Below are 57671 nucleotides of genomic sequence, written 5' to 3' on the forward strand. Positions count from 1 at the left end.
TGGTTCTTTTCGCTCCTGTTCTTCGTCAGATAGCCCGCTATCTTCCTCATCACAGAAGCGAAAATGCCTCAAAAACTCATCCCAAATCATCGCACGATAAATTCAAAACAGCTTCTAAAATGTTATCAGCTAAACCGTCGGATTACTTCGATAAATTCTTTCCCATAACGTTCTTTCTTGTATTCGCCAATGCCGCTTATTTCTCCAAAGGCATCGATGGTAGTAGGTCTGGAAGAGGCTAGCAAATGAAGTACCTTATCCGACAGGACAATGTAGGCAGGGATAGCCTGTTGGTCGGCAAGTTTTTTGCGAAGTGCCCGCAAGGCTTCGAACAGCTGGAGGTTTTCATCTTCAAACATTGTAGGTTCCGGTTGTACGGGAGTAATGTGTGACGCCGTTTTCTTCCTTTTACGCTTCTCGTGAGAGAGGAATTCTTCTCGTTTGATAACTACTAATTGTGCACGTTCGTGCCCGAACAATACTTTTTTTCCTGTCTCTGTTATTTTGAGATGATTTTTTTCATTGTAGGCCACTTCAAAATATCCCAGGTTCAACATTTGTAACAGATAGTCTTGCCAGTCGCGTGCCGGTACATCTCGTCCGGCTCCATAGGTTTTCAGCTTGTCGTATCCGCGTTCGATGATATCTGCTGTTGCAGCCCCTTTCAGTATGTCTATTAAGGTACTTGTACCCACCTGTTGGTCAGTACGGGCTATGGCGCTTAGTGCCTTTTGCACCAAGATGGTTCCGTCGAAACGCTGAGGAGGATTGCGGCATACATCACAATTTCCACAATCGTGGTCCATGCTTTCGCCGAAATAGTTCAGCAGAATACGCCGGCGGCAAATGTCCGCTTCGGCATACTGTTGCATACGTTTCAATTTTTCCATGTTCAACTCTTGTTGTCCGCTTTCTGAGGCAAAACGTGAAAGTAGCACAATGTCTGCTAAAGAATAAAACAGTAAAGTGTCACTGGGCAGTCCGTCACGTCCGGCACGTCCTATTTCCTGATAAAAACTTTCGATACTTTTCGGAAGATTGTAATGGATGACCCAGCGTACGTTTGATTTGTCAATGCCCATTCCGAATGCAATGGTAGCGCATACCACCTGTATACGGTCGTTGATGAAATCCTCTTGAGCCGCATCGCGTGTAGCTGCACTCAATCCGGCATGGTAGACAGTAGTGGATATGCCGTATCCTTCCAAGATTTCTGCTACTTTTTCAGTTGTGTTCCGGCTCATGCAATAGATGATGCCGCTTTCTCCGGCATGGCGGCTGATGAAGTCTACGATGGTACGTATCTTCTCTTTCTGCTGATAGCCCCGTTTTACGTCAAGACTTAGGTTCGGACGGTCGAAAGATGATATGAATATCTGCGGGTCACGCATTGCCAGTTGCTTCACGATGTCTTGCCGTGTTATTTTGTCGGCAGTAGCAGTCAGTGCTACCACAGGTATTTGCGGAAATTGTTCACGCAATGTTTTCAGTTGGGTATATTCAGGACGGAAATCATGTCCCCACTGTGAAATGCAGTGAGCTTCATCAATGGCGAAAAGTGAGATACGGATGTCTTTCAGCAGGTAGTTGATTTCCGTCAACAGCCGTTCGGGAGAGATGTAGAGCAGCTTTACCCTGCCTTGCCGGCACTCGAAACGGATATTGGCATTGCTGGTTTCATCGTTGGTGCTGTTCAAGGCACGTGCAATGATACCGTTGTTCTGTAAGGCTTCTACTTGGTCTTTCATCAAGGAGATTAGCGGAGAGACTACGATGGCGGTTCCTTCCATCAGCAATGCCGGTATCTGGTAGCAGAGTGATTTACCGCCGCCGGTAGGCATCAGTACCAAGGTATCTTTTTTTTGCAGGATGCAGTTGATGATATCTTCTTGCAATGGTCGGAAACTGGTATATCCGAAATAAGATTTGAGTGTCTTAAGCATTTCTGTATTCATATCAGGGTACAAAGTTAAGCGAATTTGAAGTCGGAATGCACGGAATTGCTGATTATTTTTTCACTTTCATGTTTACAAGCCGTTTTTCCGGTGTGTCGGATAGGAACATCATGAATAGCAAAAAATCATTTGTCATTGGTAACGAAGTAAAGTATCCCGGAAACGTTCACGTGGATGTACACGAGATTTTTCACAACCTTTCCTTAGATGGCAAGACCTCAGAGTTTTTTTGCAAGTCAATTTGGTACTACTAGAAAGGTCAATAGTCCTGCTTCTGAAACCGAACCCCGAAGTATTAGCTTCTAACTTCCAGCCACCCGGCGGGCGATAACTTCTTCTGACTCCCTTTTTACTCCCGATTGGCATAAATAAATAAAAAAAATGGCATAATTCAAAAATAAGCAGCTAAATATGTTGTAGAATAGAAAAAAACTTACGTAATTTGTATAATTGCAACTATTCAATAAAATTACACTTATTATTTTAAAAGACAGATGAGGGAAAATAATCAACTAGAAGAAGTAGAACGTAAAGAAGAAGTCTCCGTGAGGAAGCCTTACAATGTGCGTGAACGCAAGATTAAGGAAGCTGCCTATCGCGATATGATCCGGGCAGAACTTGCGGATGAATTGTATGATAAGGTTCTGAATATTTTGGTCGTACAGAAAAAGTACAAAGACCCCAATTATTCGGCAAAAGACTTGGCAAAGGAATTAAAGACCAACACCCGTTATTTATCGGCAGTAATTAATTCCCGTTTTGGTATGAATTATTCGTGTCTGGTGAACGAATACCGGATTAAAGAAGCATTGCATTTGCTGGTAGACAAGCGCTATGCAGATAAAAATGTAGAAGAAATCAGCGCAATGGTAGGCTTTTCGAACCGGCAGTCGTTTTATGCAGCTTTTTATAAGAATACAGGAGAGACACCGAATGGCTACCGAAAACGGAAACGGGGAGTTTAAGAAACTAAAAATGTATTCATGGAAGAAACATTCTCTTATACGGTAGAGCAATTTGCGGATTTACAAATCTTGCGTTACCGGGTACCTGGGTTCGAACAGTTGTCTTTGAGACAGAAAATGCTGGTGTATTATCTTTCAGAGGCAGCATTGGAGGGACGTGACATCTTGTTCGACCAAAACGGGAAATACAATTTGCAAATCCGTCGTTTGCTCGAAACACTCTACGTACATTTCAACGGAAACCGTGATACGGAAGAATTCCGTTTGTTCGAAATTTACCTGAAACGCGTATGGTTCTCGAATGGAATTCATCATCATTATGCATGCGACAAGTTTGTACCGGGATTTTCACCCGGTTATCTTTCCATGCTTATTGATGCTGTAAGTCCGTCGGTATTGCCACTTGCAGGAGAGGAAGATGTACAGGCTATGTGCAATAAACTCTTTCCGGTAATTTTTTCTCCGGATGTGATGCCTAAACGGGTTAATCAGACAGATGGAGAAGATTTGGTTCAGACCTCTGCCGCGAACTATTATGAAGGAGTAACGCAAAGTGAGGCGGAAACTTTCTATGCAAGACAAAAAGCATTGGGAAGTACCGATGAACCGGTAATGTATGGAATGAATAGCAAGTTGGTGAAAGAACAAGGTCAGATTACCGAACAGGTCTGGAAGGTGGGCGGGATGTATTCCGAAGCTATAGAGCGTATCATCGACTGGCTGGAAAAAGCCGAGACCGTGGCAGAAAATGAAAAACAAATCCAGGTCATCCGTCTGCTGATAGAGTTTTACCGTACGGGCAGTCTGCATACATTCGATGAATATTCCATTGCATGGCTGAAGGACACTAGTTCGCGGGTGGATTTCGTCAACGGATTCATCGAGAGTTATGGCGACCCGTTAGGGATGAAGGCAAGCTGGGAGTCGATTGTCGACTTCAAGGATTTGGAGGCTACACGGCGCACCGAACTGATTAGTGGCGAAGCACAATGGTTTGAAGATCATTCGCCTGTTGATGTGCGTTTTAAAAAGAAATCCGTAAAAGGTGTTTCGGCAAAAGTCGTTACTGCTGCTATTTTGGGAGGTGATTTGTATCCGTCAACAGCTATTGGCATTAACCTGCCTAACTCGAACTGGATACGGAGCGTGCATGGCTCAAAGTCTGTCACTATCGGCAACCTGACCGAAGCATACAACCGTGCCGCCAGAGGAAACGGTTTCCGTGAGGAATTTGTATATGACGATACCGAATTGGCTCTGCTTGACAAGTATGCCGACATTACAGACGACTTGCACACCGACCTGCACGAATGCTTGGGGCATGGTTCGGGCAAGCTGCTTCCGGGCGTAGATGCCGATGCCTTGAAAGCATATGGCTCAACGGTTGAAGAGGCGCGTGCTGACTTGTTCGGCCTGTATTATCTTGCCGACAGCAAACTGCTGGAACTGGGACTGCTACCCGATGCCGAAGCCTATAAGGCTGCGTATTATTCGTATATGATGAACGGTCTGATGACTCAGCTGGTACGGATAGAACCTGGTCATACGGTAGAAGAAGCACACATGCGGAATCGTCAGCTGATAGCCCGTTGGGTACTTGAACAAGGAAAGACAGACAAGGTGGTCGAAATGGTGGTGCGCGAAGGAAAGACCTATGTACGCATTAACGACTATCTCCATCTGCGTACACTCTTCGGACGCTTGCTTGCCGAAGTGCAGCGCATTAAAAGCGAAGGCGACTACGAGGCGGCACGTCTGTTGGTGGAAACGTATGGAGTACAGGTAGACCCGATTCTCCATGCCGAGGTGTTACGCCGTTACAAACGTCTGCACTTGGCTCCTTACAAAGGTTTTGTCAATCCCGTTTATACCTTACAGACCGATGCCGAAGGCAAGGTGACCGATGTACTGGTATCTTATACCGAGGGATATGCAGAACAGATGTTACGTTATGCCCGGGAGTATGCGAATGTGAAATAATAGAAATTCCATTACGAAGCGCATGGTATATCATTCAAGGTGGGTATCAAAAGATAAAACGGCTTTTATTTTGTTGTCCTGAGGGAGGCTGTATCAAAAGAAAAAACGACTGTCAAAAAGTAATGTCATAATCGAATGGGTTTTCCGCAGGAAATAGGCTCTCAGGATGACAAAATGAAAGTTGATTCCGATTTTGATACACCCTCTACTACCAATGACGAATTTACAATTTGTCATAATCAAATGGATTTTCCGCAGGAAATAGGCACTCAGCATGACAAATGATTTTTCGCAAATCATTTTTGTGCTACTATAACTTTTTTGTGGCTAAATGCCGATATTCAAAAAAAGAAATATGGACTTACACGAAACACTTAAAGAAATCAAATCAAAATTCCGTTTGTTTATGAACGGTCCCATATCGCAAAGCATGCGAGAGAAAGGGATGAATTACAAAGTTAACTTCGGGATTGAGTACCCACGTATTAAGGAGATAGCGGCAGAATATACTCCCGACCACGATTTGGCACAAGCCTTGTGGAAGGAAGACATTCGGGAGTGCAAGATTATGGCAGGGTTGCTTCAGCCGACGGAAACTTTTTATCCTGAAATTGCCGATATCTGGATAGAAGACATGCGTTATCCCGAGTTGGCAGAGTACACAGTGATGAACCTTTTCCAGCGTTTGCCTTATGCTGCGGAAGTCGTGTTCCACTGGATGGCAGATGAGCGCGAATACTTCCTTTTGTGTGGTTTCTTGCTGATGGCACGCCTGCTGTCGCGGGGACTTGTATTGAACGAACGTGCCGAAGCAGAGTTCATCGACCAGGCTTTTACCTCTGTTGAAAGCGAATATCTTGTAGTACAGCGGGCAGCCGCGCTTGCCTTGCGCAAATATGCAGAGCAGTCTGATGCGAATGCGAAATTTATCCATAAACAACTCTCAACTTGTCTGAAATCGAAAAAGCCGGAAGTGAGAGCATTAATCGAAAGCTATATTGGATAAGAGCCTGTTTTATGCAACCTGCAAAAACAGGTATCGAAGGCGATGATAAATAAATATGGATATCCGCATTTTGCCCCCTACATGGGATGCTTTTTAAATAAATGCATGTCTGCCAACAGCCAATATATACCCCTGAAAAATGAATATATACTGCATCCGCGGTTGAATATATCTCCATCCGCGGTTGAATATATCTTCATCAGCAGTTGAATATATCTTCATCAGCGAATGCAGTACTACTGCGTTTTCAACTCATCGGGATGGGCTGATAGCGGATATTCAATTAAAGTATTATTACATCTCAGTTTTTGCATCTGTTTCCGGTTCGTTTTTCTGGTTTTATTCGTCTGATAGCCCGTTATCCTCCTCATTACACAAGCGGAAATGCCTCAAAAACTCATCCCCAATCAATACACGATAATTTCAAAACAATTTCTTAAACAAATTCCCGGTTTTTTTATTCGGAATAGAAAGATTTTCGTTCGGATAAAAGAATGATAATTATAGGTATTTGTGTATCTTTGTTGAATCATTTAGAATTGTTGGGTTTAGTATTATGAATAAAAGAGTGTTGTTTGTCTTATTGCTGTGTCTGGGGGCATTCTCTGGACTTGTAGCGCAAAATCCGATTATTTCCGGACAGTTTACGGCTGATCCTACAGCCCGGGTATTCGAAGGGAAAGTGTATCTTTATCCTTCGCACGATATTCCTAGTCCTGTAGAACGTTTGCAGGAATGGTTTTGTATGGAAGATTATCATGTGTTTTCATCAGAGGATCTGATGAAGTGGACAGACCATGGGGTTGTACTTTCCCAGTCAGATGTGCCATGGGGTGATGCCGGCTCTTATTCGATGTGGGCTCCCGATTGTGTGTATAAGAACGGAACGTATTATTTCTTTTTCCCTGCCAGTCCAAAGGGTGAGAAAGGCTTCCGTATCGGTGTAGCTACGTCCGATACTCCGTTTGGGCCATTCAAGCCTTTGGCCGAGCCGATAGCTGGGGTACAGGGGATTGACCCTTGTGTGTTATTGGATAAAGACGGACAGGCTTATCTGTATTGGTCGGGAAGAGGATTGAATGTAGCTCGTCTGAAGGATAACCTGACAGAACTGGATTCGGCTCCAGTACTTGTGGCCGATGTGAAAGATGGGTTTAAAGAAGGGCCTTTTGCTTTCGAACGCAATGGTAAGTATTATCTGACTTATCCATGGGTAAAAGATAAAACGGAGTGTCTGGCTTATGCAATGAGTGATTCTCCGATGGGACCGTTTGAATATAAGGGCATCATCATGGACCAGTCGCCTACAGGATGCTGGACCAATCATCATTCGTTGTTGGAGTATAAGGGACAATGGTATTTGTTTTATCACCATAATGATTATAGCCCGGATTTCGACAAGAATCGTTCGGTATGTATTGACTCGTTGTTTTTTAATGCTGACGGGACTATCCGGCAAGTGGTTCCTACCTTGCGTGGAGTCGGGATTGCGGATGCCCGTAGCCTGATTCAGATAGACCGTTATAGCACAAAAAGTGAAGAAGGAGTTTTTATTGATTATGTGAATCAGGATGATAAATTCGAAGGGTGGAAGACATTTTTCAGTCATGAAGGTGCATGGGTTACTTTTCATCGGGTGGATTTTGGCGATGGAAAGTTGCAAAAGGTGAGCGCCCGGGTAAGTTCGGAGATGGGTGGAACGTTACAGGTCTGTGCCGATGGACATGTGATAGCTGATATAGAAGTGCCTGTTACTGTAGGACGTTGGCAGACGTTGACGGTGCCGTTGACCGGGTTGCAAGAAGGGGTTCATAATTTGTGTGTTTCTTTGTTGTCGGGAAGAAATGTGCAAGTTGATTGGATACGTTTCGAATGATATATAAAAGGAATAGGATGAAGCCGCTTGTCTTGTTGCTGGTTGTGCTTGGTTTGTTGGGTGAAGCCTTTGGGGGTATTTTATGTGCCCAAAGTAATTCTGCATCTTTTAATTACCGTTATGTAACGATGCACGAAGGTTTATGCGACAATACCATCCGTGCCATTCACCAAGACCGTTTCCACTTTGTATGGTTAGGAACTTCAAACGGATTGGACCGTTATGACGGTTATGAATTCAAACATTATTCTGTATCTTCCGGTTGGGAAGAAAGGGTTATTGAAAGCAACTATATTAATGACATTACCGAAGATAATAGTGGGCATTTGTGGGTAGCGACCGAGGCAGGAGTAATGTTCATTGATTTGGAAAGTGAGCAGGTTGAATCGTTTCGGGATTATGCAGGTGAACATCAGGAGATACTTCATTCGCCGGTCCAGACGATTTTAATTGATGAGTTCGAGAATTTGTGGATTGGGAAAAGTGACGGGTTGGTGTATGTCAGGCTGGATAAGTTTCGGCATATCCAGGATGTGCAGATTCTGAAATCGGATGTAGATATCCGTGTATTGGTCCAGCACGGTAACGAGGTATGGGCTGGCGGATACGGGTGTCTCTTCCGTTTTGCTTCTTCCGGAACCCAGTATTATGCATTGACGTCTTTGTGGACTGGACTTGATGTCTCGAAGCTGATTTTCACCAGTGCTTATGCTTATGGAGATTATTTGTGGCTGGGCACTCAGAGTGGATTGTATTGTTGTGACACACAGAATATGAAGTTTGTTTCTTATCGCCATGCATCTGATGACCCGGAAAGCTTGTCTTCTGATTTTGTAACAGATATCACCCGGAATACTTCGGGCGATATGGTGATAGGTACACGCAATGGTTTGAATGTGCTCAGGCAGGGTGGGCATTTTGCCAGGTATGGTAAGGGAGATGCTCCTCAGTCGTTGAATGATAATTTGATTAATCGGGTCTGGGTAGATGACGATAATGTATTTTGGGTAGGTACAGAATTTGGTGGGGTCAATATTTTGTCACCGGTACGGATTTCATTCACTTATTTTTTGCGTGGGTATGAAAAAGGCAGTCCGAATGTTATCAGTACGGTGATAGAAGACGATGAAGGAAATATTCTGGCTGGCCTGGTCGATGGAGGCTTGGCTATCCGTAGAAGAGGAAGCCGGTCTTTTCGTTTTTACAGGCATGTTCCTGGAGATTCCCGTTCTTTGTCGCATGATAATATATCACGCATTGTGCAGGATTTTGAAGGGAATTATTGGATAGCAACCATAGGTGGCGGAATTGACCGGTTGCCAAAAGAATGTCTGGATGCTCCTGTGTTCGAACATTATGATGTATCTACCACTCAGTTGCCGTCGAATGATGTTTACGATATCGCATTGGATAGTCTACGCAATTCGCTATGGATTTGCTGCAATAATTACATTTATCTGTTAGACTTTTCTTCGGGAGCTATCAGTCAGTTGCATTATTATACCCATACGGGAGAGGAAATGTATAATATGCATACCATACTCGTAGATTCGCATTCCCGCTTGTGGATAGGTGGCAATGGAGTGGGGGTTATTGATTTGGCAAATCCGCAGGATACTTATGAATGTTTTTATTACCGGTATAAGCTGGATGCTTCAGAGCATGCAGTCAGTGAGAGGATAACATGTATATTCGAGGCACAGAACGGTGATATTTATTTGGGTAGTCAGGGTAATGGTATTTATTTATTGGAGGATGCAAGGCTTTTGTCGGCGTGTAAGTTTAAAAATTACGATGTGAGATGTGGATTGTCGGATACAAGCATTTCAAGTATATTCGCAGATGATAGTGGAAACTTGTGGATTTGCACATTGAAAGGCGTTTATTTTTTTGATATTCTTACTCGGAGGGCTTTTAAGTTTGATCAGGAAGACGGATTGTTGGTGCCTCAGTTTTATCGGCGTTCAGGATGCAAGACCTCGGATGACCGTTTGCTGTTAGGTACTACCGATGGGTTGGTGGTCTTTTGTCCGGTTATGAACTTTCCAGCGCCAGAGCAGCGTAAGGTGGTGCTGACCAATGTTTCTTTTGGAGGACGGTCTTTGGTGCCTTATCTGGATGAGACCAATCTTTTATCGAGTATTGTCAATGCCCAAGAATTGCATCTGTATCCGCCCCAGAATTCGTTTGAAGTGACTTTCAGTTGTCTGGAGTATTTGGAACCGGAAAAGGTTTTTTATACTTACCGTATTCTTGAATTGGATAAAACCCCCAATATCGGATTGATGAACCGGATTGCAAGGTATACCAATCTGTCTCCTGGAACCTATACGTTGGAGATGCGCTGTACGAATCATGATAATACGTGGTCATCGCAACTGACCCGGCTAAAGATAATAGTTCATCCTCCTTTTTACCGTACCGGATGGTTTTATACGTTGCTGGCATTGGTCGCTATATTGGCATTGGGATATACCGTTTATGCATATAATTCCCGGCAAAAATATGTTCAGCGTCTATTGAAAAGGAAAATAGATGAACGTACACAAGAGTTGCATCAGACCATAACCGAGTTGACGACTTCGAGAGAAACCATTATCCGGCAACGGGATGAAATAGTGTCGATGTCCAAACAAATGGATGAGATAAATCGGGAGAAGTTGTCATACTTTACTAATATGGCACATGAGTTCAAGACACCTTTGACATTGATTCAGGGACCAGCCCAGCAACTAGAAGGTCAGCTTGTCGGAAAAGAGCAAAAGGAAAGTTTGCAAATTATCTTACGTAATGCCCGTTATTTGTTGTCATTGGTCGAACAACTGATAGATTTGCGTAAGATTGATACAAAGAAATTGACCTTGAATTATGAATGTTTTGACTTCAGGCGTTTTTTGAATGCTGTTGTAACCGATTTTTCCGGATTGATGAAAGAGCATCATCTGATTTTTTCTTGTAAGGTTCGTCTGAAGGCAGATTTTATTTCTTCCGATAAAGAGCATTTGCACAAGGTGCTGTTCAATTTGTTGTCTAATGCAGTCAAGCATACTCCCGAAAGAGGAATGATTACGTTGTATGCTTGCCAGTTTAGGAATAAGGAGGGAAAGATGTTGCTGTATTTATCAGTTTTAAATACGGGGAGTAACATCCCGCCTGAAGAGACCGAGCGCATATTTCATCGTTTTTATAGTATTAAAGGGCAAGAACGTTATTCGGTATATGGGCAGCGGAATACAGGAATCGGACTTCACATTGTAAAAGAAATTGTAAATTTGTTGGGTGGAGTCATTAAAGTTAAAAGTTCGGATAGGCGAGGGGTGGCTTTCCGGCTTTATTTCCCGGTTACATTGGCAGATGCCGAAAAAGAACCGGATGCTGTAATGCATCAGCAGCCTGTATTATTGGGTAATGATGCTGAAACTTATGTACCGGTAGATGGAAGTAAGCCGCTTTTATTGTTGGTTGAGGATAATCCGGATATGCGGTGTTATTTAAAAGTGATACTTGAAAAGTTTTATAATGTGGCAGAGGCCAGTGACGGCAATCAGGGGTATGATTTAGCATGCAAACTGGTACCCGATTTGATTCTTTCCGATTTGATGATGCCGATATGTGACGGTATTGCCTTTTGTCGGAAAATACGTGCAGACCGTTCATTGAAACATATTCCTTTTGTTTTGCTTTCGGCCAATTCGGACGCTGAAGCACAGACCGAAAGTTTTGGTAGTGGCGTTGATGGGTATCTGACCAAACCTTTTGATGAGGCTGTTTTGTCGGCCTGTCTTCAGTCTGTAATAAAAAACCGTGAGATACAGCGACGTAGGTCGGATGTTGAGCAGGAATTTATGCCGGAGTTGAAAGACCTTGCCCAGCCAGACAAGGTTTTTATGAATGAAGTTTTGGCAGTATTGGAGCGTAATTATGCTGACTCTGATTTTGGCGTAAAGGAGTGGATGGAGATGTTGCATGTCAGTTATGCAGTCATCTATAAGAAAATGGTTTCGTTGACAGGGCTTTCGCCTGTACGTTTCCTGCAGGTTTACCGTTTGCAGAAAGCGAAGTTGTTGTTGGAAAATAGTAGTAATGTTATTGTGTCTGAGGTAGCTTATAAGGTTGGTTTTAACGATCCGAAATATTTTACCAGGGTTTTTGTCCGTCAATATGGACAGACCCCCACCGCTTTCGTCAAGACTTGACGAAAGCGGCAGATGTCTGCTTATTGTATATCGGGCATTATCGTGTCGGAATGTTTTATAGCCGCCGGAGGAAGAAGAATTCGTTTTCCGAATGTGGCTTTTTGAGGCATAGGCAAACTTGGATACAAAGGAAGTTGGCTGTGGCTTCTTGTTGAGAGGTTTTCGTATTTACGTCCGGCACGGAGTAATGCTGCTTGCAGCAAAGGTTCGTTTACATTGCCTAGTTGGTAAGGAAGCATCGGATTGTCTTCTACCGTTACATCGGGTTGTAGTCCGTCGGGCATACAGGGAGTTTCTCCATTGGCATTCTGGTAGATGCTGACCATAACATATACGCCCCAATTTTTGATTTCTTCCGGACAGCGTTGGTATGTATCTTCACCACTTAGCATCAATCCGGTACAATACTTGCCATGTGAAGCCGTACCTATCAGTTCTATGTCCATATAAGGCATTAGTCCGCTTAGCAGAGCTTCGGATGCTGAGGCTGTACCGGAAGAAATGATTCCGTATATTTTCTTTAACCCGATGTTGGCGTCTTTGGTACTAATGTGCAGGTTAATATCATCATAGTTATATTCTGTGGTGAAGCGTGTTTCCAGGCTGATGCCTTCTTGGCGGTATATTTCTGTCAGATAATCATTGTAAGTTTCTTTTTCGAATATTTTTTTCGCTTCTACATCAGCTTGTGGGGCAAACATTGATGCCAGGACGTTTTCGGTTATGACATATCCTCCGCCGTTATATCTCAGGTCAAGTATCAGTTCGGAAATGTTTTCGCTTTTGAATTTCTTGCCGATTTCTACCAGTTCAGGAATAGCAATCAGGTCGAAACTGGCATAGGCCAGGTAGCCCACTTTTTTGCCGTTGAATTCGTAGACCGTATCGCATAATATCGGATTTTCATACAGGGTTGTGGCTGTCAGTTCTACTTCTTTGCCCGAAGCGGTAATCGAATTGCTTTCCCAATCTATTTCTGCAAGTGCAACGGTCAGCGAGGAAGCGTAATAAAGTTCTTGATAATTGTCTGTTGTAATGTTTTGTCCGTTTATCCATAAAAGGATGTCTCCCCGTTTCAGTCCGGCTTTTTCTGCAGGGCTTCCTGCTGATACATAATTGATTACACCGATACATTGGTTGTCGTCAGACACCAGGTAAACGGTCAGGTTCCATCCGAATGTTGTGGACACACCGCCTACGCTGCTGGTAAACGAATCCATATCATCGGTCATCATGGTCCATTTGTCGATATACTTGTCACCTTCGTGGTATCTGATTTTATCTACAGTTTCAATAGGGTCTTCATTGGTTTCGATATTCCATGCTTCCAGGTCATCGTTGATATTTTTATTCCAATAATAATATGTACTCAAGATGTCTTTGCCTAATTTGTTGGCATAATAGATTTCATTGCTTATTGTTGTCGTTTCTGGTGTCTGGTCGGGCGTATCATCAGAGCAGGCTGTCCATATACAGCTTCCTGCCAGCAGAAAAAGGATTTTTAAAAGTGCTTTTTTCATACAGTCTTTTGTGTGTTTAATGTTGTCCTAATATTGAACTAATTGTGCAAAAGTAACAAAAAAAGCAGAACGAGCAACATTTTGTAGGAAATAAAGTGAATGGTGAATAAAAAATCCACAAAGACATTGGTGTATGTCTTTGTGGATTTATAAGAGGTAAGGGATAAGTGTTTATTCTACTTCTCCCAATGAGTTACCGTATTCCATTTCGCCTTGCACCACGAAAAATACATCATCTGGGTCGAAAGGACCCATTCCGTCTTTCTTGGCTTCACCGACTATGTAGTTTACAATTTCATCCTGGTCGATGTTGATGTATCCTTCTTCATCGGGTTGAGCATCCAAACAGCCGCTGGTTGTATAGTAATCTACTATCAAGTCGAGCATATAATACAGTTCGTCATCCGAGAATTTGCCTTTTAAATCTTGCGGCAAATAATTCTTGATGAATGCGATGGTCTTTTCATCGTCTTCATCTTCCAACAAGAAATTGTCATCCATTCCCATAGTTCAGTTCTTTTTTTAGAATGAATATCCGCATTTTGTCAATCTGTCAGGTGCTATTTGGTATTAGCCTTGTATCTTTTGTAGGATAAATACAACTTTAGCCTTTGTTTCAGAATGGGGCAGATTGCGGATACTCATATTTAAGATTAATGATATTTACTTTTGAAGAAATTACTTCAACAAAGCTTCTACTTTTTCTTTCAGAGCGGCTTTTGTAGTAGCTCCTACTTGTTTGTCAACGACTTTACCATCTTTGATGAAAAGTACGGTTGGAATATTACGAACTCCAAACTGTCCGGGCAGGTCTGAATTTTCGTCCACATCACATTTACCGATGTTTACACTGTCTTTGTATTCTTCGGCCAGTTCTTCAATATACGGGGCAATCTGGCGGCAAGGTCCACACCATGTTGCCCAAAAGTCCAATACTACCGGTTTTCCTTCTGCTACGATTGCATCAAAATTGTCATCTTTAATTGTCAGTGCCATAATTCAAATGTTTATTGTTATCAAAATATCTACGCAAATATATACTAATTTATTTTATAGTCCAACAAAGGTTGGGTTTTTAAATAATTTACTAGGTTTTTATGTACTTCAATCTTCAATGTGCGTGAAAGCAAGTTGACAAACATTTGTCCGTCTTCATCGCGGATGAAGAAGTATAATTCGGTATTTCCCGGACTGTCTTTTACCATAGACCCCAATTCCATAATCATTTCGTCATTAATAGCAGACAGTGGAGCTGTTACGGTCAGTTTTTCTATCAGCCGGTCTTTTACGTCTGGTAGCAGTTCAATGGTGTTGACTTTTATTTCCCATTCGTCAGGTTTCCATTGCTTGGGCTGGCATTTACCTTTTAGATAAAGGAACATACCTTCTACAAAAAAGTTCTTTTTATCTACCCATTCGTTGCCGAAAAATGCAAATTCACCTGTTCCTGAGTAGTCTTCTATTTTGGCTATGCCATAGGGTTTTCCTGTACGGGTATATCCTTCGCGTACACCAGTAACGATACCTCCCATGGTCAGGTCATGATTTTGCAGTGGTGTCAGGTCTGCCAGTTGTATCATGTGCGTATTGCATACATCTTCCAGTATGACAGCATATTCGTCAAGCGGATGGGCGGAAAGGTAGATACCTACCAGTTCACGTTCTTTATTCAAGCGTTCCAAATCGCTCCATGTCGGTGCGGAAATGATTTCCGGAGTTGCTATTTCTATTTCTTCGGTACCACCAAACAGAGAATTGGCCGTAGCTGCTTTGTCCAGCTGGTACCGGTTACCATAACGTACCAGTACTTCGGTGAACGTTTCTTCTTTGGCGTTTTTCATAAAGAAATCTTCACGTTTGATACCTGTAAAGCTATCAAATCCGCCAGCCAATGCCAGGTTTTCAATGTTTTTGCGGTTGCAAGCCGACAGGTTGACACGTTGCACGAAATCGAAGATGTTTTTGAACGGTCCGTTTTTTTCCCGTTCTGACAAAATGCTTTGTACAGCTGATTCGCCTACTCCTTTGATGGCACCTAGTCCGAACCGGATGTCTCCGTGGTAGTTTACCGAGAATTTCAGGTTACTTTCATTTACATCCGGTCCCAGTACATTGATGCCTGTAGCCTTACATTCATCCATCAGTTTGGTAATTTCGGTGATATTTGAAATGTTCCGGCTCATGGTTGCTGCCATGTACTCAGACGGATAATTGGCTTTCAGATAAGCAGTCTGGTAGGCTACCCACGAGTAGCATGTAGCGTGCGATTTGTTGAATGCATACGAAGCGAATTTCTCCCAGTCAGCCCAAATCTTTTCAAGGGTTTTCGGGTCGTGTCCGTTTTTCTTTCCCCCTTCGATAAATTTGGGTTTCATGTGATCCAGCTTGTCACGCAATTTCTTTCCCATTGCTTTACGCAGGGCATCCGATTCGCCTCGTGTAAAATCAGCAAGCAGGCGTGAGAGCAGCATCACCTGCTCCTGGTATACTGTAATGCCATAAGTATCTTTCAGGTACTTTTCCATGATAGGAATGTCATATTCTATTGGCTTCCGTCCGTGTTTCCGGTCGATGAAGTCTGGAATATAGTCCATCGGTCCCGGACGATACAGGGCATTCATGGCAATCAAGTCTTCAAAAGTGGAAGGCTGAAGTTCACGGAGATATTTCTGCATACCGGCGGACTCGAACTGGAATGTACCGATGGTCCGTCCGTCGCTATATAATTTATAGGTAGCAGGGTCGTCAATCGGAATTTCGTCTATATTCAGTTGTATTCCCTTGCTGTGACGGATGTTTTCAAGGGCTTCTTTGATGATAGACAGGGTTTTCAGACCTAAGAAGTCCATCTTGATTAGTCCTGTTTCTTCGATAACAGACCCTTCGTATTGAGTCACCAGCATCTTCTCGCCGGTTTCTTTATCATCAGCTGTACTTACTGGCACCCAGTCGGTGATGTCATCGCGGCAGATGATTGTACCACATGCATGTACCCCTGTATTGCGTACATTGCCTTCCAGCATCTTTGCATATTTGATTGTGTCACGCAGGATTGGGTTCGGAGAAACCTCTGCCTCCTGCAGTTCGGGGACATAAGCAATGGCATTCGGGAGATTCAGTTTTTTGTCTGGAATCTTGTCGGGTATCAGTTTACATAGCCTGTCAGACTCGGAAAGAGGAAGCTTTTGCACTCGTGCAACATCTTTGATGGCAAGTTTGGTAGCCATGGTTCCATAAGTGATGATATGTGCTACTTTCTCTTGTCCGTATTTTTCTGTTACCCAGTTTAAAACGCGTCCTCGACCATCATCGTCAAAATCGACGTCAATATCAGGCAATGAGATTCGGTCAGGATTTAAGAAACGTTCAAACAGCAAGTCATATTTAATAGGGTCAATCTGTGTAATGCCCAGACAGTATGCTACAGCCGAACCTGCCGCTGAACCACGTCCGGGTCCAACGGAAACATCCAGCAGATTACGTGCGGCCGAAATGAAGTCTTGCACAATCAGAAAGTATCCGGGGAAACCCATGGTTTTCATGATGTGCAGTTCGAATTTGATACGTTCCTTTACTTCTTCACTCAGCTCGTCACCGTAGCGTCGGCGGGCACCTTCGTAAGCAAGTTTTGCCAGATAGTCTGCTTCCAGTTTGATACGGTATAATTTTTCGTAACCTCCCAGTCGGTCTATTTTTGCTTTGGCATCGGCTTCACTCATGACAATGTTCCCGTTTTCGTCTTGCGTGAATTCGTCGAACAGGTCTTTTTCAGTATATTTTTTACGATACTCTTCTTCTGTACCGAAATCTTCCGGAATGGCAAAAGTCGGCATAATCGGAGCATGGTCTATTGAATAAAATTCAACCTTATCGCATACTTCACAGGTGTTGGCCAGTGCTTCGGGCACATCGCTGAAGATGGCGTTCATCTCTTCGCGCGTCTTCATCCACTCTTGTTTGGTGTAAAGCATGCGTTTAGGGTCGTCCAGGTCTTTGCCTGTGCTCAGGCATATCAACCGGTCGTGTGCTTCAGCATTTTCTTCGTCAACAAAATGTACATCGTTGGTGCAGACCAGCTTGATATCGTATTTTTTTGCATACTCGATAAGTTTCTTGTTGACCGTTTCCTGCAATTTATAGACTTCGTGATTGGCGCGTGGCACAGTAGCTTTATGGCGTTGCAACTCCAGATAATAATCATCGCCAAACAGATTCTTGTACCATTGTATAGCTTCTTCTGCTTCGGCAAACTGTCCTGCAGTGATGCGTCGTGGTACTTCTCCTCCCAGACAGGCAGAACAAACAATCAGTCCTTCATGATATTTTTCAAGTTCTGCCCGGTCGGTGCGGGGGCGCATATAGAATCCTTCTGTCCAGGCTTTCGATACCAGTTTGATAAGGTTGTGATAACCTTGCAGGTTTTTGGCAAGTACAATCAGGTGATAACCACTTTGGTCGGGTTTACCGTTTTTATCGCTCAGCCGGTTGCGTGCGACATACATTTCGCATCCGATAATTGGTTTGAACAATCTTTTTTGGGCAGCTTCCAGTTGTTCGCGGCAGGTTGCCAAATCGGCTTCTACGTTTTCCGATTCTGTCTTTCCGCTTTCCAGTCCGGCTATTTTCTTCTTCAAGTCTTTTATTTCTCCGTTTGTGGCTCCGTTTTTCTTATTTACATAATTGAAAAACTCTTTGATACCGAACATATCACCATGGTCAGTAATGGCAATACCTTTCATACCATTTCCGATGGCTTTGTCTACCAGGCGGGTAATGGATGCTTGCCCGTCCAGAATAGAATATTGAGTGTGAACATGTAAATGAACAAAATCCTGCATAATTCAGTTTATATGGTAAAATCAGCCCAAAGATACCGAGTTTATGCGAAGAATCAAAAGACAAAGTTGTAAAGAAGGCAGAATTTTATGAAAAAAAGAAAGAAAGTCACAATTCTGAACGTTGTTTATTTGCAGGGTAGATAAATTAACTTTATTTTTGCACGATAAATAAAAGTGTGACCCATTGTTTCAAGTATGAATAAGATAAGAAAAAAGATAAAGAAGATTAGGCTGCATCAGGAAGGAACCCATATCTTGGTGAGCGCTGCCATCATACTCCTTATTATAAATATAGCTCTTTATTGGGGGCTGGAGTGTAAATGGCCTTTTTATATCGTGGCTTTAGCCAGTCTTTTTTTGTATTCGATGATGGTCAACTTTTTCCGTTGTCCGATACGTCTTTTTAATAAGGATACGGAGAAAATTGTCGTTGCACCTGCCGATGGAAAGGTGGTGGTGGTAGAAGAGGTGGACGAGCACGAATATTTTCACGACCGCCGGCTGATGGTTTCTATTTTTATGAGTATCACTAATGTACATGCCAACTGGTATCCTGTAGATGGAACCGTGAAGCATGTTTCCCATCAGAAAGGACGGTTTATGAAAGCATGGCTCCCGAAGGCAAGTACCGAAAACGAACGCTCGACCATTGTGATTGAAACACCTGAAGGACATACGGTCATGGCACGCCAGATAGCAGGAGCTGTGGCGCGACGTATCGTTACGTATGCTGAAGTGGGAGAAGAATGTTATATAGACGAGCATATGGGATTCATCAAGTTTGGTTCCCGGGTGGATGTCTATCTGCCTTTAGGTACAGAAATTTGTGTGCGGATGGGGCAGAAAACGGTCGGTAATCAGACGGTTATCGCCAAACTGAAATAAAGAATTAAAGGAAGGAGGAACAGAAATGGCCAATGCAATGATTCGGAACATTCCGAATACACTGACTTGTTGCAACTTGTTTTCGGGTTGCATTGCCTCATGCATGGCTTTTCAGGGCAATTATGTATGGGCGTTTGTTTTCATTATCATCGGTGCGGCTTTTGACTTTTTCGATGGTATGGTGGCACGTTTACTGCATGTTTCGTCTCCTATCGGTAAAGAATTGGATTCGCTGGCCGATGATATTACTTTCGGTCTGGCGCCTGCAGCTATTGCTTTTGCCTTGTTTCAGGAGGTGCATTATCCCGATTTTATCCAGAGCCTGCGTCCGGTATTGCCTTATACGGCATTTCTGGTTGCTGTATTCTCGGGGCTACGTTTGGCCAAATTCAATATTGATACACGGCAGGCCAGTTCGTTTATCGGTATGCCTACTCCTGCCAATGCTTTGTTCTGGGGTTCGCTGGTGACAGGCGAGCATGCCTTTCTTACTTCGCCTCATTTTAATGCCGTGTATTTGTTTGTACTGGTTGTGGTAATGTCACTTCTGCTGGTAGCTGAATTGCCGATGTTTTCACTTAAGTTTAAAGATTTGTCATGGCAGCATAATAAGGTGAGTTATATCTTTTTGATTGGCTGCATACCTTTATTCTTGATTTTCCAGTGGAGTGGTTTTGCAGCTGTTATCATCTGGTATGTTATCTTGTCTTTGCTTTTCCGTAAAAAATCATAAAGAGACAATCGGTGGCACGGTTGTTGTACGATAAAAACAAACCAAAAGCCAATAGCTTATGTTTCATATTTTAGGATTTTTGTTTTTCTTCGTTCTGGTAATCTTGATTATCGGGCTGGTATTATTGTCTAAAATTGTCCGCACGATATTCGGATTTGGACGTAAGATGACACGGAGCGGTACTGCCGAAGACACTTATCGGCAACGTACGACCTATACAGAAGATACACGTCGTGATGACGAATCGCAATATTCGGATAAGGATTCCCGGCGCCGTAAGAAGGTTTTTGATAGCGATGAGGGGGAATACATTGATTTTGAGGAAATCAAAGATAAATGAAGAATGAAGAATACCTGCGGAGGAGAATTCTTCATTCTTCATTTTTCATTTTATTCTTCTTCTACCAGATCCTGGATAGGCATTTGCCGTTTGATGGCTTCGCGGAACGAGATGATGGTTTCCGAGCGCGAAAGCCCTAAAGGCTGTAGCTTGTCATGGATGATGTTAAGGAGATGGTGGTTGTTTTTTGCATAAATCTTAATAAACAAATCATATTGTCCGGTTGTAAAGTGGCATTCCACAACTTCGGGAATGAGTTTCAACGCTTCCGTTACTGAATCAAATTGTTCAGGGTCTTTCAGATACAGACCGATATAGGCACATGTTTCGTAACCTATTTTTTCTGGATCTATAATAAACTCGGAACCTTTCAGGATACCTAGATTGGTCAGCTTTTGAATGCGCTGATGAATGGCTGCACCCGATACATTGCAAGCTCGGGCGACCTCTAAGAACGGAATACGTGCATTATCTGCTATTAATCGCAGAATCTGTTCGTCTAATTTGTCTAATTGATGATGTCCCATTTATTTTATTTTAGTTTGATACAAATATAATGATTTTTCTTTCAAATGCCTATATGTGACTAACTTTTCTCAAGTTTTTAGCATGAATTTGCCAGATAGTCTTATCTTTGCGTACTAAAAACAGATGCGTCATGAGAAAAAGAATTATGTTTACACTCTTGGCTTTGCTCTTTTGGTGGAATGGAGCAGAGGCCCAAAGTTTCGATGACTATTTCATCGACAAAACACTTCGTGTTGATTATTTGTTCAATGGAGATGCCAGCAAGCAGGTCATCAGCCTTGATGAATTGGTTTCACTTCCCGGATGGGCGGGGAGGAGACATGCGCTCGATCGTCTTCCCTTGGAAGGGAATGGAGATATCACGATGGTTGACAAGGCGAGTGGCAAAGTGATTTACCGTACTTCCTTTTCCAGTTTGTTTCAGGAATGGCTGGGTGAGAAAGAGGCACAGCTGCTTACACGTGGTTTTGAGAATACCTTCTTGTTGCCATATCCTAAATATCCGGCTATTGTGACCGTCCGTCTGAAGGATGTCCGGCATCAGCCTTGTGCCGTGCTGAAGCATGAAGTCAATCCGAAAGACATTCTTATCCACCAGAGAGGTACTTCTCAAATCACGCCACACCGTTATTTGCTTCAGAATGGAGCTTCGGATGCGTGTATCGATATCGCTATCCTTGCCGAAGGCTATACATCGGATGAGATGGAGCTTTTTTATAAGGATGCGCAAGACGCTTGCGAGGCTATTTTTTCTCACGAGCCATTCAAGCGGCTGAAACATAAATTCAATGTTGTCGCGGTAGAATCGGTTTCACAAGATAGCGGGGTCAGCATTCCTCGGAAGAACGAGTGGAAGAATACGGCAGTCAGTTCGCACTTCGATACTTTTTATTCCGACCGCTACTTGACGACCCGTTCGGTGAAGGCAATGCATAACTGGCTTGCCGGCATCCCTTACGAACACATTATTATATTAGCCAATACCGATACCTATGGAGGCGGAGGTATCTATAACGCCTATTTGCTTACGACGGCTCATCACGCTATGTTCAAGCCCGTGGTGGTGCATGAGTTCGGGCATAGTTTTGGAGGGCTTGCCGATGAGTATGCCTACGATGAGGCTCCCAGTCCGCTTTATCCCTATGAGGTAGAACCGTGGGAGCCTAATATCACGACCTTGGTCGATTTCGGAAGCAAATGGAAAGACCTGGTGCCTGAAGGTATTCCGGTGCCTACACCGGTGGAAACCGATCCGGCAAAGATTTATACCAAGGTAGGTGTTTACGAAGGTGCCGGATATACGAAAAAAGGCATTTACCGTCCTACCACAGAGTGCCGGATGAAAATCAACGAAGCTCCCTGTTTCTGTCCGGTATGCGAACGGGCACTCGAACGTCTGATCCGTTTTTATACTGAATAAAGAGGACAATCACACGTTTCGTGGCATTGTGTATTTGTGGATGTCATCATAGTAGAGATATACCGCGCATGATGTAAAAAACTCACAAACCTAAAAACTCACAAACTTATAAACTCACAAACTTAAAATCTTATGCTTGTTTTTACACGTATTAACACCCAGCATCCTCATTACCCTTTTGTAGAAAAATTGCTGCATCTGTCTTTTCCCGAAGAAGAACGCCGTGACGATGAGGGGCAACGCTGGAACACGGACTATAACGAACGGTTTCATTGTTATCTGCTGACTGATAAGGATGAGAACGGAAAAGAAGAACTTATCGGTGTGATTACCGTATGGAAACTGGACGGTTTTTATTACGCCGAGCATCTTGCCACTTCGCCCCAGATTCGTAACCGTGGTTATGGGCGTCAGGTTATGGAGGCACTGAAGATGCAGTTTGCAGGGAGTGTCATTGTCTTGGAAGTGGAAAGACCTGATGACGAGATGAGCCGGCGTCGTATCGGTTTCTACCAACGTTGCGGCTTTAACTTATGTATGCAGGATTATTATCAGCCCCCTTATCGGGCAGGAGGAAAAGGGTTGCCGCTTTACTTGATGTATGCAGGTGCCGACGAGATAGACTCATATTATCCGCAGATACGTGACGAAATTTATCGGAATGTGTACGGAGTAAAGGTGTAGGGCGAACATTTCTCTTCTTCTGATTGTTTTATTTAACAGGCAAGATACTTGAATATTGCATATTTATTAGTATCTTGCCTGTTCTTAATCAGTATAGAGACCAAACGTTTAATTAAAAGGAAAGAGTATGAAAAACTGGAGAATGGAAGCCATTATACTGGCTGTAGGTATGCTTTTGTTGGGAGTGTTTATTAAAAACGGATTTAGCGAATTTGCTCAAAAAGACCGCAGTGTAAACGTGAAAGGACTAGCCGAAATGGAGGTTCCAGCCGACAAGGTGACGTGGCCTCTGGTATACAAGAGCTTGGGGAATGACTTGGGAGCATTGTATGATGACATTAAACGCTCGAACCAGACGATTTTGGAATTTCTGAAGGAAAAAGGACTTGCCGAGACGGAAATCAGTGTCAATGCTCCTGAAATCATCGACCTGAAGGCGGAACGGTATAGTAATAATAATGATACACCGTACCGTTATAATGTGACTTCGGTTATCACCGTTACTTCGATGAAGGTGGACCTGGTGCGTAAGCTTATCAGCGAACAGGGAGAATTACTGAAACGTGGGATTGCCATCACGGGAGGCGACTATCGGTATAATGTGTCATACGAATATACCAGTCTGAACAAAATTAAACCGGGCATGATAGAAGAAGCTACCAAGAATGCCCGTGAGGCAGCCGAAAAGTTTGCCAAAGATTCAGAAAGCGAACTGGGCAAGATCAGACATGCCAGTCAGGGGCAGTTCAGCATCAGCGACCGCGATGCCAATACTCCTTATATAAAGAAGGTGCGGGTGGTTACGACAATAGAATATTCGCTGGAGGATTAAAAAAACGGTTAAAAGTTTTCACTTTCAGGAATTTGTTATACCTTTGCACCCGATTTAGATCAATATAAAGTCTAACACAATTAGTTATTTACAAAACAATTATTTAAACTTAATGGAAAACTTAAAAGACGTAAAGCCCATTGAAGATTTCAATTGGGATGCTTATGAGAGCGGTGAGTCAGCATCAAGCATAAGCAAAGAAGAACAAGAAAAGGCTTATGACAACACCTTGAACAAGGTAGGCGACCATGAGGTGGTTGACGGTACCGTAATCGCAATGAACAAACGTGAGGTTGTAGTGAACATCGGCTACAAGTCAGACGGTATTATTCCGCTGAGCGAATTCCGCTACAATCCCGACCTGAAGGTGGGCGACACTGTAGAAGTGTACATCGAAAACCAGGAAGACAAGAAAGGCCAGCTGATCTTGTCGCATAAGAAAGCGCGTGCTACACGCTCTTGGGACCGTGTCAATGCAGCACTCGAAAACGAAGAAATTATCAAGGGTTACATCAAGTGCCGTACGAAAGGCGGTATGATTGTAGACGTATTCGGCATCGAAGCATTCTTGCCGGGTTCGCAAATCGATGTGAAACCTATCCGCGACTACGATGTGTTCGTAGGCAAGACGATGGAATTCAAGGTTGTAAAAATCAATCAGGAATTCAAGAATGTGGTTGTTTCGCACAAGGCGCTTATCGAAGCCGAACTGGAACAACAGAAGAAAGAAATCATCAGCAAGCTCGAAAAAGGCCAGGTACTGGAAGGTACTGTCAAGAATATCACTTCTTACGGCGTATTCATCGACTTGGGCGGCGTAGACGGTTTGATCCACATCACCGACTTGTCGTGGGGTCGTGTAAGCGATCCGCATGAAGTCGTTCAGTTGGATCAGAAACTGAATGTAGTTATCCTCGACTTCGATGACGAAAAGAAACGCATCGCTTTGGGCTTGAAGCAACTGACTCCGCATCCATGGGACAGCCTCGATCCGAACTTGAAGGTAGGCGACCATGTGAAAGGCAAAGTTGTCGTTATGGCTGATTACGGAGCATTCGTTGAAATTGCTCCGGGCGTAGAAGGACTGATTCACGTATCAGAAATGTCTTGGTCGCAACACTTGCGTTCGGCTCAGGACTTCATGAAGGTAGGCGATGAAATCGAAGCCGTTATCCTGACACTCGACCGCGACGAACGCAAGATGTCTTTGGGTATCAAGCAGCTGAAACCGGATCCATGGGAAACGATTGAAGAGAAATACCCCGTAGGCTCTAAGCATACGGCTAAGGTACGCAACTTCACCAACTTCGGCGTATTCGTAGAAATCGAAGAAGGTGTAGACGGATTGATTCACATCTCTGACCTGTCTTGGACGAAGAAAATCAAACATCCGTCAGAATTCACTCAGATCGGTGCAGACATCGATGTAGTAGTTCTGGAAATCGACAAGGAAAACCGTCGCCTGAGCTTGGGTCACAAGCAATTGGAAGAAAATCCGTGGGATGTATTCGAAACCGTATTTACAGTAGGTTCGGTACACGAAGGACGCATCATTGAAATGCTGGATAAGGGTGCCGTTATCGCATTGCCTTACGGTGTAGAAGGTTTCGCAACTCCGAAACACCTGGTAAAAGAAGACGGATCTCAAGCTCAGCTTGATGAAAAGCTTCCGTTCAAGGTCATCGAATTCAATAAGGACGCTAAACGCATTATCTTGTCTCACAGCCGTATCTTCGAAGATGCTCAGAAAGCAGAAGAAAAGGCAGAAAAGAAAGCTAAGCGTGCAGCTAAGAAGGAAGAAACTCCGATGATTCAGAACCAGGCTGCTTCTACTACTTTGGGTGATATCGATGCTTTGGCAGCATTGAAGGAACAGTTGGAAGGAAAGAACAATAAATAATTTCTTCTTTATATCAGAAAAAGGGATATGCTTTTGGGTATATCCCTTTTTTATTGGCTGAAGTTCTTGGAAAATGTGTTATTTTTGCTCCAGAAAAATAATCTTTATATCTATGAAACAGGCATTGAAACTGGTAGGCATGTTCCTTGTGGGAATTTTATTGGGGGTGATGGTAAGTGGAGCAGGTATAGCCCTGTTTACCGATATGACCTTGGCTGCGTTTTTCGGGAAACTCTTCAGACTGCATATAGCAGAAGTTATTGGTTTCCCACTCTTGTTTATATGCTTTTTTCTGATAACCCTATTCTTGCAGGTTACTTTGCACGAGGCAGGACACCTGATATGCGGATTGGCTTCGGGGTATCGTTTCGTGTCGTTCCGTATCTTTAATTTCACGTGGATACGCAAGGATGGTAAATGGGTCTTGAAACGTTTCAGTGTGGCAGGTACCGGAGGGCAATGCTTGTTGGCTCCGCCTGATAGGCCTGAGGAAGAGATTCCGGTATGCGGATATAACATGGGTGGTGTAATGATGAACATTTTGACTGCCCTTGTGGCTTTGGGATTTTTATTGTGGATGGAGGATTTGCCTTTCATGTTATCGGTTTTTCTGGTGTTTTGGGTAATAATCGGATTGTTTTTGGGAGTGACAAATGGTGTTCCGATGAAGCTGGGTGGAATAGGGAACGATGCTTATACATTGCGTTTGCTGAGACATAATCCGGCAACGAAGCATGCTCTGATATTGCAACTTCGTATAAATGCGCTGATACAAGAAGGGATGCGTCCGAAAGATATGCCCGAAGAATGGTTCAAGCAAGATGCGGCAACGATAGATTACAAAGACATTCTGCAAGCGACAATCGGACTGATGAACGTGTCCCGCCTGCTAGATCGGGAAGAGTGGGAGGACGCTTATCGTCTTTTGGAAGATGTCAAGAGCCATAGCTCCGAACTGATAGGTATTTTGCAACAAGAAACGGATGCTGAGTTGCTTTTTACAGCTTTGGTAACTGGGAGGATGGAACGTGCCGGTGAACTTGCGACTGATAAATTGCTGCGTTATATTCACCTCTATAGTCGTGTCAGTTCTTCGAAACAGCGTCAACTTTTCGCACTGGCTTTGTATCAGGAAAACGACAGGGAAAAGGCCGAAACTATATACCGCAGCGTCGTGAACCTTCGTGAGAAATACCTCATGCAAGGGGAGGTGAATATGGATATTGCCTTGATGGAAGTCTTGCTGGCGCAGGAGGCTTAGAAGCTGTTTTGAATTTCTCCAAAAAGTTTTTCTTGGCTTGATGTATCTGTTTTCGTGTGTGCTTTGGGCGATTTTTTGGTCCTTTTCGCTCCTGTTCTTCGTCAGATAGCCCGCTATCTTCCTCATCACAGAAGCGAAAATGCCTCAAAAACTCATCCCAAATCATCGCACGATAAATTCAAAACAGCTTCTGAGAGCCTGTCGTTTAAATTTTGCTTAATATAGACCTGATATCATACTGCTTATCGGAAAATTGGAAAATTTAAACAAACTCTGCGTGAAAATGCTGCATAAAAAGTTGGTTATATGGATTTAAAGCTATATCTTTGCAGCCGATTTAGTCCGTGGAGGTAGACAAGTAATCTGTGAGACGGATTCACCTTGCGGAGAAAACCCGTTTAATAATTTAAAAAGAAATGTACGTAATTGTAGAAATTAACGGTCAGCAGTTCAAAGTTGAAGAAGGAAAGAAACTCTTTGTTCAGCACATTCAAAACGCAGAAAGCGGTGCAACTGTTGAATTTGACAAAGTTTTGTTGGTAGACAACAACGGTGAAGTAAAAGTGGGTGCTCCTACCGTAGAAGGAGCCAAAGTGGTTTGCGAAGTAGTTTCTCCGCTGGTAAAAGGCGATAAAGTGCTGGTATTCCACAAGAAGAGAAGAAAAGGCTACAGAAAACTGAACGGTCATCGTCAACAGTTTACTGAATTGACCATTAAACAAGTTATTGCTTAATCATTAAAAACGTAGAAGAAAATGGCACATAAAAAAGGTGTAGGTAGTTCTAAGAACGGTCGTGAATCGGCAAGTAAGAGATTAGGCGTAAAGATATTCGGCGGTTCAGCTTGCAAAGCTGGTAACATCATTGTTCGTCAGAGAGGTACAGTTCATAACCCCGGCGAAAATGTAGGTATGGGAAGCGACCATACACTTTACGCATTGGTAGATGGAACCGTATGCTTCAAGAGAGGTCGTAAAGACAAGAGTTATGTATCGGTAGTTCCTGCTGCGGCTGAAGCATAATCAAATCCGAAAACGTATTTAGGTAGAAAAAGAGGCTTTCATTGAAAGCCTCTTTTTTATGCCAGATGGACGTAGAACGTGTTATTCGTTTTTCAGCAATGCTGTAAGGTCGTTCATAATGCCGGTATGCGGATAGGCGGCAAGCTCTTCCCGGGTGGTTGTTCCGTGAAGCACGCCTGCAAAGTCTATTCCTGCCGCTCGGGCAGTTTCGGCATCTACAGTGCTGTCGCCTACGTACAGGACATCCGTTTTTTCTGTTTGTAGCTTTTCGAGGGCGATGAATACGCCTTCGGGCGAAGGCTTAGGAGTCTGTACGTCTTCTCCACCTACGATGAGGTCGACCGTGCTTTCGGGAAGCGCATGTCCCAACAGTTCCATGATGCGGTAACGGTATTTGGTGGAGATGATGCCCAGTTTCGCTCCGCGTGCTTTCAGCGTTGCCAGCACGTGTGAGGTTTCGGGGAAGAGGCGGGTGTTTGCCGTCATATACTTGTCCGCTTCCTTTACGTATTCCTTCCGGTAGGCTTCCAGGGTATCGGCATCGGTGATTCCGCTGAGGAGGGAGAACGATTCCACCAGCGTTTTGCCAATGGTCCGCTTGATGGCTTCATCGCTGATGCCGGTATGATGATGGCGTTCGAGCACGTTGCGGTAACACATCACGATGCCTTTCGACGAATCTGCCAATGTATAGTCGAAATCGAAAAGATAAGTCTGGTATGTTTTCATTTGTCTGGATATATGTTTGGTGAATTGTGCCGCAAAGATACGTGAAATTGCCCGATTTTCCTAAAATACGGCACACAGACGGATAACGAATAGCATACAGCACACTGATGGAGCACAGATTTGCACCGGTAAAATTTAACAGTGCTGCCTTGTCTGGTGTAATCAAGGACATATTCCTAAAAATGAATATATACTGCATCTGCTGTTGAATATATACTGCATCCACGGTTGAATATATACTGCATCTGCCGATGAAGTATATATCCGTAGGCAGATGCAGTACTACTGCGTTTTCAATTCAACCGAATAGGCTAATGGCGGACATTTGTCATTCCCCTTCGGGCACGTAGATGATTTCACCGTTTTCCAGTTCGTAGGCGATGCCCACTTTTTTGCCTCGCTTGCCGCTGGACGACTGGTCCTGACTGGGCGTGTAACGGTTGATTTGCTTGCCTTCCTTGGTGATGATTTCCATGTTGTCTTTGCCGGGATTCTTTACGATGGTGAAGTCTTTGTCGGTGAACACTTCGGTCATGTTCATGTGCATTACCATCGCTACCATCAGGGAGACTGCGAATACCATTGCTACGTCGAAGAGGTTGACCACTACACTCAACGGGTCGGTGTCTTCTTCTTTCTTGAAGAAGCTGACACGGCGGTTACGTCTACTCATACTTGCCCTCCTTTCTCAATCAACAGGCGCGACACATAGTCGAGGTTGTTGACGCACTTGGCATACCAGCGTTGCTTGAATTGCATCGAAACCAGCCCTACGGCACTGACTACCAAACCCACTACGGTGGTGGCAAACACCACTTGCATGTTGTATGCCATGCCGGCAATGTCGCCTGTTGAGAGTCCGACCAATGCAGGGCTCATGGCAATCAGGGTGCCAATCAGTCCCAATACGGGTCCTAACTTGGAGAGCATCTTGGAGAGTGCAACGTCTTTCTCGGCTTCCACCTCGAACTTGGAGAGGGTAAAGTCGGCATAGTCTTCGTTGACGGGACGGCTGAGCATGTCGCGCAGGTAGCAGACGTAGAGCGAATTGTCTTTGTCGGGCAATGCCTGCTTCAGGGCTTCTATGTTGCCTTCTTTGATAAGATGATCGAATGCTTGGTCGTTTTTACGTTTGGTGATGTACATGTTGTAGGTGCCTCCGATAAGGATAAGTGCACGCACGAAGAGGAAAAGCAGGATAATTACATCGGGTATCAACAGGCTGTTGGCTACCCAGAAAAGCATTTTAGAGATAAATTCCATTATTCTTGAATTAATAATTAATAGTGAATAGTTAATAACGTTTTTTCATTTTCCGTTCTTTCCATCGCTGGATAAGTGGATACTTGATTTGGCTCCATACATAACCTACGATGAATAGGATAACGAAGAGCGAAAGGGCGAGAATAACCGCGTTCCAGTTGACCGGTTCGTCTGCGGCGGCATAGACCGTCTTGCCGTTTACGGTGGTGAGCAGTCCGAGGATGCAGACGAAGAGGCTGATGAGGAAATGGATTTCCAGCCGCAGGTCTTTTTCCGGAACGAAGTATGTTACTGCCTTTGCCAATGCCGGAATGCCCATTAGCATCAAAGCCGCCACGATGTAAGCGGTTGTGCTGAATGCGGTTCCTACAAAGGTAAAAATGGCTTCGGTGAGGCAATAGAACACCACGGGGAACAAGAGCAGGCTGGGGTACCACCACAGCAGCTTTGCCCACCAGGGATTCTTCTTTCCGTAAAGCCCGCGCAGGTAGGTGACGCAGAACCCGAAGCAGAGGGCGGACTCAAGGGTGATGATGACCGCCATGTTCTGCAGGGCTTCGGTGTTCTGCAGGTAGTCGGCTATCTGTGTTTTCGATTGCAGGATGGCATACGGATATGCCAGCACGGTGAATGCCGCCACAATCAGGCTATAGATGCCTGCCTGCCACCACCGCCACAGACTGAGCTTGAAAGCGCAGTTTATGGCGATGAATAGCATCAGGATGAGAATGATTTGTTCCATTTTATTTATGGTTTTGTGAACGTTTTCTTTTCAGTATCATCAGCAGGATGATGAAGGCGGCAAGTACAACACTGATTACTACGGTGCTGCTCAGCTTGTTGGTTTCCTCTTCGGGCTGACTGGAAGCGTTTACGGTGCTCTTCTTGAGAGTCATGCCTTTCTGTACGGTTCCGTCGGCAAGGGCAGCTTCTTTCATCCCGTCTATGCGTTGTTTGTAACCTGCTGCTTGCGGGGCACTGACGTTTGCGGCGATGAAGTCTTGCAGTTTGGCGTTGTTGTCGGCGAATCCTCCTCCCGAAGTGCCGTACTTGGCAACCAGCCCGGTGTGCAGTTCTGCCACGGCTTTCAACTGCTGGGGCGATGCTTTCCAGTATCCTTTGCGGGCGGTTTCCAGCATCACGGCGGTCATGTTCTGCAGGGCGGCAGGATTTTTGCCTTCAAAATAGTCCTGTGTGCCGAGATGGTATTTATCCTTGACATACACGTCGTAGATGTCGTTCCATAACTGTTGGTCGATGGCCTGGGGCTTCATTACGTTCCAGCCGTAGGTGTTCTGCACGATTTCGGCGATGGAGCTTGCCGCTCCGGCATCGCCTTTCATCTTTTCGCGGATGTAGGCGGGATTGAGGATGGTGGTGCGGCTCTCTACTCCGATAGCTTCTTTCACTTCCTGCATCCGTACGTTGTTGCGGTTGCGGTAATCGCTCAGGTAGGCATCGGGGTCTTTTCCGGTGACGTTGCGCACCGCCAGGTTCATGCCTCCCATGAACTCGTACACGTGGTCGAGGCTCAGCGCACCCCATGTGTTGCTTTGGCGGGGCTGTACGACGGCATCGGTACGGGTCAAGGCGGCTTCGAACGCATATTGGCGGAAGGCTTCCCAGTTCTTTTCGCTTCCGTAATAAGCTCCCATATTGTGCAGGTAGGTGCCGGCTATCTCTTTTTCATTTTCCCACCGGTCTCCGGCTTCTACCATTCCTTGGATGCCGGTGCCGTATCCGCCGTTTACGCCTCCGAACACACGGTAGGTGGACATCTCGCGGGCATCTTTCGGCGTAAGCCCTTTCTCTATCAGGGCACGTTCGGTTTCGACGATGCCTGCCGCCACCTGATTCTCATACATGTCGTCTTTGGCTGCCGCAGCCATTTCCACGGCACGGGTGATGAGGAACAGGCGGGATGCGGCGATGTCGCGCAATTGTCCGCTGGTCTGCACCACCACGTCGATGCGCGGGCGTCCCAACTCCTTGGAGGGAATCAGACGGATGTCGTTTACACGCCCGAAAGCGTCGCGGATGGGTTCTACGCCCAGCATGTACAGGATTTGTGCCACGGTGGCTCCTTCGGTTTCGATGAATTCGCTGCTCCACAACGTATAGCTCACCTTCCGCGGGATGGAGTCGTGGTGGCGGCTCTTGTACATCTCGATGGTGTTGTTCGCCAGGCGGATGCCCTTTTCCCAAGCGGCTTCCGACGGAGTGGCTTCGGCGTTGATGGCGTAAAGGTTGCGTCCCGTAGGCAAGGCGTTGGGATTGGCTATCGGGTCGCCTCCGGGCGAGGGCTGCGTATAGCCTCCGGCAAGGGCGTTTATCGTGCTTTCCAGTTCCTTCGTGGGGCTTTCCAGCAGGGCGGTGCGGTAGCGGTTCACGTTCTTGACGGCACGTTCTACTTCCCTGATTGCCGTGGCGCGGGCGATTTGTTCCTTGGTGTATTCCTTGCGGTGCATCATCTGCTTCATCATCGCCGCCATGCCTCCTCCGGCAGGTTGGGCGGAAGTGGCGTGACGCTTCATCGCTTCTTCCATTTTGTGGAGCGAGGCGGAGTCGGCACCCATTTTCTTTGCCATCGCCAATGCCTTGTCGGGGTCCATGCCTTGTCCGGCTTTTTTCATTCGCTCGTGCATCTTTGCGCCGATGCCCGACGGATGTTGGACGGGCGTTGAGGCGGGTTTTTCCTGCATCTCTTCGGCAGCCTGCATCATCATCGACAACATGCCTTCGGGACGCTGGCGCGACGCTTCTATCTCGCGTGCCTCGTCCAGCTGGGCTTGCGTGATGCCGGCGGTGCGGCACACCAGTTCGTCGGTGGCAAGCGAGGGGTTGGCAAGCAGGCGGGCGACCAGCGTGCGTGCCGGAGTGAGGTACTGGCGGGTGAACAGGCTGCGGTGCTTCTCGGCCTGCGGACCGGCTTTCCCGTTCAGCTTGTCCAGTGCCAGCAGGCTATAGGCTATGGGTTCGGTAGCCATGGCGTATACGCTCGATTCGATACGTGCCTGTTCGTAGGGCACGCCCATCGTATATAGCTGCCCTGTTATCTTTTCGTTGGCAAGCTCTTCGGCGAAATTTTCGACACGTGCCACTTCGTCTTCGGTGTAAGGACGGGTCAGCAGGCTGTCCAGCCCCAGGTCGCGGTGGATGCCCAGCTCTATGGTCAGGGCTTTCACCTTCAGCGATGCCCGGTCGAGGGCGGAACGGTCGGGAACGTTTTCTTCCAGCAGGTTGTTGTAGTCCTTTACGGCTTCGCTCAGTTCGCGGTAGGTGCCGCGCACGCCGCTTTCCATAAACGGAGGCGTCAGATACGATTGCAGCCCGGCATAGGCGCGGCGTTTGGCGATGACCCCTTCGCCCACATTGCCGATGGTGTAGATGTAGAAGTGGGGCAGGGCGCCTACGAGGCGGTCGGGCCAGTCTTTGCTGCTCAGCGCCACCTGCTTGCGCGGAGTGAATTCCAGGCTTCCGTGGGTGCCGAAGTGAATCAGCGCATCTGCCTTGAATCCGTATTGCACCCATAAGTAGGGGGCGATGTAGCTATGAGGAGGTGCGGCATCGGTGCCGTGCACTATCTGGAACGAGTTGCTGCCCGCTCCTGCCGCCGGTTGGGGAAGCAGAACGACATTGCCGAACTGCAGGCGGGCGATGCCCAGCTTGCCGTCCGCCGTTGCCATGTATTCGCCCGGAAACTCTCCGTTCGCCTCTGTCACTTGGGCGTACTGTTCGGGGCGGATGCTCTGCTTCACCCAGCTTTCGTATTCGTCTTTCGTAATCAGTTGCGGGTGTCCTTCGCGCATGAAGTGGCTGTATGCCCCTTCGGCGTAGGTGCTGAACACGGTGCCGCGCTCCTGGATGAGCCGCCCGAGGGCTTCGCTGCTTTCCGGCATCCCGTCTACCCGGTATCCTTCCCGGCGCAGGCGCACCAGCAGGTTGTAGAGCGAGGGCACTACCTCCATGCCCGAAGCCGTCAGGGCGTTCTGTCCCGGTCCCTTGTAGTAGACGATGGCGACGCGCTTCTCGGCGTTGGGCTTGCGCCGGAGGGCGATGTAGTTGTTCACGGTCTGCACGAAAGTTTCCAGCCGTTCGGGGATGGCGAACGCGTGCCGCAGCCCCTCCTTGTCGGCATAATGGCCGAAGAGCGCGAAGGGGCGGATGGCTCCGTCAATCTCGGGCGTCACCACGCTTTGCGAGAGGAATCCGCCGTTCATCCCCATCGGGTCGTTTTCCCAGTCTTCCACCAAGGTGTTTACGTTCAGCGGGGCGAAGAGGGGGATGTTCTGCCGGGTCAGGTAATCGGTGATGTAGTCGCCCATGCGTCCGTGCGCCATGTTGATGACGGCTGCGGGGCGCACCGAGTCTATCTGGTGGCGGGTGATGAAGCTCTTCATGCGGCGCACGGGATAGACCACGTTGCCCGTCTCTTCCAGCCGGCGGATGAGGTCGGTGGGTTCGCCCATCTGTCCGGTGAGGATGATGCGCGGCGCATCGTCTTTCCACAAGCCGTGTTCTTTCAGGAATTGGTCGTATCCGGCTACGGTGTTGAAGCCTTTCGCCTCGTCATCGGGGTGGGAAGGGTCGATGTGGTACAGCATCTCGTTTGCCGCTTCCTGCACAGGTTCCGGCTCACGGGTGGAAATCAGCTTGCCGTCCACCGTGCGGCGCACATACTCCAGCATGCTGCGGTAGTTGCGCCTTCCGCCGCCAGCCAGATAGGCGCGCAAGGGGGCGGCGGTGGCGGAGTCGAGCGAGCAGATGTCGTTCGCCGGATTGGTGACCGCCGTCGAGAGGACGGGCAGCCCTCCGTCGGCGGCTTTCTGGATAAGGGCGCGCTGCTCTTCGGTGAGGCGGATGCCCATCGCGTTGATGAAAACCATGTCGCACCCGTCCAGCTTGTCCAACTCGTCGGTACCGATTTCGGCGAGGCGGATGAACGGGTTGTCGTTGGCTTTCGAAATTTCGCCCAGGTTGATGGCCTGGTAGTTGATGAAGCCTATCTTCGTGGCGCTGAACCAGCTGTTCCATACGGCGAACAGCAGGAGGGCGGCTACGAGGAGGCTACCCAACACAATCATTCTTCTCTTTTTCATTGCTCATTTGTTTTTATCGTTTATTTTTAATTCGCAACAGAGGGGCATAAAGTGCCGCTGGGTTGTTTTTAGACTCAGTGCGTCTCTGTGTCCTCTGTGTTGAAATCAGATTTAGTCTCTGTTTCCGCCTTCCGGAAAACGTGCAAAATGCGCGACGACCCCTCGGCGGAGACCTTGCAAGTGTTGCAAAATGCGCGATGACCCCTCGGCGCGGACTTTGCACATCTGCAAAATGCGCGACGACCCCTCGGCGGAGACTTTGCACGTCTGCAAAATGCGCGACGACCCCTCGGCGGAGACTTTGCACATCTGCAAAATGCGCGACGACCCCTCGGCGCGGACTTTGCACGTCTGCAAAATGTATTTTAGACCTCTAAAACTGATTTTGCAAGTGTTGCAAAGTGTATTTTAGACCTCTGTTTCGGACTTTGCACGTTTGCAAAATGGATTTTAGACCTCTAAAATGGATTTTGCAAGTGTTGCAAGGTCGATTTCAGACCTCTGAATCGCATTTTGCACGTGTTCCGATGCCTCTTCCGTCAGAACAGCTGGTCCACGTCGAGCGAAAGCCCCACGGAAACGGTGGTGCCGGTGGTGGTGGGCGTGCTGTTGTAATAGTGGCCGGGGCGGTAGTTGAACAGGTTGTCCACCACCACGTTCACGCGGATGCCCCGGTACACGCGCTGCGCAAGGTTCAGCTTCCACAGGGTGTATGCCGGATAGGTGGTCGAGGTGGTGCCTGCATCGGGGTCGGTGTAGCTCACGTACTCGTCGGTGGTGACGCGCGAGAGGACGCGGCCGGTCAGCGTCACGTCGAAACCGTAGTTCTTCCAGTCCTTGCCATAGTCCAGCTTGGCGGTGGCGGCGTGGGGACGGGTGGACGAGAAATAAGGCTCGCCTGCCGGTATGTGTACGTGGGTGTAGGCATACGAGAGGCGCACGCCCAAGCCGCAGGGGTACTTGGCGGCTACGTCGGCGTTCAGTCCGGCGATGTTCATCTGGGCGATGTTGGAGTAGACCATTCCGTTGCGGCTCTGGTCCCACACGGTGGTGATGCGGTTGTCCACCAGATTGTAATATCCGGTCAGGGTGACGTTGTAGCGGCTTTTCAGGTATTCGGCGGAAAGCGAGAAGTTCTGGCTGCTTTCGGGCTTCAGGTTCTCGTTGCCGTATATCATGAAGACGTTCGCCATGTTGAAGTCCATGTACATCTCCTTCAATGTCGGGGCACGGAATCCGCCGGCGTAGGAGGCGCGGAGCGAGCAATTGCGCCATTTGTACATGATGCCGAGTTTCGACGAGGTGTTCTTCACGTCGGCTTCGGAGTAGTAGTCGAAGCGGATGGACGACATCACGTTGAGGTTGCGGATGGGGTTCAGGTCGAACTGGGCGAAGGCGTCGGCGGTGTATTGCTCGTGGTCGCCGTTGTCGGTAAACTGGTAGCTCATCAGGTAGTCGCGCATGAAGTCGCCGCCCACGGTGAGGGTGTTCTTGTCGTTCATCGTGTAGTTGTAGAGGGCGCGCACGTTGTGCTGCACGTTGGTATAGTCGCGCAGGTCGTAGTCTTGCGCAGGGTCGTAGTCGCTCTTGTCGTACTGGTCGAAGCTGTACGACAGTTCCAGTCCGCTCCGTTTGTCGAAGGTATAGTTTCCCCGGAGTCCGCCCGAGAAGTCGCGGTAGCGGTCCTTGTTCGAGGTGCTCTTGTCGCGCTCGCGGAAGAAGTAGCCCAGCCGTCCGGTCAGCTTCAGCCGGTCGGTAGGGGTGTAGACGAGGCGTTCCTTGAAGTTCCACGTGCGGTTGCCGTACACGCGGCTGAAGTCGTTCTCCTCTCCGTCCTTGCCCACGGCACCCACTTCGATGGGGTCGGTGGAGGTATGCTGCACGTTGAGGCTGTTCCGGAAGTCGCCCGCGCGGAAGGTGAAGGTGCCTCCGTAGCGTTGGTCGTTGTGCGCGCCGTACCTTCCGTTCAGGTTCAGCGTCCACGGCTCGGAGGCGTCCTTGGTGATGAGGTTGACCACTCCGCCCACGGCGTTCGAGCCGTAGAGCGACGATGCCGCCCCTTTCACGATTTCGATGCGTTCCACGTTGTCGAGGTTCAGGCGGCTGTAGTCGATGTTGTCCAGCGTCTCGCCCGCAAGCCTTTCGCCGTCGACGAGGAAAAGGACGGCGTTTCCTCCGAAGCCCTGCATGTTGAGCGAGGTCTGCTGGTCCATGGAGTAGGAGAACTCGATGCCCGGCAGCTCCGCCTGCAGCAGGTCGCCGATGTGGGTGGCGTCCACCTTGCGGATGTCGTCGGCGGTGATGACGCGTGTCACGATGGGCACGTCTTTCAATAGCTTGGGCGTGCGTGTGCCCGTCACCACTACAGTTTCCATACCTATGGCATCTTCTTCCAAAGCGAAGTCCAGCCGGTCTTGTCCCGGTTGGAGTGCATGGCTTTGCGTCACGTATCCGATGAACGATGCCTGCAGGGTGTATGCTTTCCCGTCGGGGAGGCGCAGGCGGTAGTTCCCTTCGGCATCGGTGGTCATTCCGATGGCTCTGTTCTCTTTCACGAACACCGTTGCTCCGGCAAGCGGTCCGTTGTCCGCATCGAGCACTTTCCCCGAAACGTAGCGTTGTGCGGCGGCGCTTGCCGCGATGAGGAGGCAGCCCGCCAGCACGATAAGATTTTTCAGTATAGGTTGTTGCATATTCTTTTGTTTTTTATTAAATGGGCTGGGGGCTACAGCGGATAAGCATATTCGATAGTGAGGTGTCCCGAAGTATTCTGTTCGTTGCGGAATGCCGTGAGGCGCAGGGCGGCATAAGTGCCGTCGGCCATGCGCAGGATGTACACCTTATTAGATAAGGTATAAATAGGTGGCATCGTGCTGGTGTCCACGTCCAGCCATTTGGCAAGCTCGGCGTTGTAGCTGGAGGTGGCATACAGGATGTTGCCCTCCATCATACCCGACATATCGATGGTGATTTGGGTCTCGGTGTCGCTCACGTAGTTTCCCGTGGGGATGCTGCTCATCAGTAGTACGGCATCCAGGCTGGTCGCCTCGGTCTCCAATACAGCACCGCCGTTGGTCTTCACGTCGTAGCGGTGGATGGCGAAGTCCCAGTCGGAGGGCAGCGAGGCGTTTTCTCCCATGGGTATCTCCGTGCCGTCCGTTCCGGTGATGCGGGTGGAGTCTATTTCTTCGGTATGCAGGTTGATGTAAGTCCACTGGGCATAATCGGTGGCATCGATGAAGAGCGTTCCCGTTCCGTCGCCGTTCGGGTTGAAGCCGTAGCCGGTAGTGGTGCGGGGCTGGTCGTAGATGCCGTCCAGTATGCCGTCGCACGCCGGGAACAACAGCATTGTTGCCCCCAGCGCGAACAATTGATAAAGACGAAACAATTTCATGTACTATTTACTATTTGATTATTTACGATTTGCCTTAAATCGTACCTCGTAAATCGGAAAATCGTAATTTCATGTACTATTTGACAATTTATTTATTTACTATTTTGCCCTAAATCGTACCTTGTAAATCGGAAAATCGTACATACATCAGTTGGCGGCAGGCATATCGCCCAGAGTGAAGGTGATGGTAAGCCCGCTCATCACGCCGGGTACGGTGAAGGTGAAACTAACGTTTTCCTTGCTTTTATCGATGCTTCCGCTCAGCGTGCAGGGATATTCGCTCACGTTGCCGTTCATTCCCATTTGGGTGGTACCTTCGCCGCTCAACGTATAGGTTCCGTTGGCTTCGGTTGCGCTTATACTTGTGAATGAAAACTCGCCCCACGTATCCGATGTGTATGCCAAGGTGAAGGTACCGTCGTTATTGGCAGAGAGCGTGATGGTTTGGTTTTCGGCCGTCATGCTTTCAAAATAAGCGCAGCTGGCATTGGTCCATCCTTCGTAGGAGCCGGCAAGAAGTTTCTCTGACGGAATGTCGCCCAAGGTGAAGGTGATAGTCATCCCACCCATTACCGACGGTACGGTGAAAGTGAACGTGCCTTCGGTCCGTCCTTCGTCCAGTGTGCCTTGCAGGGTGCATTCGTATTCGTTTTTCGTGTCTCCCATTCCCATTAAGGTCGACCCGCTTCCGCTTACGCTGTACGTGCTACCCGAATGCATCACTTCGGCTCCACTTACGGTGAACTCACCAAAGCTGGCAGAAGTATAAGTAAGGGTGGCTGTGCCGTTTTCCCCGTCGCTGGTTATTGTCAGCGATTCACCTGCCGATACCAGCGGCGTATCGGTATATTGGAATGAGGCTTCGGAATAGCCTGCATATGTGCCGGCGATGTCTGCTGCCGGATTCTCGTTGATACTGTTGTTTTCATCGTCGCTGCATGCAGCCGCAAATAATGCAAGGGCCGCACATGCTAATAGATTCTTTAGTTTCATGTTGCTATTTTGATTAGGTTTTGGTTTTACGATGCAAAGGTAGAGTGGTTTCAGAGGGTGGTCAATACCTAAAATTCATGAAAAAAGACGGTGGCCTTGAGTCTGAAAGGAAGTGAGAAAATCAGTATTTTTAGGTATTTATATAAAAAAGAAACGTCGGAAACTCCGTGTTTCCGACGTTTGGGGTAGTAACTTTTTGTTAGAACAAGATGATGAGCCTTTGGTAATTGTCAATTGTCAATTGCCATCGGGTGATAGTCTTTGGCAAGCCCACCCTCGCTGGTTTCTTTGTAGAGTGAGGGTAGGTCGTGTCCGGTTTCTTTCATTACTTCTACCACACGGTCGAACGACACGCGATGGTGTCCGTCGGTGAACGCAGAGTAGGTATTGGCGTCAAGGGCACGGGCAGCGGCGTAGGCGTTTCGTTCGATGCAGGGAATTTGCACCAGTCCGCACACAGGGTCGCACGTCATGCCCAAGTGGTGTTCCAGCCCCATCTCGGCAGCATATTCTATCTGTGCGGGACTTCCACCGAAGAGTTGGCTTGCCGCTGCAGCCGCCATCGAGCATGCCACGCCTACTTCTGCCTGGCATCCGGCTTCGGCTCCCGATATCGAGGCGTTATGTTTGACGATATTTCCTACCAGTCCTGCGGTGGCAAGGGCACGCAGGATGCGGGCATCGCTGAACTCCCGGGTTTTCTGTAAATGATAGAGCACGGCAGGCACCACGCCACAGGCTCCACACGTGGGGGCAGTTACGATTTTTCCGCCCGAAGCGTTTTCCTCGCTTACGGCAAGGGCGTACGCAAACACCAGTCCGCGTGAGCGGAGCGAGTCTTTGAATCCCTTTGCCTTGATGTAGTATGCCGATGCTTTCCGGCGCAGGTTGAGCGGTCCAGGCAATACGCCTTCAGCATCCAATCCACGCAGGATGGCTGCCTTCATTGTTTCCCATACTTCGGCGAGATAGTTCCATATCTCTTTACCTTCGCATTGTTCTACATATTCCCAGTAGCTGCGTCCGGTGTGTTCACACCAGTAGAGTATCCGGCTCATCGTGTTCATTTCATAGATGTCAGGAGTGCTACCTTGCGGATGCCCTTCTTCAGCAAGTGCCCCTCCCCCGATGCTGAACACGGTCCACTCATCGGTTTTCTTTCCGTTTCCATCGAAAGCCTTGAAAGTCATTCCATTGGGGTGGAAGGGAAAGAACACATGCGGTTTCCATACGATTTCGACCGGTGCGTGTGGTTGGAGTACGTCTAAGATGGCCACATCGGTCATGTGTCCCTTGCCTGTAGCGGCAAGGCTTCCGTAAAGCGTCACTTCGAAAGATTTTGCTTCGGGATGGCGGGCAAGGAATTGTTCGGCTGCCTTCCTCGGTCCCATGGTGTGGCTGCTAGAGGGTCCTGTGCCTATCCGGTATAATTCTCTGATTGATTTCATCTTTTTAAGTATGTATGTGAAATGGTTAATCTTTTACCACAGATGACACAGAGTATCACAGAGGAGATAAAAATAAAAAACGCTGTGTCCCTATGTGTTCTCTGTGGTGAATGGTTCATTATATATAATGTAAGTCATTTCAAATCTACCACCGTGATTCCCGCCCCGCCGAACTGTACGTGCTCGTCTTGGAAATGCGCTACGCCGGGTACAGTGGCAAGGTATTGGCGTATCAGTGTGCGAAGGATGCCCGAGCCTGTTCCATGCAGGATGCGGACACGGCTTACGCCTACTTGAATGGCATCATCGATGAAATAGGTGACCGCCTGTATGGCTTCATCGCCGCGCATGCCCCGTACGTCGATGTCTTGCTTGAAGTTCAGTTTCTTCTGGTACATCTGTTCTTGCGTCTCGCTGCTTACGAAGGTGGCTTTTGCCATCACGTTCGAAATCTTGGGTGGGTCGGCGTGTTCCAGCCGTTCGGTCTTGACATTGGTTTTCATCAGTCCGAACATCACCACGGCGTTCTGTCCGTTCAGTTCCAACACCTGTCCTACACTTGTCTGACCTTTGATGCGCACATAGTCTCCCGTGCAGATGGGCTTTGCTTTCGGCTGCATGGGGGCAGTTTCGGCTTTTTTGTTCTTCCGCTCTTCTTTGCGTTTCTGCTTTTCGCGCAGGCGTTCCATTTTGCGGGCTATTTGTTCTTCGAGGGCTGCGGTGTCAATGGTCTCCACTTCTTGCTTGAAGTCGGCAAGTTCCTGGCGTGCCGTGCGTGTGCGTTCTTTTTCCGCCTGTGCCTCCTTGATGGTGCGGATAGTGTTCTCTATCTTGGCGTTCGATTCCTGGAGCAGGTGTTCGGCATCCTCCTTGGCTTTTTGCAGGATTTCCTTCCGCTTGCGCTCCAGTTCTTCTATCTCTTGCTGGTAGCGGGCAATGGTGTCTTCCATCTGCTTTTCTTTCTTGCGGATGTTTTGCCGCTTGGTTTCCCAGTAGCGTTTGTCGCGCACGATGTCTTGCAGGTATTTGTCGCTTTGGATGTATTCGCTGCCCACAATTTCCGAGGCATCGGCTATCACCTCTTCGGGCAATCCGATTTTACGGGCTATCTCTACGGCGAACGAGCTTCCGGGATTTCCTATCTGCAACTGGAAGAGTGCGCGCATCTCGTGGCGGTCGTAGAGCATGGCTCCATTGATTACGCCTTCGTGGTCTTCGGCAAAGTGCTTCAGGTTCTGGTAATGGGTGGTGATGACCCCGAATGTCTGTTTCTGGTTAAACCGTTTCAGTACCGCTTCGGCAATGGCGCCTCCGATTTGCGGCTCCGTACCTCCGCCGAACTCGTCTATCAGGATAAGGCTCTTGCCGTTGCAATATTTCATCATATTCTTCATATTGGTAAGGTGTGAAGAATAGGTGCTCAGGTCGTCTTCGATGCTTTGTTCGTCGCCGATGTCGATAAAGATGTTTTCGAAGATGCCCGCATGGCTCCGTTCGTTCAGCGGTATCAACAAGCCACATTGGAGCATGTATTGCAGCAGTCCTACGGTTTTCAGACATACCGATTTGCCTCCGGCATTGGGACCCGATATCAGCAGGATGCGTTGGCGGCTGGTCAGTTCAATGTCCAGCGGCACTACCTTCTTATTGTGTTTCGCCAGCGATTTCTGGAGCAATGGGTGTACGGCTTCTATCCAGTCGATGATTTGTTGTTCTTCGAAGGCGGGCTTTACTGCTTTGATATCCATACAGAAAAGGGCTTTGGCACGGATAAAGTCGATAAGTGCCAGGAATTCGTATGATTGCAGGATGGCGGGTACTTGCGGGCGGATGGTTGCCGAAAATTCGGTCAGTATGCGGATAATTTCCCGTCGCTCTTCACCTTCCAGTTCCCGGATGCGGTTATTGGCTTCTACCACTTCTGCCGGTTCAATGAAAACGGTCTTGCCTGTAGCCGATTCATCGTGTACGATGCCTCGTATCTTGCGCTTCATGCCCGGAGCCACAGGAATGACCAACCGTCCGTCGCGCATAGTCGGCGTCACGTCTTTTTCCACGAAACCTTCTGCCTGTGCACTGCGCAAGATGCTGTTCAGGCTGCGCGAGATGCTGCCTGTCGTGTCTGCCAGTTCGCGCCGGATACGCAAGAGCTCGGCAGAGGCATTGTCTTTTATCTTGCCGAACTTGTCAAGAATGTTGTTGATGCGTGCTATGAGCTGTGGAAATACCAGAATATCGGCAGCCAGGGCGTGTAGGGCAGGGTAGGGTGAGTACGAATCTTCGTCTTCCTCGTCCTCTTTTTGCAGAAAACCCACGATGTCGCGTATCGTTTCCAGCGAGCGACGCAGGTCGAACAGTTCCTGTTCGTCCAAATACAGTCCTTCCACCCGGATGCGTTTCAACGAAGGGCGCACATCGAAAAAGTATTGGCTGGGAAATTCGTCTTCCTCTTCCAGGATGCGGACGAATTCCACTACTTCCTCCAGCCGGCAGTTGATTTCTTCGTAGTCGCTGGAGAAAGCCATTCCGTCTGTTTTTTCTTCGCCCAATGTGCTCAGGCACTTGGCTTTTATAAGGTTCCTGATTTGGTCGAACCCTATTTTCTGTTCAAAGTTTTGTGGATATATCATGCTTTGTTAATGTCTGTTCTAACAATTTGGTTATCGTCGGCAAAGTTACGACAATGCGAAAAAACAATCAAAAAAAGTGATGAAATATTTGCCAAATTGAAAATAATCCGTACCTTTGCAGCGCTTTTGAAAGGAAGCACATCGCGAAAAGCGTTTTGGAGAGGTGGCAGAGTGGTCGATTGCGGCGGTCTTGAAAACCGTTGTACCGCGAGGTACCCGGGGTTCGAATCCCTGTCTCTCCGCAATAAAGGGTGTAAATCAAGCTTTTGCAAGATTTACACCCTTTTTCACGCCCTAAAATCAACTACGGAGGGTGTAGTCTTTATATATGCTTTACTTTTGTTTCTGTAATCAGAACTACCCTACAGGGTAGTGGAAAAGTCTCGCGAAGTATGGAACTTTGCAGCAGAAAACTAAAAAACTATCATACAATGAAGAAGAATATTAGAATTGCAGCGAAAGCTGCTTTATCCCTTTTGATTCTTTTGGTATTGGGATTCATAGGATTGGTCATTTATGCAAAGTACTTCTATAATCGGGATGTAAAAGTAGTCTCTTATTATGCCGATGAACTATGTCTTGGAAAGGAGGCTTTTGAAGCGGAATTTGAAGAAATCTATCAAGTTACTCTGGACGAGTATTCATTGTATCCTTCCAAGCATTTGAACATGGATAGTTTGCATCAAGAGTATGTACGACGAATAGCAAAAGAGGCAAATACACCTGTTGATTTTGGCAAGATATTGAAAGAATATTTTGCTGCACTAAATGCGGGTCATGCCTCCGTTTATCTAAACGATTATACGGCCAATTATGCTCCATTGTATATTGAAGGAAGAGTTTTTATTAATCAGCCTAATTTGTATATGCGTGAAAATGGCTTCCAAGATAAGGATGAAATTATAAGTATAAATAAAATTCCGGTTACAGAATGGATTGCCACGAACGAAAAATATACTCCTGCTTCTACCGAAAAATACCGAAGATTGATGACCGCCCGTAAGCTATTTCGTTCTTGGAGCGATACTATTGCAACCTATCAGGTAATTCGAAATCAAGATACGGTGAGCTTGACGCTCAATCTGAAAAAAGCATCTGCCTTTCATGAAAAACAAAACCCTACTGTGGAATGGACGGTATTACAGGATAGCATTGGATATATTCGCATATTGTCTATGATGGATCCGGTTGTTGATGAATTTGACAGAGCTTATCAACAGGTAAAGGACTTTCCAGATTTAATCGTGGATGTCCGTGAGAATGGAGGAGGAAATAGTGGAAACGGTAAAAAAATATGCGAGTACCTCATCCATAAGCCACAGCCACATTGCGTATCGCCGGATTGGGAAATAATTCCTCGGAAAGATTCATATAAGGGTAAATTATTTCTTCTGACTAGTACATATACCTTTTCTGCCGCTGAAAGTTTCACATTGGATTTAAAAGAAAGTGGTGATGTGACAATTATCGGTGAAGGGACTGGTGGGGATACAGGAAATCGTCCTCGTACATTCCATACTACGAATGGAATTTATTTTCGTTTGCCGACAAGAGAGCCTTTTTTTTCACCAAACGGATTCCCAATGGAGGGAAAAAGTATCATGCCTGATTATAAAGTTTGTCAGAATGTAAATGATTTTATGAAAAACCGTGATACGGTATTGGAGTTTGCCTTAAAAATGATTGGTACTAATAATCAGTAATGAACTTGAACGGAAGAAGATGGAGGAATACATCACTACCCATCCTCCAGTTGCCACTCTGCCGAAGTTCTATATCGTCTTCCTAAATCAGCCTCAGATTGGCTGCGATACCCACGGCCTCAGTGATGTTTTCTGCGTGTAGTTTCTCGAAGAGTTTCTTCTTGTGAAATTTGACGGTATTGGCATCAATGAAGAGAGTTTCTCCAATCTCCGTGTTCGACATTCCTTTGACGGAGAGCTGGAGAATCTCTTTTTCACGGTCGGAAAGAATCAGTTCAGACTGTTTTCTCCATCTTCTGCCCTCGAACGAATAGATATACCGGTCAGTACATGTATGGTCTGAAATAACTACATCTCCGATAGTTTTCTCCGGTGAGAGTGAAACGGTACATAGAGCCAGCCATATATCCCATTGTCACTCAGCAAGATGGGGGTCAGTTTGTGGTGGATAAGATGCGAATGTCTTTCTGAGGAACAGATATGAAAGTTATACTCGATGGACAAGTCAAGTCTTTTTTCTACCGGCTGGTCATAGTAAAACCGGAATCCGGCTTCGTTGATTTCCATAAGACGGTTTATCTCGTCAGACGGAACAACATCAAAATAAAAGGCATAACCTTTCTGTTGCACATCTTCCGGTGAATGACCGCAGAGAAAAAGCGGGTTGGACGATACGTAAAGGAAGTTCTTGCGGTTATAGTCTATGATATACAGACTGTGATTTGTATTGCGGGCCAGAGCCTTAGCCATATCAATACAGAGTCCGGTCCTGTCGTATTCGCAGTCGGGAATGTTCATTTGTGGATTGACGGGATGAAAAAAACTTTTTATATCCTTTTGCATAACTGATTGCGTTTTGCCCACAAAATTAGGGAAATATTTCTGGAGCATGTGGTAAATGACTGTTTTTTATTCAAATCCGGAAAAATAACCTGAGTTTATCATATGAATTTCATGGTATATAAAATGTCAAGTTTACTTTATTCAATAAAATTTGTTTCTGCTTTCCGAAAGCCTTAATTTTGCATGACTTTTACATCAAACAATCATGGAAAATTATATGGCAAAAGCAGCGGATGCCTTTCTGACAGGGCGTCCGTATGGCATACGTCTTGACTTCAAACATAAGGGCTTCGCTCTTTTCAACTACAACATGAACGAGCTTGGCAACCATCTTCCCGGCAGACTGGAAACGCTTCCGCTGGAGGATTTTGACGTGGAGGATATTCCGCTGTGCGGGGAGCGCATTGTCCGAAAGGAAAACATAACGGACATATTCTTCTATGACGAGAAGAGCAACCCGTATTCGGACAACCGTGTGGATATGAAGAAACTGAAAGCATACAACAAATATATCTATCCGCTTTCACTTATTCTGAATAGAAATCTGTAAGATGGAAACAAAAAAGACTTCCGTCAGTGGAAGTCTTTGGAACAGCGGTTTCTTTGCTACTTTCTTTGTCCGCCTTCTGCTCACCGAAAGAAAGTAGGGCGGCTCTCGCCGCCTCTGCCTAAAGTCGGGTGTAAAGTCCCGTTACATCCGTGAAAATCTGCTGGAGCATATCAAAGTACACTCCCTCGTATTTGGCTATCTCCTTGACCTTGATGTCCGCATACTTCGTCAGTGTCTGACGATAGAAATACATGGTGTATGTATCCGTGTCCTCATCCAATATGATTTTCAGTCTGTTGGCTGACGTCTTGTTTCTTGCAAGGCTCATTGTAGTCCGTTGCCCAAATTGATATAGTTACGGCTTCCCGTCATGACGGTAAATCCATGACCGCCCAACTGCTGTAAGATTGTATTCGCTATCATCTGTATATGAATTTAAGTTATTGTCAATGGGTGGCTTTTGCCACCCGATTTTTTTATGCGTTCATGCTCTGCCTTATATGCTCCAATGTGCGCTCGGCAATGGGGCGTGTTTCCTCCGTCCAAAGGTCATAGTCATGTACGGATATTCCCACACTCTGCAAGTCACGGATATAGCCGGACACATAATCTCCCGTAGGGAGGTAAACGAACTGCATCCATGCGTCCCTGCTGTCTGTCAATATAAAATAGTATTTCATGCTCTTTCTGTTTTATGGGTTATCTGTTTCGGGTGCGGGCGGTATTGTGTACCGCCACACCTTTAGTATTCTTTCATTTCGGCAATGGGGGTATATTTTCTGAGCCATTCCACCACATGCACCATGTTGTATTCGGAAGTAATGACTGCCGTATGTTCGTTTATCGGGGTCATTCTTGTACTTTCGTAGCTCTCTATCCATTCCTTTAGTGTTGCCACATCACAAGTATCGGTACACATCATATCCAAAATTCTGATAGGGTCGCTGAATGTCACAATCAAAGTATCATAGTATGCTGTCATAATCTGTCCTCCTTTCCTTTTATCCATTCGTCACGCAGGTGTCTGCACTCCTCCAATGTAGGTCTCACGCAGGAGAAAAGTTCTCCGTCCGTGTGTCGGTAGTCATACTGGAAAAGGGTTGTTCTTTTCCGTCTGATAGTCGTTTGGTACTTTTCGTACTTCTCAGTACCTGCCGTCTGGCAGGTACTCACTCCGTTGATGGTCATTCTTGTTGTCATGGTAGTCATTTATTAAAATTCAACAATCAGCAGTCGGTTCTCCATTACCTTTTCGGGGTCGGTTATCATCCTTTGGGCTACCCAAAGGTGATGCGCTCCGAAGCCGTAGGCGAACAGCCTTCCGAAGTTCTCGTTTTCTGAAAGTTTTGCCATTGAATTGCGGATTTCCTTTTCACTGAAACTCAAGGACAAGGTGTTTATCAGACTGACAAAGATGTCGGTTACTTTCTCGTCCCATAATATCAGTATGTTTTCTATCTTTATTTCCATATCATGTATATTTTGAAGTCTATAAATCAAGCACTCATCCGCTTGCGGATAAGTTCTGCATTGCTCTCTACAAGGCTGATGATGCGGTCGTGGTATTCGGTATTGGAATTGCATACACCTCTGCTCTGTACCACCTTGAATGTTGTCAGTGAAACCTCTACCGTTTCAATTCGTTTGCCGTCAATGGTTGCAGATAGGATAAGAGAGTCTGTCCTCTTGTGATAGCTTCCCACACAATGGTGCATCAGTTTTCCTTCAAGTTGCATTTCTGCCACACTCTCAATGACCTTTACAAGAATAAGGTTGTCGGTAAACACAAGTCCGAAGAACTTGCCTTTGGACTTCAGATAATTCTTTTCGTCCTTGACCAACTGCTCCCTGCGTTGCTCCGCTCTTTCCCTTTCAATCTGTTCTTCGCGTTTTCTGACAAGTCGGTCATGTGTCTTTTTCAAGTCTGTCGGACAAACATATTTTGGGCAGTGGGTGTCTTTCCCGAAATGTCGGAGCAGTCTTACAAGGTCACACCACATGGAGGCATCTGCAATATGATAGCCGTTTCGGATACAGATTTTTATGGAGTTCCAATATTCATGTAAATTGATATTTGATATGACGGCATATCTGAACATTTCTGTCTGTCCCGCTTTAAGCAATGTTTCCTTTTTGCTGTCGGTCAGAATGGCGGTAAAAAATTCGTATGGGGTCAGTTCGTGGAATGCTCCCTTGAAGCCGTTTCGCCTTAATTCGGGAATGATGCGCATTGCCGGATAAGTCTTGTATGCGTCTATGTTGTATGCTTTCAGCATCTTGTTGCTGCGCAAATCCATATCGCTCCATTCAGTCCAAAGGTCATAGTACATCGTGTGCATGGCTCTCAGTCGGGCAATAACTTCGGTCTTTCCGTTTGGGGCAATCCACCATTGCACCACCTCCCGAATGGAATACTCAGCCTTCTGTCCCACCTTGTATGTTGCTCCTACCATAAAGTAGCGCAACACTTGATAGCCTTTTCGGGTCGTAATGATTTCATAATATGCGTTGCCCCTGAAAACTCTCTTTCGGGTATCAAGTATTTCAAGTTCCTTTCCGCAATGGGGACAGCTACAGCCACATATAGTTTCCGCAAGAGTGTGTCCGCCTTTCCATCGGTGTCCACATTCCGAGCAAGTGATAGTTCCGCCTTTTGTGCGGTAGGCATGATGCTTGAAGCAATGTTCAAAAGCGTATGCTTTCTGCTTGTCTGTCAGTTCGGGCAGTCCGCTTGACAAACGGACTACCTCTTTCTGTATGCGTGTTCTCGGTTTCATATCAAAAATCAAATAATGAGGGTTGGACTTGTGTTTCTTTTTTCGCTGTCGGCTTGTTGCGGTTCTGTAGCTTTTGGAGTTCCATCTGCTGATATTGGGCAACCGCCTTTCTTCTTGCTTCCTGCTTTTCCTCTTCTGTCAGTTCCACCACATGGTTTACAACTACTTGACATTGTATAGGCTTGCCTACTTCAATCTCGTTTTCATCGTAATAGTGAATGGCTTGTCCGTAAATCTCTCCGTCTGAAAAGCCGTTGCAACCGCTTTTCTGCACATAGTTCAGAATGTATGTGACACAATCGTCTATGTTCTTGGCTGGGTTGCGGTAGCTTTTGGCGAATAGTTCATCTTCCGCTGCTCTCTGCTCCAAAAACATCTGTATGGTTCGTTTGAAATGGTCTGTTCCTTTCATAATCTCAAATTTTAGTCGGGTTGTTGTTCAAATAAAGTATCTCGCAATCTTCCACTTCTGTGGGAAGTCCGAAAAGGGGGTAATGGGTGAAATAAGGCTGTGCGTTCCCTTCTTCATCTGTGAGGGGTGAAACATCTTGTACTTGCCATTGCTTTATCCATCTGTCTATTGTCTGAACTTCATCGTCTGTGAGTGCGGTTGCATCGCCATTGATGATATAGGCTAAACTCCATGTGGGTATCTTTTCCGTTGTCCTGTTCATATCAGTTCCTTTATGTGGTCAGACAATCTCTTGTAAAATCTCTGTGTGGTATTGTGGGGGGCATTCCACCAAAAGAAAACCGATAAAATCCTTTCTCGCTTCCTTGTTGAGTTCGTGGTATAGCCTTCTTAGGGTTGAATGGTTGCCGTTGATGTAGGTTTCCACCATATACTCAAAGATGTTGTCCACCTCGTAAAATCTGCATTGCTGCGCTGCTGTCCTGCTGTATCGTCTTGCCATATCCTTATTTGTTAGATTGTTAATAACCAAATGAAAAAGCCGATTGTCGCCATTACTGAAAATAGGGAGATTAGGATGCCGAACATGATGCTCAACATGCCGAATAGGATTTCTCCTATGATACCTACTACCAAACTGCCAGCACAAAAGGCTATGTTTGATGTTGTCGTTACTACTGCGGATAATGCTTTCCACAATACCTTTCCGATGTCACTCAATATCATTCTCATATTTTCCGATTTTAGATTGTTGATTACCTTGTTCGGATTTGGAGTGGGCGGTTTCTTTTTCTTTTCGCCTCTCTGTATGTCCGATGTTTTCTTGTGACGTCTTCCGACCGCATTGGTCGTTTTCGTTTCGGGGGCTTCTCAAAGGTTAGGGAGTAGGATTAGCAAATTTTTTAGACAAAATACTACCCCTGAAAGGGCGTGGAGATTTTTCGACAAAAAATTTGAGTTCCTAATCCCGTCTTTACCTTTGCCCCATGCAACGAAAATGACACCTGATGCCGTCCTGGATGGCGGCATGGAAACAGAGGCATACGCATAGAGAGGCGGAAAGGAAAAGGGACAGAGGTATTGGCGTGCAGCGCCATGTGGATAGATTAAGGGCGGTGCTACAAATAAGGGGAAAGTTGGCTTTCCGACCGCCGTGTGGAAGTCCTGTAACCGTCATTGTCATGCGTGCATGGCTTGCGGTTACTGGTGTTCCTCCGGTGGTACATTGTCGTAAAACGGGATTGTCTGCCGTTGCTTTGTCTGCAATGGAAGGCAAACTGGTTTTACGACACGGGGCTTTGTAGCCGAAAATGGTCACAAGAACAGATCCACGCTTGGCGTGTCCTGTAGAAGTGGCATTTTCGGCTACTTGTATATGGATGAAATAATGACTGTAAGAACGGTTTTACCGTTTTAGTACAAGCATATAAAAGAAGTGCCCACGGCGATGGCAGTGTCATTTATGACATTGTGGTCGCTGTGGGCTTTTCTTTAGCTTGTACTGTTTCTGAAATCGGCTTTTGCGCATCAGGCAGAAGCGGTTTTCAGAAGGGATTATAGAACGATGTAAAAAACATAAAAAAGAGACTACAATTTGGAATTATAAACAGGAAAATGTACCTTTGTAATGTAATGATAAAGCTTAGACAAGCGAAAGTCTATGAGTGACACAAAAAGACAGTTTTCAGTTACTAAATCGTTACACTTGAAAAATTGAACTGAATTAAAATGTTGATTCATAAGGATTTTGGGGAGAAAGGTTCATAATCCTGTCTCTCCGCTGGATATATTGGAAAAGAGTAGAAAAGTTTCACAAAATTAATTTTGTGGAACTTTTTTTGTTGCCTTGTGTCTGCCTTTTTGCATCAACCGTCACGTCAACCGCCATAGTTACGAGAATCCTCTAAAAAGCAAAAAGCATCGACAATCATCAGATTATCAATGCTTTTCTACCAGTCGGGGTGACTGGATTCGAACCAGCGACCACACGCCCCCCAGGGGCTTATTTTATGATATATGTATTTTGTATTTGTTTGATTTTCAGCATGGTTTTTATTGATAATCAACTATTTAATTTTCTATAAATTTTCTTCTGTTTTGATGGTTTTTGCTCAAAATGTTGTAGATTTGTTGTAGGAAAATAAATATAACACCTATATCTATGGCAACATATAAGTTTATTCTGTTTGCGGGTAATGAACGTAAAGATGGCAGTTTTCCGGTTTCTATTAGAATTACTAAAGAAAGAAAAAGTAAGTTAATACGAACTGGATTGGTTTCAACAAAAGAGCAGTGGAATGAATCTGATGGTCGATTTGTTTCTGATAAGAAAATTGTACCTAAATTTAAAATATGGAATGCAAGATTATCTGAAATAGAAACCCAGATTAATGAAATATTTCGCAACTTTGAAATAGAAAGGGTTGATTGGACTTTAAATCAGTTTGAAGAAGCATTTTTGAATAAGGCCTCAAAAGGTAAAGTAAAGGATTATTTCAATAAGACAATAACTACGTTAAAGGATACTGGTCATGTAGGAAATTCAGTTTGTTATAGTCGTACTTTACATATGCTTGAATTGTTTGATAGTAAGTTTGATAAGAAAGTGTTTTCTGAAATAGACATTAAATATGTAAAGGCTTTCGATGTGTTTCTTCAGAAACGAGAGTGTAAAGGAAATACCCGGAAATATTATTTCAAAGCTCTGCGTGCAATTTTAAATAAGGCTATACAAGATCAGGAGGCTTCTGAAGTCACCTATCCTTTTGGAAAAGGAGGTTTTAATATCTCTGCCTTGGAAGAAGAAACAGCAAAGCGCTATTTGCCACATGAAGATATGGATAAACTGAAACATACTGCTGTTAAAAGTCATGCTCAAGAGCTTGCAAGACGTTTGTTCCTATTTTCTTATTATTGTTATGGAATATCGTTTATTGACGCTGCACTGTTGACTAAAAACAATATAATCCGTTATAATGGTGGAAGCTATATTGTTTATAAACGAAATAAGACAAAAGAAGCAAAGAAAGTAAAACCTATTCAGATTAAGATAACTTCTGAAATTCAGGAATTGATGGACTGGTTTGCTTCTAATACAATTTTGGTAGAAGATTATTTATTACCAATCGTTTCTATTCCAGGATATAAAGGAGAACAATTATATAATCATATTCGTAGCCGTTTTGGACGTAATAACAAGAATTTGGCTAATTTAGCGCAGACTTTAGGGATTACGGACATGAAGCTGACCAGTTATGTGAGCCGTCATACAATGGCTATGACTTTACAGGACAATCAAGTACCACGTGAAGTTATCTCACAGATATTGGGTCATAGTGATTTGTCAACGACCAATACTTATTTGGATAGCTTTGCCAGTAGCGTAATAGACGAAGCGGTAAAAGTATTATAAAGGAAACGGTATGTTATCAACAAATAAAATAAAAGACTTGCTTTTGCATGGCGAGAATAGACAAGTAGAATTTAAGAAATGCACGGATAAGGTTTCGGCTTCCGTGTATGAAACGGTATGTTCTTTTCTGAATGCAGAGGGAGGATATATCTTTTTAGGAGTGGATGATGATGGGGCTATATTAGGAATTAACCCTAAATGCGTAACAGATATGACCAAAAGTATTATCAATACACTGAATAATCCTGAACTGTTTCTTCCTCCAATGCCAATCACGCCGGAGCAGACAGAGATTGACGGTAAGATTATCCTGTATCTGAGTGTGCCGGAGAGTGAACAGGTACATAGATATAAGAACCGTTTTTATGACCGTTGGGGTGATGCAGACAATGATGTGTCAAAGCATACTTATCTGGTTAAGAACATGTTCATGCGAAAAGAAAAGGAGTCTTCCGAGAATGAAGTATTTCCCGATGTAACATTGGCAGATATGGATGAAGAATCGTTCAAGATTATGCGTAGCCACATTTCTATTCATAACTCCAATCATCCGTGGTTGAGCATGACAAATGAAGAATTCCTGAAAAGCCTGTTCTGGGGTAAGCAACGGGGAACAAATAGGGAAGGATATAAGTTGGCTGCCATTCTTTTATTTGGCAAGGAACAGACTATTCTGAACTGTTGTCCGTGGCATCGTACGGATGCCATTTATCGTAGCGTGTCTTACGAGCGTTTCTTGCATCCGCTTCCGACTGACCCTGATATTCGTTACAATGACCGGGATATGATATGCGTAAATTTGATTCAGTCATATATCCGTTTGTTGAATTTCGTGCAACGCAACATGCCTGATAAGTTTCGTTTGGCGGATAATGGAATAGACCGTTTGGACTTACGGGTAATGATATTCAGAGAAATAATCTCGAATACACTTCTGCATCGTGAGTATATCAGTTCATATAGCAATAAGTTCCTCATATTCCGTGACCGGGTTATAACGGAGAATTGGACGAAACCTTTCCAAACAGGAGATATAGATATAAATGACTGGCGTACCCGTACAAAGAATCCGCTAATAACAAAGGTATTCCGTGAAATGAAATGGGCTGAGGAGCTTGGATCTGGACAGAAAAATATTCGGAAATATGCTCCGTTGTACTTTGAAAACTCTGAGATAGAGATTCATAGTGGAGAGGAGTTTGTCTTTTCTATTACTTATCGCGACCCTAAAGAGTTTGAGTTTATGGAAAATATACCGACAAGTCACCGACAAGTCGGCACTAAGTCGGCACTAAGTTGGCAGCAAGTCGGCACTAAGTTGGCATTAAGTCAAAAGGAGATAAAAACTATATTGGAAACATGCTTGCTCGAAAATCCTTTAACTCAGATTATTGCTTTATTCAATTTTAGTGATAGAACAAAGTTTAAGAGGAAATATATAAACCCTCTGATTGAGGAAGGATTGTTGGCAATGACTGTTCCTGATAAGCCTAACAGCCGTTTGCAGAAATATTATACCACTGAAAAAGGAAAATCACTACTATGCCAAGACGGAAGCAATTAATATTCAAGATTCAGGATTTGAAGTGTGCAGTTCATATCATAGAGGAGTTATCCAAGCTGCCTCAATTGAATAATTTTGATATGAAGTCTATAGAATTGACGATTAAAGAAAATAAACCGACTCCACAAATTTTAAAAAAGGATATAGATACACTTGTTGACCGTCTACAGCGTGGATTTTCTGCAAATAAGCATAAATTGACACAGTTGAACGGTTATTATTTGATAACAAATATTCATCTTTCAAAATGGATGAAAGTTACTCCTGCAACTGTGAACAAGTGGCTAAAGGATGGTCTGATAAAATATAGTGAGAAATCATATGATAATCTTAAGTTTTTTGATGTAAATGAGGTTATTTCTCAACTTAGAAAACAAAAGCAATAATTTTTTATCATCTATATAATAGTTGCAATTTGATGCCATTTTAAGGACTTTTGATGACAGCTCCTTGAAATGGCATTTTCATTTGTCTTTAAATGACGGTTTTTGTCATTAAATGTCATAGCTTGTATATATGTTTTCCTGTTTGAATACTATTTGTTTTTATAATTTCTTTGTCTTGAAACCTCTGAAGTAATAGGGGTAAAATCGAGTAGTTAATCCGCAAAATGTTTGATTATGGCAGGTATTATAGTTGCAACAGAAGAACAAATTGAAGAAATCGTATTCAGAGCTATTTCAAAATATTATTCAAGGAATAATAAAGAAACAATTTCATCTGGATTACCTGATACTTTGAATTTATCTAGTGCATTGAAGGTATTGGATGAGCATGGATTTCCTACTTCTAAAGCTAAGCTGTATAAAATGACTTCACTCGGACAGATTCCTTTCATGAAGTATGGAAACAAACTGGTTTTTTCTCGTAAATCTCTTGTAGAATGGGCACATGAACAGTTAGTGTCTGGTAGTACAGATAAAGTATAATCTGGTATAAGTATTCATATGGAAACATATTATCATATAGTATCGGATATCAATGTTGTTAACCTGTTATCAATTCTGCATTTCAAAGTTTACACTTCCGGTTTACACTAATATGAAATAGATAAAATTTATATACTTGATTATCAGGATGTAATGTATTTTTAGATATTATCTGAAATTAAGGCATACTATTTTCACTACTATAAGTATATACTCTTAGAGTGCGCACAACGGGAGTATCGATTTATTCACTTAAACATTGGAATTATGTCATATATAGATAATGAGATACTCGAAAGACTGATAGGTACAATGGTAGAGGGATTTGCCCGCATTGAAAAGAAACTGGACCAGATGAACCGTCTGAAAGAATGTATGAACGGAGACAGGCTGCTTGATAATGTGGATCTGGCAGAACTCCTTGGTGTGTCACAAAGAACCTTGGCACGTTACAGGCAAGAGGGCAAGATTAAATATTACTCGGTGGAAAAGAATGGGAAATCATTCTATCTTGCCTCAGAGATACAGAGTTTCCTGCTTCAGCGTGGTAAGAACGTAGTAAATAGTAAATAGCAAATAGACTAAGTGACCGTATTCTGATGGAAAGATGATACGGTCACTTATGCATTATACCGGGATTGCGGTCATTTTCAATGTATCCAGATTGACATAGACACCGCGATACAGTGTCTTTCCTTCCTTGAACATTTTCCAGAGCAGGTCACATCCGATATGTGCCAGTGTGGAGTTAATGAACAGATCCTGTTTTTCCAGGGCTTCCGCCAGAGAACAGCTTGGTCCTGATTCTTTTTCCTTGATTTTCGCATAGTCCACTTCCTCGGTGATGACATTCATTTTAGGCATGGGAATATATTCCTGTGAAGAAGGTTGGAGAACTTTCTCACGTACCGTCCCGATGATGACCTGTCCTTTTGTCTGGCTGTTCCCGAAATCCATCCAGTATATGGGAGCCGAATGGTCACTGAAGTTTTCTTTGCGGACTTTCTTCAGGAACTTCCAAAGCGTAAGACGTGAACGTATATTGTCCGTACAGGTTATGATGATATTTGCTGTGCTGTCTTCAGAAAAATTCCTGGTAGGAAAACATTGCGGTTCGGCAGTCCATGCGTATCCGAAGAAACGGTTGATGCGTGTGACTAGTGATACGGCCTTGTTCAGTCCCAGTTCCGTCTCACTGAAAAGCTGGCGTCCTATATTGGCCTGGCTTACTGTGTCGGGATCGAATACGGTGACATGCAGTCCCGGATGGCCCAATGCTTGAAGTGCCATGCTCATGCGTGCCAGATTGGTTATCACTTGTGAGCCTGTACCTCCGGCTCCGATGACGAATACTGTTACCGGATGACGTGGATTGAGCAGGTAGCGGTCGGTAAAATGTATCTTTTTCATGGAAGTATGTCTTTAAGTTTTTTATTCATGGGCTTGAGTTCGTTCATGTCAAACGGATTGTTTCTTATGTTCTCGGTGACGATGACAAGATTTGAAACTGTAGGATTCACATTTCCTCCCAGATGGGAGAATTCAGTCAGCCAGAACCGTTTTTCCCAGTATTCCAGCAGGGAAAGGAAAGTCGGGTTCTGTGGCTTTTCCAGAGAACTGCTGCCAAGACAGACACTTGATCCGGTCACGTTGAAGAACGGGGCACGGAACAGCGGAGTCGTCTCCATCGGACGTTTTCCCTTGAAGGCGAATACGTCCATGCTTCCGTTTCTTACATGGTAGACAATTCCCGGCAGATTGAACATGCCGTCCTGTATATTGAGATCCTTGTGAAAGAACATCTGTCTCTTTCCGGGCGGATTGTACCAGATATATTCTTCCTGTCCTTTTCTCGGATTGCAGGCCAGCATGTTATCGGGGACTCTTCCTGCCGGTATCCCGCTCATTTCTTCCGTGTAGGATTCCAGCAGGGTATTCATGAATTCGTATGTGACGGGGATACCTGCCCTCATCTGTCCGCTTT

53 protein-coding genes, 1 tRNA gene and 1 pseudogene (1 of these 55 running past the window's edge) are annotated in these 57671 nt (G+C 45.6%); 25 read left to right on the top strand and 30 right to left on the bottom strand.

Translation table 11 applies throughout. From position 1 onward, the window contains the following. Window positions 1-125: 125 nt before the first annotated feature. Window positions 126-1943 (bottom strand): DNA helicase RecQ, encoded by a 1818-nt coding sequence (recQ, locus tag B5F25_RS03035; RefSeq protein WP_087247681.1) that lies wholly within the window; start codon window positions 1941-1943, stop codon window positions 126-128. 506 nt (window positions 1944-2449) lie between these two features. Between recQ and B5F25_RS03040 the strand changes: the two genes are divergently transcribed. The 5 genes from B5F25_RS03040 to B5F25_RS03060 all read left to right on the top strand — a co-directional run bounded on the left by B5F25_RS03040 (window position 2450) and on the right by B5F25_RS03060 (window position 11978). Then, window positions 2450-2920 carry a helix-turn-helix domain-containing protein gene (locus B5F25_RS03040; RefSeq protein WP_022041322.1) on the top strand — a complete coding sequence of 157 codons (471 nt, stop codon included), beginning with the start codon at window positions 2450-2452 and terminating at the stop codon, window positions 2918-2920. 18 nt (window positions 2921-2938) lie between these two features. Continuing rightward, window positions 2939-4900 (top strand): dihydrofolate reductase, encoded by a 1962-nt coding sequence (locus B5F25_RS03045; RefSeq protein ID WP_087247494.1) that lies wholly within the window; start codon window positions 2939-2941, stop codon window positions 4898-4900. A gap of 355 nt (window positions 4901-5255) precedes the next feature. Further along, complete coding sequence (locus tag B5F25_RS03050) at window positions 5256-5906, top strand: DNA alkylation repair protein (RefSeq protein ID WP_087210114.1); 651 nt, start codon at window positions 5256-5258, stop codon at window positions 5904-5906. A gap of 556 nt (window positions 5907-6462) precedes the next feature. Next, entirely contained in the window at window positions 6463-7782 is a 1320-nt protein-coding gene (locus tag B5F25_RS03055) for a family 43 glycosylhydrolase (RefSeq protein ID WP_087247496.1), read from the top strand. A gap of 17 nt (window positions 7783-7799) precedes the next feature. Further along, window positions 7800-11978 (top strand): two-component regulator propeller domain-containing protein, encoded by a 4179-nt coding sequence (locus B5F25_RS03060; RefSeq protein WP_087247498.1) that lies wholly within the window; start codon window positions 7800-7802, stop codon window positions 11976-11978. A 20-nt stretch (window positions 11979-11998) separates the two neighbouring features. On the opposite strand, the gene B5F25_RS03065 is transcribed toward B5F25_RS03060, so the two are convergent. From B5F25_RS03065 to dnaE, 4 genes are all read right to left on the bottom strand, one after another. Next, window positions 11999-13498 carry a S41 family peptidase gene (locus tag B5F25_RS03065; protein ID WP_087247500.1) on the bottom strand — a complete coding sequence of 500 codons (1500 nt, stop codon included), beginning with the start codon at window positions 13496-13498 and terminating at the stop codon, window positions 11999-12001. Window positions 13499-13669: 171 nt separating this feature from the next. Continuing rightward, complete coding sequence (locus B5F25_RS03070) at window positions 13670-14005, bottom strand: hypothetical protein (RefSeq protein ID WP_022041330.1); 336 nt, start codon at window positions 14003-14005, stop codon at window positions 13670-13672. A 171-nt stretch (window positions 14006-14176) separates the two neighbouring features. Beyond that, the gene (gene trxA / locus B5F25_RS03075) at window positions 14177-14494 is read right to left on the bottom strand and encodes a thioredoxin (protein WP_022041331.1); all 318 of its coding nucleotides are present in this window, start codon (window positions 14492-14494) and stop codon (window positions 14177-14179) included. Window positions 14495-14538: 44 nt separating this feature from the next. Next, window positions 14539-18336: a DNA polymerase III subunit alpha gene (gene dnaE / locus B5F25_RS03080; protein ID WP_087247502.1), complete on the bottom strand. Its 3798-nt coding sequence runs from the start codon at window positions 18334-18336 to the stop codon at window positions 14539-14541. A 195-nt stretch (window positions 18337-18531) separates the two neighbouring features. On the opposite strand from dnaE, the gene B5F25_RS03085 reads away from it, so the two are divergent. Genes B5F25_RS03085 through B5F25_RS03095 form a run of 3 tightly spaced genes read left to right on the top strand, consistent with a single transcriptional unit; the run spans window position 18532 to window position 20294 of the window. Then, window positions 18532-19221 (top strand): phosphatidylserine decarboxylase family protein, encoded by a 690-nt coding sequence (locus B5F25_RS03085; protein WP_022041333.1) that lies wholly within the window; start codon window positions 18532-18534, stop codon window positions 19219-19221. Between the two features lie 25 nt (window positions 19222-19246). Then, complete coding sequence (pssA, locus tag B5F25_RS03090) at window positions 19247-19954, top strand: CDP-diacylglycerol--serine O-phosphatidyltransferase (RefSeq protein ID WP_087247504.1); 708 nt, start codon at window positions 19247-19249, stop codon at window positions 19952-19954. Window positions 19955-20012: 58 nt separating this feature from the next. Then, window positions 20013-20294, top strand: a complete 282-nt coding sequence (locus tag B5F25_RS03095) for a DUF4834 family protein (RefSeq protein ID WP_087210136.1) — start codon at window positions 20013-20015, stop codon at window positions 20292-20294. Window positions 20295-20344: 50 nt separating this feature from the next. On the opposite strand, the gene B5F25_RS03100 is transcribed toward B5F25_RS03095, so the two are convergent. Continuing rightward, the gene (locus B5F25_RS03100) at window positions 20345-20821 is read right to left on the bottom strand and encodes an Lrp/AsnC ligand binding domain-containing protein (RefSeq protein ID WP_022041336.1); all 477 of its coding nucleotides are present in this window, start codon (window positions 20819-20821) and stop codon (window positions 20345-20347) included. 131 nt (window positions 20822-20952) lie between these two features. Between B5F25_RS03100 and B5F25_RS03105 the strand changes: the two genes are divergently transcribed. The 5 genes from B5F25_RS03105 to B5F25_RS03125 all read left to right on the top strand — a co-directional run bounded on the left by B5F25_RS03105 (window position 20953) and on the right by B5F25_RS03125 (window position 26919). Next, on the top strand, window positions 20953-22242 hold the full coding sequence (locus B5F25_RS03105; RefSeq protein ID WP_022041337.1) for a M64 family metallopeptidase: 1290 nt from the start codon (window positions 20953-20955) through the stop codon (window positions 22240-22242). A 132-nt stretch (window positions 22243-22374) separates the two neighbouring features. Continuing rightward, window positions 22375-22926 (top strand): GNAT family N-acetyltransferase, encoded by a 552-nt coding sequence (locus tag B5F25_RS03110; RefSeq protein WP_087247506.1) that lies wholly within the window; start codon window positions 22375-22377, stop codon window positions 22924-22926. 127 nt (window positions 22927-23053) lie between these two features. Further along, window positions 23054-23758: an SIMPL domain-containing protein gene (locus tag B5F25_RS03115; protein WP_022041339.1), complete on the top strand. Its 705-nt coding sequence runs from the start codon at window positions 23054-23056 to the stop codon at window positions 23756-23758. Between the two features lie 112 nt (window positions 23759-23870). Further along, window positions 23871-25658, top strand: coding sequence for a 30S ribosomal protein S1 (gene rpsA / locus B5F25_RS03120; RefSeq protein ID WP_022041340.1), 1788 nt, complete (start codon window positions 23871-23873; stop codon window positions 25656-25658). 112 nt (window positions 25659-25770) lie between these two features. After that, window positions 25771-26919, top strand: coding sequence for a M50 family metallopeptidase (locus B5F25_RS03125; RefSeq protein ID WP_087247508.1), 1149 nt, complete (start codon window positions 25771-25773; stop codon window positions 26917-26919). Here B5F25_RS03125 and B5F25_RS21040 read toward each other — a convergent pair. Continuing rightward, window positions 26855-27085 carry a hypothetical protein gene (locus B5F25_RS21040; protein ID WP_140406846.1) on the bottom strand — a complete coding sequence of 77 codons (231 nt, stop codon included), beginning with the start codon at window positions 27083-27085 and terminating at the stop codon, window positions 26855-26857. The two genes, B5F25_RS03125 and B5F25_RS21040, sit on opposite strands and share 65 nt — an antisense overlap. Before the next feature lie 250 nt (window positions 27086-27335). Between B5F25_RS21040 and rplU the strand changes: the two genes are divergently transcribed. Continuing rightward, window positions 27336-27653, top strand: a complete 318-nt coding sequence (rplU, locus tag B5F25_RS03130) for a 50S ribosomal protein L21 (RefSeq protein WP_087247510.1) — start codon at window positions 27336-27338, stop codon at window positions 27651-27653. A 21-nt stretch (window positions 27654-27674) separates the two neighbouring features. Then, on the top strand, window positions 27675-27941 hold the full coding sequence (gene rpmA / locus B5F25_RS03135; protein ID WP_022038691.1) for a 50S ribosomal protein L27: 267 nt from the start codon (window positions 27675-27677) through the stop codon (window positions 27939-27941). 81 nt (window positions 27942-28022) lie between these two features. Here rpmA and B5F25_RS03140 read toward each other — a convergent pair whose 3' ends face one another. From B5F25_RS03140 to B5F25_RS03185, 10 genes are all read right to left on the bottom strand, one after another. After that, complete coding sequence (locus B5F25_RS03140) at window positions 28023-28670, bottom strand: HAD-IA family hydrolase (protein WP_087247512.1); 648 nt, start codon at window positions 28668-28670, stop codon at window positions 28023-28025. 328 nt (window positions 28671-28998) lie between these two features. After that, window positions 28999-29343 carry a DUF2149 domain-containing protein gene (locus B5F25_RS03145; protein WP_022039822.1) on the bottom strand — a complete coding sequence of 115 codons (345 nt, stop codon included), beginning with the start codon at window positions 29341-29343 and terminating at the stop codon, window positions 28999-29001. Then, a complete protein-coding gene (locus B5F25_RS03150) occupies window positions 29340-29933 on the bottom strand; it encodes a MotA/TolQ/ExbB proton channel family protein (protein WP_022039821.1) in 594 nt (197 codons plus the stop codon). Before B5F25_RS03150 ends, B5F25_RS03145 begins: the two co-directional genes overlap by 4 nt. Window positions 29934-29964: 31 nt before the next feature. Continuing rightward, window positions 29965-30675 carry a hypothetical protein gene (locus B5F25_RS03155; protein ID WP_087247513.1) on the bottom strand — a complete coding sequence of 237 codons (711 nt, stop codon included), beginning with the start codon at window positions 30673-30675 and terminating at the stop codon, window positions 29965-29967. A 1-nt stretch (window position 30676) separates the two neighbouring features. Continuing rightward, window positions 30677-35032, bottom strand: a complete 4356-nt coding sequence (locus B5F25_RS03160; RefSeq protein ID WP_087247515.1) for a cobaltochelatase subunit CobN — start codon at window positions 35030-35032, stop codon at window positions 30677-30679. Window positions 35033-35571: 539 nt separating this feature from the next. Next, a complete protein-coding gene (locus tag B5F25_RS03165; protein ID WP_087247517.1) occupies window positions 35572-37725 on the bottom strand; it encodes a TonB-dependent receptor in 2154 nt (717 codons plus the stop codon). A 32-nt stretch (window positions 37726-37757) separates the two neighbouring features. Next, complete coding sequence (locus B5F25_RS03170) at window positions 37758-38426, bottom strand: HmuY family protein (protein ID WP_087247519.1); 669 nt, start codon at window positions 38424-38426, stop codon at window positions 37758-37760. 147 nt (window positions 38427-38573) lie between these two features. Then, window positions 38574-39419: a calycin-like domain-containing protein gene (locus B5F25_RS03175; protein WP_087247521.1), complete on the bottom strand. Its 846-nt coding sequence runs from the start codon at window positions 39417-39419 to the stop codon at window positions 38574-38576. Between the two features lie 230 nt (window positions 39420-39649). Beyond that, entirely contained in the window at window positions 39650-40867 is a 1218-nt protein-coding gene (locus B5F25_RS03180; protein ID WP_087247523.1) for an L-serine ammonia-lyase, read from the bottom strand. A 134-nt stretch (window positions 40868-41001) separates the two neighbouring features. Continuing rightward, window positions 41002-43497, bottom strand: a complete 2496-nt coding sequence (locus B5F25_RS03185; protein ID WP_087247525.1) for a Smr/MutS family protein — start codon at window positions 43495-43497, stop codon at window positions 41002-41004. A gap of 157 nt (window positions 43498-43654) precedes the next feature. Here B5F25_RS03185 and B5F25_RS03190 point away from each other — a divergent pair. Then, window positions 43655-43739: transfer RNA gene (locus B5F25_RS03190), tRNA-Ser, on the top strand. A gap of 189 nt (window positions 43740-43928) precedes the next feature. Next, window positions 43929-45200 carry a S41 family peptidase gene (locus tag B5F25_RS03195; protein ID WP_087247527.1) on the top strand — a complete coding sequence of 424 codons (1272 nt, stop codon included), beginning with the start codon at window positions 43929-43931 and terminating at the stop codon, window positions 45198-45200. Between the two features lie 82 nt (window positions 45201-45282). Here the strand turns inward: B5F25_RS03195 and B5F25_RS22345 are convergent, their stop codons facing one another. Both B5F25_RS22345 and B5F25_RS03200 read right to left on the bottom strand, forming a co-directional pair. Then, window positions 45283-45423, bottom strand: coding sequence for a helix-turn-helix transcriptional regulator (locus B5F25_RS22345; RefSeq protein ID WP_275532610.1), 141 nt, complete (start codon window positions 45421-45423; stop codon window positions 45283-45285). A 125-nt stretch (window positions 45424-45548) separates the two neighbouring features. After that, entirely contained in the window at window positions 45549-46043 is a 495-nt protein-coding gene (locus B5F25_RS03200) for a hypothetical protein (protein ID WP_241148344.1), read from the bottom strand. Between the two features lie 205 nt (window positions 46044-46248). Between B5F25_RS03200 and B5F25_RS03205 the strand changes: the two genes are divergently transcribed. Further along, window positions 46249-46593 carry a hypothetical protein gene (locus tag B5F25_RS03205; protein WP_022232581.1) on the top strand — a complete coding sequence of 115 codons (345 nt, stop codon included), beginning with the start codon at window positions 46249-46251 and terminating at the stop codon, window positions 46591-46593. Between the two features lie 118 nt (window positions 46594-46711). On the opposite strand, the pseudogene B5F25_RS03210 reads toward B5F25_RS03205, so the two are convergent. The 9 genes and pseudogenes from B5F25_RS03210 to B5F25_RS03250 form a co-directional block, all read right to left on the bottom strand. Further along, a pseudogene (locus B5F25_RS03210) lies at window positions 46712-47016 on the bottom strand (hypothetical protein). A 53-nt stretch (window positions 47017-47069) separates the two neighbouring features. Continuing rightward, window positions 47070-47273 carry a hypothetical protein gene (locus tag B5F25_RS03215; RefSeq protein ID WP_005650232.1) on the bottom strand — a complete coding sequence of 68 codons (204 nt, stop codon included), beginning with the start codon at window positions 47271-47273 and terminating at the stop codon, window positions 47070-47072. Window positions 47274-47335: 62 nt separating this feature from the next. Then, on the bottom strand, window positions 47336-47575 hold the full coding sequence (locus B5F25_RS03220; RefSeq protein ID WP_005650234.1) for a hypothetical protein: 240 nt from the start codon (window positions 47573-47575) through the stop codon (window positions 47336-47338). After that, window positions 47572-47793, bottom strand: a complete 222-nt coding sequence (locus tag B5F25_RS03225) for a DUF3873 domain-containing protein (RefSeq protein ID WP_072543831.1) — start codon at window positions 47791-47793, stop codon at window positions 47572-47574. Before B5F25_RS03225 ends, B5F25_RS03220 begins: the two co-directional genes overlap by 4 nt. Window positions 47794-47805: 12 nt before the next feature. Beyond that, window positions 47806-48063: a hypothetical protein gene (locus tag B5F25_RS03230; RefSeq protein ID WP_022232584.1), complete on the bottom strand. Its 258-nt coding sequence runs from the start codon at window positions 48061-48063 to the stop codon at window positions 47806-47808. Between the two features lie 26 nt (window positions 48064-48089). Continuing rightward, window positions 48090-49370 carry a PcfJ domain-containing protein gene (locus B5F25_RS03235; protein ID WP_087247529.1) on the bottom strand — a complete coding sequence of 427 codons (1281 nt, stop codon included), beginning with the start codon at window positions 49368-49370 and terminating at the stop codon, window positions 48090-48092. 1 nt (window position 49371) lies between these two features. Then, window positions 49372-49782 (bottom strand): PcfK-like family protein, encoded by a 411-nt coding sequence (locus tag B5F25_RS03240; RefSeq protein WP_022217992.1) that lies wholly within the window; start codon window positions 49780-49782, stop codon window positions 49372-49374. A 4-nt stretch (window positions 49783-49786) separates the two neighbouring features. Continuing rightward, window positions 49787-50044 (bottom strand): hypothetical protein, encoded by a 258-nt coding sequence (locus tag B5F25_RS03245; protein ID WP_087247531.1) that lies wholly within the window; start codon window positions 50042-50044, stop codon window positions 49787-49789. Window positions 50045-50062: 18 nt separating this feature from the next. Next, window positions 50063-50284, bottom strand: coding sequence for a hypothetical protein (locus tag B5F25_RS03250; protein WP_022217990.1), 222 nt, complete (start codon window positions 50282-50284; stop codon window positions 50063-50065). A 30-nt stretch (window positions 50285-50314) separates the two neighbouring features. Between B5F25_RS03250 and B5F25_RS03255 the strand changes: the two genes are divergently transcribed. From B5F25_RS03255 to B5F25_RS03285, 7 genes are all read left to right on the top strand, one after another. Next, window positions 50315-50611 carry a hypothetical protein gene (locus B5F25_RS03255; RefSeq protein WP_087247533.1) on the top strand — a complete coding sequence of 99 codons (297 nt, stop codon included), beginning with the start codon at window positions 50315-50317 and terminating at the stop codon, window positions 50609-50611. Window positions 50612-50789: 178 nt separating this feature from the next. After that, window positions 50790-51086 carry a hypothetical protein gene (locus tag B5F25_RS03260; RefSeq protein WP_087247535.1) on the top strand — a complete coding sequence of 99 codons (297 nt, stop codon included), beginning with the start codon at window positions 50790-50792 and terminating at the stop codon, window positions 51084-51086. Window positions 51087-51943: 857 nt separating this feature from the next. Further along, window positions 51944-53194 carry a site-specific integrase gene (locus tag B5F25_RS03265; protein WP_087247537.1) on the top strand — a complete coding sequence of 417 codons (1251 nt, stop codon included), beginning with the start codon at window positions 51944-51946 and terminating at the stop codon, window positions 53192-53194. A 10-nt stretch (window positions 53195-53204) separates the two neighbouring features. Then, window positions 53205-54758 (top strand): RNA-binding domain-containing protein, encoded by a 1554-nt coding sequence (locus B5F25_RS03270; protein ID WP_087247538.1) that lies wholly within the window; start codon window positions 53205-53207, stop codon window positions 54756-54758. An 80-nt stretch (window positions 54759-54838) separates the two neighbouring features. Beyond that, window positions 54839-55144 carry a hypothetical protein gene (locus tag B5F25_RS03275; RefSeq protein ID WP_140406847.1) on the top strand — a complete coding sequence of 102 codons (306 nt, stop codon included), beginning with the start codon at window positions 54839-54841 and terminating at the stop codon, window positions 55142-55144. A 234-nt stretch (window positions 55145-55378) separates the two neighbouring features. After that, window positions 55379-55687 (top strand): helix-turn-helix domain-containing protein, encoded by a 309-nt coding sequence (locus tag B5F25_RS03280; protein ID WP_087247542.1) that lies wholly within the window; start codon window positions 55379-55381, stop codon window positions 55685-55687. A 267-nt stretch (window positions 55688-55954) separates the two neighbouring features. Beyond that, window positions 55955-56260 (top strand): helix-turn-helix domain-containing protein, encoded by a 306-nt coding sequence (locus B5F25_RS03285; protein ID WP_087247544.1) that lies wholly within the window; start codon window positions 55955-55957, stop codon window positions 56258-56260. 54 nt (window positions 56261-56314) lie between these two features. On the opposite strand, the gene B5F25_RS03290 is transcribed toward B5F25_RS03285, so the two are convergent. Next, a complete protein-coding gene (locus B5F25_RS03290) occupies window positions 56315-57097 on the bottom strand; it encodes a PRTRC system ThiF family protein (RefSeq protein WP_087247546.1) in 783 nt (260 codons plus the stop codon). After that, a protein-coding gene (locus B5F25_RS03295; protein WP_087247548.1) for a prokaryotic E2 ligase family D protein crosses the window boundary here: on the bottom strand, window positions 57094-57671 show its 3' portion. Its footprint extends 124 nt past the window's final position; only the last 578 of its 702 coding nucleotides appear in the window; the start codon falls outside the window, past its right edge — the gene reads right to left on this strand; its stop codon occupies window positions 57094-57096. Before B5F25_RS03295 ends, B5F25_RS03290 begins: the two co-directional genes overlap by 4 nt.

The sequence above is a fragment of the Bacteroides sp. An19 genome, assembly GCF_002160215.1.
Taxonomy (GTDB): domain Bacteria; phylum Bacteroidota; class Bacteroidia; order Bacteroidales; family Bacteroidaceae; genus Phocaeicola; species Phocaeicola intestinalis.

Coding starts and splice junctions, on each gene's coding strand:
- B5F25_RS03270 (WP_087247538.1), top strand. CDS start 53,205: ATGTTATCAACAAATAAAATAAAAGACTTGCTTTTGCATGGCGAGAAT.
- B5F25_RS03045 (WP_087247494.1), top strand. CDS start 2,939: ATGGAAGAAACATTCTCTTATACGGTAGAGCAATTTGCGGATTTACAA.
- B5F25_RS03290 (WP_087247546.1), bottom strand. CDS start 57,097: ATGAAAAAGATACATTTTACCGACCGCTACCTGCTCAATCCACGTCAT.
- B5F25_RS03180 (WP_087247523.1), bottom strand. CDS start 40,867: ATGAAATCAATCAGAGAATTATACCGGATAGGCACAGGACCCTCTAGC.
- B5F25_RS03245 (WP_087247531.1), bottom strand. CDS start 50,044: ATGAACAGGACAACGGAAAAGATACCCACATGGAGTTTAGCCTATATC.
- B5F25_RS03040 (WP_022041322.1), top strand. CDS start 2,450: ATGAGGGAAAATAATCAACTAGAAGAAGTAGAACGTAAAGAAGAAGTC.
- B5F25_RS03280 (WP_087247542.1), top strand. CDS start 55,379: ATGGCAGGTATTATAGTTGCAACAGAAGAACAAATTGAAGAAATCGTA.
- B5F25_RS03165 (WP_087247517.1), bottom strand. CDS start 37,725: ATGCAACAACCTATACTGAAAAATCTTATCGTGCTGGCGGGCTGCCTC.
- B5F25_RS03175 (WP_087247521.1), bottom strand. CDS start 39,419: ATGAAACTAAAGAATCTATTAGCATGTGCGGCCCTTGCATTATTTGCG.
- B5F25_RS03115 (WP_022041339.1), top strand. CDS start 23,054: ATGAAAAACTGGAGAATGGAAGCCATTATACTGGCTGTAGGTATGCTT.
- B5F25_RS03085 (WP_022041333.1), top strand. CDS start 18,532: ATGAATAAGATAAGAAAAAAGATAAAGAAGATTAGGCTGCATCAGGAA.
- B5F25_RS03065 (WP_087247500.1), bottom strand. CDS start 13,498: ATGAAAAAAGCACTTTTAAAAATCCTTTTTCTGCTGGCAGGAAGCTGT.
- B5F25_RS03150 (WP_022039821.1), bottom strand. CDS start 29,933: ATGGAATTTATCTCTAAAATGCTTTTCTGGGTAGCCAACAGCCTGTTG.
- B5F25_RS03050 (WP_087210114.1), top strand. CDS start 5,256: ATGGACTTACACGAAACACTTAAAGAAATCAAATCAAAATTCCGTTTG.
- B5F25_RS03260 (WP_087247535.1), top strand. CDS start 50,790: ATGCCGTCCTGGATGGCGGCATGGAAACAGAGGCATACGCATAGAGAG.
- B5F25_RS03230 (WP_022232584.1), bottom strand. CDS start 48,063: ATGGAAATAAAGATAGAAAACATACTGATATTATGGGACGAGAAAGTA.
- B5F25_RS03200 (WP_241148344.1), bottom strand. CDS start 46,043: ATGCAAAAGGATATAAAAAGTTTTTTTCATCCCGTCAATCCACAAATG.
- B5F25_RS03275 (WP_140406847.1), top strand. CDS start 54,839: ATGAAGTCTATAGAATTGACGATTAAAGAAAATAAACCGACTCCACAA.
- B5F25_RS03220 (WP_005650234.1), bottom strand. CDS start 47,575: ATGACAGCATACTATGATACTTTGATTGTGACATTCAGCGACCCTATC.
- B5F25_RS03160 (WP_087247515.1), bottom strand. CDS start 35,032: ATGAAAAAGAGAAGAATGATTGTGTTGGGTAGCCTCCTCGTAGCCGCC.
- B5F25_RS03105 (WP_022041337.1), top strand. CDS start 20,953: ATGAGAAAAAGAATTATGTTTACACTCTTGGCTTTGCTCTTTTGGTGG.
- B5F25_RS03125 (WP_087247508.1), top strand. CDS start 25,771: ATGAAACAGGCATTGAAACTGGTAGGCATGTTCCTTGTGGGAATTTTA.
- pssA (WP_087247504.1), top strand. CDS start 19,247: ATGGCCAATGCAATGATTCGGAACATTCCGAATACACTGACTTGTTGC.
- B5F25_RS03225 (WP_072543831.1), bottom strand. CDS start 47,793: ATGACAACAAGAATGACCATCAACGGAGTGAGTACCTGCCAGACGGCA.
- B5F25_RS03145 (WP_022039822.1), bottom strand. CDS start 29,343: ATGAGTAGACGTAACCGCCGTGTCAGCTTCTTCAAGAAAGAAGAAGAC.
- B5F25_RS03100 (WP_022041336.1), bottom strand. CDS start 20,821: ATGGGACATCATCAATTAGACAAATTAGACGAACAGATTCTGCGATTA.
- B5F25_RS03205 (WP_022232581.1), top strand. CDS start 46,249: ATGGAAAATTATATGGCAAAAGCAGCGGATGCCTTTCTGACAGGGCGT.
- trxA (WP_022041331.1), bottom strand. CDS start 14,494: ATGGCACTGACAATTAAAGATGACAATTTTGATGCAATCGTAGCAGAA.
- B5F25_RS03060 (WP_087247498.1), top strand. CDS start 7,800: ATGAAGCCGCTTGTCTTGTTGCTGGTTGTGCTTGGTTTGTTGGGTGAA.
- B5F25_RS03055 (WP_087247496.1), top strand. CDS start 6,463: ATGAATAAAAGAGTGTTGTTTGTCTTATTGCTGTGTCTGGGGGCATTC.
- B5F25_RS22345 (WP_275532610.1), bottom strand. CDS start 45,423: ATGTCGAACACGGAGATTGGAGAAACTCTCTTCATTGATGCCAATACC.
- dnaE (WP_087247502.1), bottom strand. CDS start 18,336: ATGCAGGATTTTGTTCATTTACATGTTCACACTCAATATTCTATTCTG.
- recQ (WP_087247681.1), bottom strand. CDS start 1,943: ATGCTTAAGACACTCAAATCTTATTTCGGATATACCAGTTTCCGACCA.
- B5F25_RS03110 (WP_087247506.1), top strand. CDS start 22,375: ATGCTTGTTTTTACACGTATTAACACCCAGCATCCTCATTACCCTTTT.
- B5F25_RS03185 (WP_087247525.1), bottom strand. CDS start 43,497: ATGATATATCCACAAAACTTTGAACAGAAAATAGGGTTCGACCAAATC.
- B5F25_RS03235 (WP_087247529.1), bottom strand. CDS start 49,370: ATGAAACCGAGAACACGCATACAGAAAGAGGTAGTCCGTTTGTCAAGC.
- B5F25_RS03070 (WP_022041330.1), bottom strand. CDS start 14,005: ATGGGAATGGATGACAATTTCTTGTTGGAAGATGAAGACGATGAAAAG.
- rplU (WP_087247510.1), top strand. CDS start 27,336: ATGTACGTAATTGTAGAAATTAACGGTCAGCAGTTCAAAGTTGAAGAA.
- rpsA (WP_022041340.1), top strand. CDS start 23,871: ATGGAAAACTTAAAAGACGTAAAGCCCATTGAAGATTTCAATTGGGAT.
- B5F25_RS03285 (WP_087247544.1), top strand. CDS start 55,955: ATGTCATATATAGATAATGAGATACTCGAAAGACTGATAGGTACAATG.
- B5F25_RS03195 (WP_087247527.1), top strand. CDS start 43,929: ATGAAGAAGAATATTAGAATTGCAGCGAAAGCTGCTTTATCCCTTTTG.
- B5F25_RS03240 (WP_022217992.1), bottom strand. CDS start 49,782: ATGAAAGGAACAGACCATTTCAAACGAACCATACAGATGTTTTTGGAG.
- B5F25_RS03170 (WP_087247519.1), bottom strand. CDS start 38,426: ATGAAATTGTTTCGTCTTTATCAATTGTTCGCGCTGGGGGCAACAATG.
- B5F25_RS03140 (WP_087247512.1), bottom strand. CDS start 28,670: ATGAAAACATACCAGACTTATCTTTTCGATTTCGACTATACATTGGCA.
- B5F25_RS03155 (WP_087247513.1), bottom strand. CDS start 30,675: ATGGAACAAATCATTCTCATCCTGATGCTATTCATCGCCATAAACTGC.
- B5F25_RS03215 (WP_005650232.1), bottom strand. CDS start 47,273: ATGAAATACTATTTTATATTGACAGACAGCAGGGACGCATGGATGCAG.
- B5F25_RS21040 (WP_140406846.1), bottom strand. CDS start 27,085: ATGATTTGGGATGAGTTTTTGAGGCATTTTCGCTTCTGTGATGAGGAA.
- B5F25_RS03095 (WP_087210136.1), top strand. CDS start 20,013: ATGTTTCATATTTTAGGATTTTTGTTTTTCTTCGTTCTGGTAATCTTG.
- B5F25_RS03255 (WP_087247533.1), top strand. CDS start 50,315: ATGAAAAAGCCGATTGTCGCCATTACTGAAAATAGGGAGATTAGGATG.
- B5F25_RS03265 (WP_087247537.1), top strand. CDS start 51,944: ATGGCAACATATAAGTTTATTCTGTTTGCGGGTAATGAACGTAAAGAT.
- B5F25_RS03250 (WP_022217990.1), bottom strand. CDS start 50,284: ATGGCAAGACGATACAGCAGGACAGCAGCGCAGCAATGCAGATTTTAC.
- rpmA (WP_022038691.1), top strand. CDS start 27,675: ATGGCACATAAAAAAGGTGTAGGTAGTTCTAAGAACGGTCGTGAATCG.